Raw genomic sequence first — 57,671 nt, 5'->3', positions numbered from 1 at the left:
AGCGGAGCCATTTCGGTAGCTATTCGGATGTGGTGCGAAACTATAAGGAGGGAAATATATATAAGTATACTTTTTACAATACCACCGATATACGAGAGGCAAAGCGACTACAGAAGGAGCTGAGGAAGAAATACAAAGACTGCTTCATTGTAGGCTTCGATGCTAATGGCAATAAGGTGGGAAGCTATTATTAATAGGTATGATGACAACTAGAAGCAAACACTATACGCCACACACCAAGATGGCGGACTTGGTTAGCGACCATTACAAGATACTCCTCCTTATTTATCGATTCGATATTCCCCTTGGCATGGGAGAGAAGACGATAAAAGAGATGTGTGAGGAATATGATGTAGATGTGGACACCTTTCTATTTATCGTCCACTTCTTGCTCTTTGGCGAAGGGACTGGGCAACAAGAGCTACACAAGAAGCTCTCTCTACCTCTAATCATTCGGTTCCTACGGAATAGCCATAGCTACTTCCTTGACTATCGCCTGCCAGAAATCAAACGCAATATGATGGAGGCCATTAGCGAAGCACCACAAGATATTCAGTTTGTCATCAATAAGTACTTTGACGAGTATGAGGAGGAGGTGTACCAGCACATGAAGTATGAGAATGAGGTGGTCTTCCCTTATGCACAAGCCCTAATGGAGGGGGCAAAGGATCCGGAATACGGCATCAGTACTTTCGAGCAGAAGCACGACCAAGTAGAGCTAAAGATGCTGGAGCTCAAAAATATATTTATCAAGTACTACCCCATGGCAACGGACTACAAGGTAAATAACATACTCCACGACCTATTTACCTGTAGTGATGAACTACACAATCATAATGATGTGGAGGACTTCATCTTCGTAAAGATCGTGAAAGAACTAGAACGGGAGGTACGCTGATGGCTAATAAAAAGTATTACTCTGCTGTATTGGCTCTGGGGGACGAAGGGAGTGCATGCCACCTAGAGCATCTTTTGGAGCGACAGAACACCATTGGGCTTCACATAGAGCGCCTCAAGGATCCTTACACCTTGGTGGAGACGACAAGAGAACTAGCACCCGACATACTAATTGTTTCGCCTACAGTGCTATCCGACCCTATGGTTCCGACTTTTAGGGAGATATTAGGCGGACAAATGGTACGGATAATCACCTACTGTACAACCCTCGTGGAGGCGGATATGACAAAGTACTTCAATGGGAAAATACTAGCTACCGATGGAGAAAACGAGGTGGTTAATATTCTAGAAGAGGTACTAGAAGTAGAGAGTAATGATGACTCCGAGATGCTTTTGACTCCAAGAGAGCAGGAGGTGGTAGTAGCCGTGGTGAAGGGACTCACGAATAAGGAGATTGCTGATGCCCTCTTCCTCTCTACCCACACCATCATCACACACCGTAGAAATATTGCAAGGAAGCTCAATATCCATAGCCCTGCCGGTCTGACCATCTATGCGATTATGAATAAGCTAGTAACACTTGAGGAAATCAAGGGGCATATCTAATAGCATGGCAGGTATCTACGTACATATCCCATTTTGCCAAAAGAAATGTTTGTACTGCGACTTCTACTCTGTAGTGAGCGGGGGGAACCAAATGGCTCGATTTGTGGAAGCGGTTCAAGTGGAGGCTCGAAAGCGGGCTTACGAACTTGAGGATATGGTAGTGGACACTATCTACTTTGGTGGCGGAACACCTTCTTTGCTATTTCACAAAGAGATAGGGGCAATCCTTGATACTCTGAGAGAGGTATATGATGTAGCCCCCAATGCGGAGGTAACCATGGAGTGTAATCCTGGTGATGTTTCTCAGATGGAGGTAGCGCAGCTAGTACATTACGGGGTGAATAGGATGAGTATTGGGGCGCAGACATTCCAGCCAGAGCTACTCCAGAGATTAGGAAGGAGACACTCGGTGGAGGAGACAAGAGAACTATGGGGCTATCTTCGTAGTGAGGGGATTACGAACCTATCACTCGACCTCATCTATAGCATACCTGGCGAAGACCTCGGGGGACTAAAGAGAGACCTAGACTGTATCTTGGAACTCAACCCTGAACATATATCGGCATACGATCTTATTTACGAGCAAGGTACACCCCTATATAATATAAGAGCTAAAGGGGAGATTAGGGAACTGTCTGAGGAGCTATCACTACAGATGGCTCATGAGGTTAGGGCAACCCTAAAAAATGCTGGTTATGAGCAGTATGAGGTATCGAACTATGCTCGACCAGGCTATCGCTCAAGGCACAATACAAGCTACTGGAAAGGTACACCCTACATAGGATTAGGTCCCGCAGCACACAGCTATAGGCACCCTTGGCGCTCTTGGAATGCCCCATCACTAGAAGAATATAATAGTCAGCTGCTCCATAATGCAGGTTTCTTGGTACGTACGTACGAATGGATTTCGCCTGAGATGGCTTACGAGGAGTACTTCCTTACACGACTCCGCACCAAAGAGGGAATAGACCTTTCGGAAATGAATGCACGAGGGTTCAGAATTCCTCAAGCGGCGGTTGAACAGTGTGTAGCAGATGGACTGTTACAACGCCAAGGTGATAGATTCGCCCTATCGGAGAAAGGACTTGACTACGCTGATAGAGTAATACTTAACTTAGTAAATAACTGATGTTTTCACATACAACTTTTTTGACGAGAAAGAGGCGAAGCGTTCGCCAGTATACGGATGAGAGGATTAAGCCCGAAGTACTCCAAGATATCCTAGAGGCAGGACTAAGAGCTCCGACTTCTAAAAACAGCAGAAGTACTCGCTTCATAGTAGTGGAAGATAAGGCGATGCTACAAGAGCTAAGTGCATGTAAGAAGCATGGCGGAGCCTTCGTTGCTGAGGCTGCACTTGCCATAGTAGTTTGTAGCGATAGCGAAAAGAGCGCACGCCCATACTCGGACTGTGCTATAGCGGCTTCTTTTATGCAACTTGCGGTTACGGATCATGACCTTGGCTCTTGCTGGTGCCACGTGGAAGATACTCTTGCACCTACAGGGACTACGGCAGAAGCGTACGTGAGAGAGAGGTTGGGGCTCCCTGAGCGATTCAAAGTACTTTGTATCCTTGGCATTGGCGAGGTAGCAGAGGCGGATATGCTTAAACCTCGAGACCGTGAACTTGAATGGGAGCGTACCTACGTAGAGCAATATGAGGAGCGAGAGGAGTAAGAAGTTTGGTATCATTGGAAGTGGCAGGGTTGCAAGTCACTTAACGCCAGCCATGGTAGCAGGAGGTATGGATTGTGTGGGGGTGTATAGCCCTACTCTAGGTCATGCCGATATACTCGCAATGCTGCTTGGCTGCAAGGCGTTGACGCTCCCCGAACTTGTGACCTCGGAGGTGGACTTTGTTCTGATTTCCATTAAGGATGATGCCATTCCAGAAGTAGCAAAGGCTTTTCCCACAGACTACCCTGCAGTGGTACTCCACACTTCTGGAGGCACAGCAATAGATGCATTAGCACCGATACTGCACCGAGGAGTACTTTATCCTATGCAAACCTTTTCGCCCAACCGTCCACTGAATATCTCTGATATCCCTATATTCCCCGAAGCATCGGACAATATCGTCCTTGAAATTATACATGATATAACTGACGCTCTGGGGAGCAAAGAAGTCTATCCTCTCACAAGCGAACAGCGGGTACGTTTACACCTAGCATCCGTCTTCGCATGTAACTTTGTGAACCACCTTTATGCACAAGCCGATAAGTTAATGAAGGGAATTGGACTAGACTTCAACGTACTTGCCCCACTTGTAGAGGAGACTCTAGGCAAGGCAAAAGAGGCAGAGCCCCACATTGTACAAACGGGACCAGCAGTCCGTAAGGACTATAAGACAATAGAGCGCCATCTATCACTACTCCAAGGAGATGTGCGCAAGATATACGAAGTCATCACTCACTCCATAATCCATGAGCAGTTTCCCAATTGACCTTAGTCATATCAAAGCCGTACTATTTGATGTAGACGGTGTACTTTCGAAAGTAACGACCGCCCTCGACCCTATGGGACATCCTGCACGTACAGTCAACGTACGTGATGGTTATGGTATCCGTGAGGCAATAAAGAGGGGGATAACCATCGGTATCATATCGGGAGGTTATTCAGATAGTATACCCAAACGCTATGCAAGCCTAGGTGTAGAACATATCTATATGGGGGCAAGCCTAAAAATAGAAGCCCTAGAAGACTTCCTCAAGAAGACTGGGCTAAAACCTGAGGTTTGTCTCTTTGTCGGTGATGATATCCCAGACATCCCGGTAATGAAGTACTGTGGTTTTTCGGTAGCACCTAAAGATGCTGCCCATGAGGTTAAGGCTATAGCCCAACATATCTTACCCGTGAAAGGCGGACATGGTGTAGCTAGAGCGGTACTCGAGACTATACTGAGAATGAAAGGACTATGGATGTGTGACGAACACGCTTTCGGTTGGTAAATTATGGAAAAGATAGATAGCCGACACCCATTGGTACAACTATTGGGAGACAGACATGTAGTATTGGGGTCGCAATCGCCTAGGCGAGTAGAGCTTTTGACCCAATTAGGCATTCCCTATGAGTGCCGACCAGGTGGTGCTACAGAGGAGTACGATGCTGCGACAAAGGCGGAAGAGGTTCCGCTATTACTTGCTCGGCGTAAAGCGGAGTACCTCCGCCCTACTCTGGCTTCCAACGAAGTATTGATTACGGCTGACACTATTGTAATTCTTGACCATAAAGTATTAGGAAAGCCAAAGGACAAAGAGGAGGCGCAGAGATACCTTGATCAGCTTTCAGGACAATGGCACAGAGTAATCACGGGGTTCTGTATCATGACTCATGATAAGCTAAGCCAAGAGAGCGTGGCAAGTGATATTCGTTTTGCCAATCTACATCCCGATGAGATAGCCTACTATGTCTCGCAATACGAAGTCCTCGACAAAGCTGGTGCCTATGGTATACAAGATTGGATAGGACTGATAGGAGTAACTGAGATACGAGGCTCGTACCATAATGTGATGGGATTGCCTACTGCTGTGTTGTATAGCCGACTCAAAGAGCTGCTCTCCGAGTAGAAGTTACTCCTAAAAGGGTTGGTAAGCCGGGTAAGTTTATGTATTTTTGCAGTCAGATTTACAGAAAATAATTCTATAGTATTCAGACATGGCAAATACAATTGAGAACCTAAATCCCGCTCGACAAATAGTGGTGGGTGTCCAGTATCTATTTGTAGCATTTGGCGCCACCGTATTGGTGCCCCTTCTAGTAGGTCTTGACCCTGCATCAGCTCTATTCTCTGCGGGAATTGGCACCCTAATATTTCACCTCGCTACGAAAGGGAAAGTCCCTATCTATCTAGGTAGTAGCTTTGCTTTCATCGCCCCATTGATAGCAGCGTCGGAACTATATGGCATCAACGGCGCTCTACTTGGCATCGTAGGAGTTGCCATTGTCTTCCTATTAATGTCCCTACTTGTAAAACTCTTGGGGACAGCATTTATCAACCGCCTCTTCCCTCCTGTTGTGATTGGTCCAGTAATTATGCTGATTGGGCTCTCGCTCTCTGGAGCTGGCGTCAACATGGCGAAGGAGAACTGGGTACTGGCGATTGTATCCCTCATCACAGCTATTGTAGTCACGCTCTACGCCAAGGGTCTGATGAAGCTTATTCCTATCTTTTGCGGCATTATCGTAGGTTACCTCACAGATGTACTCTTCTTTGATGTCGACTTTACTCAAGTCGCAGAGGCTAAGTGGTTCGCTCTTCCAGCTCTAACCTTACCTAAGACCTTTAGCTGGGAACCTATTTTATTCATGATACCCGTAGCTATTGCACCTGTCATCGAGCACATTGGCGACGTGTATGTAGTGGGGACAATTGCTGGTAAGAACTACGTAAAGGATCCTGGACTACACCGCACACTCCTCGGTGATGGTCTAGCTTGTCTTACAGCCTCATTCCTTGGAGCACCTCCTGTAACTACCTACTCAGAGGTAACTGGGGCAATGTCTCTGACCAGAGTGACCATGCCTCGTGTACTCAGGATTACAGCTATCTCCGCTATTCTCTTTTCACTCGTAGGCAAGGTAAGTGCACTTCTCAAGAGCATCGACCCTGCGATATTGGGCGGTATAATGTTGCTTCTCTTCGGCACTATCGCAGGAGCAGGTATCAATAATCTACTCAATAGCAAAGTAAACCTCACAAGTTCACGCAATATCGTTATCATCTCTGTAACCCTAACAACAGGCATCGGTGGCGCGGTGCTACAGGTGGGAAGCTTTACTCTTTCAGGTATTGGTCTTTCTGCACTTATTGCTGTACTACTCAATCTATTGCTTCCAGAAACAGAGGAGGATAGACGTCCTACTATTCCTCATACCCACAAAGACAAGTAAGTAGAAGAGCAATTTGGTTAAACTTTTAGCCCAAGTGCCTATCCAATGTATAGGAAAGACTCTTAACGGAACATAAAAGTGACGGATATGTAGAACGATTAGCCATTTATATGGTATATTGCACTACAGACAAGAGAAGTAATAACAATATTTGTTTAATACAAAAGATTAATAGATATGAAGAGGTTTGATTGGATAGTGGGAGGACTATTAGGTCTCTTTTTAACTGCATCACCACTGGTGCCCAATGCTGCAGCTCAGGATGATGGCTACATCACCCCATCGAAGGCTCGTGAGATGAGGGCTAAAGCGGTGCAGGAAAGAAAAGCAGCAGAAAAGCGCTTGGCAGAGAAACGTGCAGCGCAAGAAGCTGAGCAGCGAAAAGCTGAGCAGGACTACCAGGATAAGATGACCGACTGGTACAACAGACGGGACATGAAGGTAACCATCGAGGAGATGGAGCAAAACCTAGACGAGATAGACGGCAGCGCTAGTTCTAAGCGCGCACCAAGGGGTGGTGCTTACAGCCAAAGGTTGCGCAGGTTTAGCGACAAATCCGATGTAATGGTTTTACGAAACGTAGACCGTGTATATGTACTTGATGGCTACGACTATTATGATCCATGGAGCAATACCTACTACGGTAGGGATTGGGATAATGGCGTAAATATTTCTATCAACTACGGAGGCTATTTTGGGAGTTACTATCCTTACTACAATAGTTGGCATAACCCTTACTACTATAGTGGCTGGTATAGTCCATGGTCTTCATGGAACTATCCTTGGTACGACTATTCATGGTATGATCATTGGTATGATCCTTGGTATAGCCCTCGTTATTACTATGGCTGGGGCTACAGCAGACCTTGGCGCTATGGAGGTTATTACGGTGGTTATTACGGTGGCTACTACGGCTATAATAGTTACTGGGATGGCTTCTATGATGGCAGATACAGTGATCGTTACGAGAGACGCAATTACAATACCTACGGTAGGAGTAGTGGCGGTTACTACGACCGTTCTATGGCAAATAGCGAGTATGGTCGCGCACTCGGCACAGGCGTTGAAAGCCGTGTAAATAGCAACACCCGTGCAGGAGGATATTATGATCGCGGTAGTAGTAGTTCCTATAACTACGGGACGAATAGAAGAGGTAGCGTAAATCGTTCGCGAAGTACTTCGGAGAGTTGGAACCGAAACCAGAGCACGCCTAGTCGAACTTACAACCAGGGAAGCAGTTGGGGCAATAACTCCAATACACGCTCTAGTGGCAGCTATAGCAGCCCAAGTCGTAGCACAGGCTCAGGAAGCTCTTCAAGCGGTAGTAGTAATACACGTAGTACGGGTTCTTCTGGTCGTACTAGATAATTTCTAAGACTACAATAATGATGAATAGATATATAGTGTTTGGAGTAGCTATTGCGCTGACCACCGTAGTGGGATTAGGCGCAAAAGCTCAGGCTCCTTCCGATGCCTATCGCAATGCCCAAAAGGAGCTATCAGGCACAGCACGTGCTCAAGCGCTGAGTGGCGCTATCGGGGCATTCGGAGCCGATGCGTCAGCAATTTCAATAAATCCTGCGGGCATTGGTCTCTATACGAGTCCTATTATGTCCTTTTCATTCGAGGCTGGTCAAGGCAAAGCCAATTCAATTTGGACAAATGAGGGCAATAGCTTCACGACTAGTGATAAGTGGGCTATTGGCACGATCAATAACTTCAGTATCTCTTCTCCCTTGCTGAAGAGGAGTGCTGGGTTAGCATGGAATGTCAATTGGGGGTTCTCCTACAATAGAGACTATGACTATCGTCGCAACTATAGAATGATTAATTCGGCACCTGCGTACGGACTTACAGACTATATCGCTTTTGAAGCTAGTCGTATCGAAGCCCCATGGGATACCGAGTTCATTACCCCGATTATAGATATAGCTAGGGATGCTCGCTGGATTGAGGCATTTACCGACAATAAGAATACTGCTCTTAAAAAAGCACGTCGCTACCGCACACAGTTTAGTGCATCAGCAATAGGACACAAGCCAGAGGATGGCGTGTATCACCTCTTTACACCGGCAGCTTCCAAACTATCAGTAAATGAATCGGGCAGCAGGAATAACTATGACCTAAACCTAGGTATGGGACTCTCCGATAGGTACTATTTCGGAGCTACACTCAAGATGCAGAATTTCTCATCATCAAGGGTTGCGACATACATCGAAGATTTCCATGACTCATACAATAACCAGGTATATAAGAGCAACCTTGAATATACCACAGGGCTATCCACCTCAGGCAACTCAGTGGGTCTTAATCTGGGTGCACTTGTAGCCATAGGAGACTTTGGGCGTATCGGCATCTCCTACTTACTTCCTCAGCTGGCTCAGTACAACGAAGTGTATTGGGCGAAAGCTAGTGGCAACAATGCCGCTTTCCAAGGTAACGAGAACGTCACAAAGACTATCTCAGAACAGGAGAGCAGTTATCGTGCACTACTCCCAGGAAGACTCTCTATAAGTGCACTTGCCTTCTTCGGCAGGTTTGGGTTCATAACTTACGATTATCAGTTGCGCAACCTTGGAGGCTCTAAACTCTATCTCCCTAATAATGGGAACGAGCTCTCAGAGTCAGCATTTATTCGCGAAGACTTCGGGATAGAGCATAGCCACCATGTAGGTGTAGAGATTCGCCCAATCAGTATGCTATCTGTACGTGCAGGCTATAGCTTCACTGGCAATCCTATGAAGGCAGAGCAGCTACGTAACGAGCCATCTGAAGGTCTGTATTATAGCTATGTACCATCAGGGTATATTACCGACTTTGTATTGCCTCGTAGTTATCAAACCATCTCTGCAGGAGTAGGCATCAACCTAGGCAGGAGTACCACCCTTGATGTCGCTTATGTCTATGGCAAAAGGTCAGAGAAAGTCTACCCCTATAGTGGAAGTAGCGCTACCGGAATGCTTGTGGATGATACGAATGGAAAAGAGGTACGCAAAGATGTACACATGGCGGTAAAGGGTGGAGACCTAACAACCAATAAGCATAAGGTTGTGGCAACTCTTAGCTTCCGCTTCTAAGAGGAGTTCCAAAAATATCTGAGCAAAGGGGGCTTTAGTTCGAACCGGACTAGAGCTCCCTTTCTCTTTTCCCCTATAATACCTGGAGACAAGCAACAAAATAGGTATCCTCCAAAATAGGAGTAAGGGGATAGAGTCCAGGAGTATGTCCAGCATTCTTATCGGAGAGATAAAGGGGCTTGAGGGAAGTTAGAGACTGAAGAAGAGCATCCCCTTTAGAAAGAATCATGAAACGCCCGCGACGCCCTTTCGAGAGCCAATCACGCTGAATACAAAGAGCCACATACCCCATAGTAGGACGTACATTCACTTCAAGACAAGGGACAAACCGCTCTTTCGCACCATCACAATACAAAGCGCTATCTACCCCTATCACACCTGTGTAATCCCCCAGAGGCAACTCTCTTAGTCCTGCCACGAGAGCATCAATATACGCCTCATCTCCTGTGGTTGGAAGACCTAGGTAACTTCCCTTATAGCGTCCGCCCTCAGTCATCGCTCGATGACAGCCGAGATAAATTATCTCTCCCACCTTTGTCCTCCAAAACTCATAGCCCCGCTCCTCAGCAATCTCATAGAAAGGCTCAATAAACAAACGCTTTCCTGGCTGCTTACCCAGACGACGTGCGATGATAGCATTGGGGTCTTGCTCAGGGGTAACAAACTCTATTCCCCTCCCCGAACTACTAAAGTCTTCCTTAAGCACCCACTTCCCCTGCTCCACACTTTCCTCCTGAGTCACCTCACGAGGGGGTGCAAAACGAAATAGACTAAGCGCCTGCCTATATACCGCATGCCATAGCTCAATCCCAAGAGTTCGGCTGCTATAGAGCCTCATCTCCTCCAGACTGTAAGGCAACTCAAAATAAGGAAATAGCCCCTTCAACTCCGGTGCCCATCCCCATGGCAATACCTCAGATATACAATCATGATCAACGATAAACCGTTCACACATCAGCTCCTCAGGTATTGGTGACGACAAGTAGACCCCCTCATGAGGTTGGGCATAATATAGCGGAAGCGTTTGCAAGTCTTTTCGCAAACGTCGTACCATACGCGGTGGGGTATAGTAACTATTGCCCTGCTCCACCGTCACCTCATAGCCAGGATTAAAGTAGTGTACCTTCATACTAAATACCAGCAATGCCACGCTTCACCGTATGGGAAGTGTGGCATCACACCGGCATATAATCTATATCGTATTATTCCTCAGTACCAGAATCCTTTGCAGGGGCAGAAGACTTCTTACCAGCCTCTACAACCTCCAGCTTACGAGCTTGGAGCTTCTCAATCTTAGCAGTAAGATCATCTATCTTCCTTTGTATCTGCATCACCATAGGATTATCTGGTGAAGCATTGAAGAAGCCTATGTTATTCTCATACTGTAGGCGCTCCTCCTCTAGGTGCGTCACATTGCGGTCGATATTCATAACTTCTTCACTCAGTTCCTCATGAGAAAGCCCACCAAGCTCCTTCTTGAAGTCCACCGAACGTGCCTTAAAGTCTCTCCTAGGCTCATTACCACCTCTACGGTTATTACCCCTCCTATCATCGCGACGGCGAGGAGTGCGACGTCTATTGTCCTCCTCACCCTTGAGGCGACGAAGAGCGCCATAATACCTATTCAAGACATCACCCTTCTGATCGTCTGGCACTGGTCCTACAGAAGCCCACTCAGCCTCTATTGCAGCTAACTCAGCCGAAGGATCCTCAAGTCTCTGCTCCTCTAGGGCCTCAATCTTATCGGCAATCTCCTGCTTACGAACTAAGTTCTCCTCACGGCTTGCACGGCGTGGAGGAGTGTAATTTGCCTTCTTTTGCTCGAAGAAAACATCACATGCCTTACGGAAACGCCTCCATAGCTTCTGAGCCTCACCTACACGAGTGCCTAGCTTGGAGATAGTAGTCCACTCTTTCTGCAGGTTCTTTAGCTTATCCGAAGTACTCTGCCACTCAGTGCTATCCTTTAGTTCCTCAGCCTCAGCTACGATTTCACGCATACGCTCAAGCTTAGGCGTAATCTCCTCGCTCAGTTCACGCAAGAATGTACGGCGTTGTAGATAGAACTCATCCACCGCTACACGGAAACGCATATTCACCTCATTGAGCTTCCCCTTTGGCACACGTCCTGCGCCCTTCCACTCCTTGCGAATAGCCTCCATCTTATCCTCATAATCGTGCCAAGCAGCTCGGCTAGTTGGCAGAGTCACGAGCATATTTTCGAGCTTCTCTATTATCTCCATCTTGTGGGTATAATTCTGCTCCTCCTTCTCACGAAGCTCCTTGAAGTAGTCGTCATGGCGCTTATTGATTACTGTAGAAGCATCCTTGAAGTCCTTCCACATACTATCTCTAAATTCAGGTGCCACCGGACCTGTCTCCTTCCACATATCATGAAGCGTCTGAAGCTCCTTAAATGCCTTTACAACATCTGGTTCATCAGCCAGAGCCCTAGCCTTCTCTATAAAGCTCTCCTTCTCCGTCCTATTGTGCTTGAAGTCATATTCCTGAGCTTCCTTATTCAGCTTATTAATCTCGTAGTGCTTCTCTAGTAGCGTAGAGTACTTAGAGAGCAGTTCGCTACGAAGATTCTCTGGCACACGACCTATATTTTTCCACTCATTGCGGATGTTCTCAAACTCATTGCGCACCTTGAAGAAATCATCCGTGGACTCTAGATTAGCTTCAAGCCTAGAGATAAGCTCCAACTTACGCTTATAGTTATCCTCCCGCTCAGCTTTCTCTTCCTCATCCTTTTTGGCCTGAAGCTCATGGTAACGAGAACGAAGATTGATGAATAAGATCATCATATCATCTCCCTCCTCATTCTTCTCCTCGCCATTCTCTTCGGTCTCATCAAGCTCCGCCTCATCTGTAGCTACAGGCTCCTGATGATTAATCATCCTCTTGAGGCGCTTCATATCTTGGAGCTCAGGAAGTTCCTCCCTATTCACCATCTCTGATAGATAGTCCAGTAGCTCCCTTGTCGAAAACTTAGAGGTATCTACTGCTGGCGTTTCCGTCCGCTCAGTATCCTCCACCATCTCTGGTGTCTGCTCCTGTGTTTGCTCCACCTCAGCTGGTGTAGCTACCTCCTTCTCCTCTCCTGGTGTCAATAGAGTGTTATCCTGCTCCATATTCAGTCCTTTCTTTAGTTAAGTTAAACCACCGGAAACCTCCCGATGGATACAAAAAAATGTCCGCCCTCCCTAGTCTTGAATCCCATTTGGGCGGTTAAAGTTACAAAAAAACTAGAGACTATCCCACATTTATCCATACAAACCTTCTTACCTCTACCGAGGAGAGAGCCGTAGTCAGTATATTAGCAAAAGTCCCTCCCGGGAGAGACTCTAGTTTCTCCCTAGAAAAACTCCAGTCCCTCCCTAGAGGGACTGAGTTGACTCAGTAGAGTAACTTAGCCCCCTATACCGAGTGGACTACTGAAATACGTTAATTCTGCTGCATTGTAGCACAAAATTGGTATCTTGTCGCTACGAATACACACTTGAAATAAAGAAGCTAACTTATGACAAGAGATAAGAAGACTGTGCTCCTTACAGGAGCGGGAGGAAATATTGGTCGTGAACTAGTGGAGATGCTAGTACACCGTACTTGGAGCTACAGACCACGTGTCTTTGACCTAGATACCCCCAAAAACAGAGAATACTTTGACCGTTTTGGCAATAGGATAGACACCTACTTTGGCGATATCACAAATCCAGATAGTATTATGGATGCCACTGAGGGTGTAGATGTCGTATTTCACATGGCATCCATCATCCCCCCTCTCGCCCATGACAACCCTCAACTTGCCTACAAAGTGAACGTAGGAGGCACAAGAAACCTCCTAGATGTGCTCCACAAACAAGCGCCCAATGCACAGATTATTATGGCATCGAGTGTAGCTACATACGGAGATCGCTTTCTCAATCCATTTATCAAAGTGGGAGATCCTCTCATTCCAGCGGAAGGTGACTCCTATGCTGAAACGAAGATAGAGATGGAAAAGATGATACAAACGAGCGGCTTACGGTGGACTATCTACCGACTCGCAGCTATTATGGGTGCAGGGAATCATAATGCGCCTAAGCTCATGTTCAGGATGCCGCTGGAGCAAATTATAGAAATATGCACCCCTAGAGATACTGCGAGAGCTTTTGTACATACCCTTGAGCACCTTGACGAAGTCGAAGGGAAAATATTCAACCTCGGTGGCGGACCTGATTGTACCACCACCTATGGTGAATTTCTTGCCACCAATATGGAGATATACGGACTTGCCCCGCTTGATTTCCCAGCTCATGCCTTCGCACAGAAAAACTTCCACTGTGGATACTATGAAGATGGTGAAGCGCTAGAAGAAATCCTACACTTCCGTCGTGATACCCTCGACGATTATTATGCGATGGTACGCGCCAAGACCCCAAAGCTACAGCAATTGGCTACTAAAGCTATAAGTAAGATAGTGAAGAGCTACTTACTCAGCAAGAGCGAACCTTACAAGGCTTGGGTAGAGCAAGACGAGAAGGCTATGAAGCTATACTTCAGAGACTAAAAAGTATTACATCATTATATTAACGTATGGAAATAAAAAAGATTTTATTGGCTGGGGTCACCTGCCTGCTATCCTTAGGATCAGTGGCACAAGACTCCGACCCATCATGGATTAGGCATACGGCTATCAGTCCGGATGGAGAGATTATCGCCTTTAGCTACATGGGCGACTTATTTACCGTCCCAGTGGGCGGAGGCTTGGCCACACAGATTACATCCCACTCAGCCTACGACAAGGCGCCAGTATGGAGCCCTGATGGTCAGCACCTTGCTTTCGCTTCGGACAGAGAAGGCAACTTCAATATCTACCTTACCTCAAGGAGGGGTGGTAACGCTACTCGTATCACCTACGGTGGCACACACCAGCTACCCGTAGCCTTTCTCGATAATGAAACAATCATCTACGACACCAACATACGCCCCCAAAAGGAAATGGGACTATTCCCTTCAGGGCTATTTACCCAGCTCTATCAGCTGAGTATAAAGGGGGGAAGACCTAAGATGTACTCAGCTATCACGATGATAGAACCATCTATTGGCAAGGATGGACGAATTCTTTATACCGACCTCAAAGGATACGAAGACAAGTTTAGAAAGCACCACACTTCCTCTATCGCACGTGATATCTGGCTCTATACCCCTACCGACAAGAGCTACCGTAAGATCACTTCATTCGCTGGCGAGGATCGCAATGCCCTATGGTTGCCAGGACAAACGGAGTATCTCTATACTAGTGAGCAAGATGGCACACTCAATATATATAAGGGAAGCATTTCGGGAGCTGCTCCAACACAGCTAACCCACTTCGAGAAACACCCTGTCCGATATATGAGCATGGATGATAAGGGTAATGTCTCCTTCTCTTGGGATGGCAAGCTCTACTACATGCCTCTTGGGGGGCAACCTCAGCAAGTACGCGTAGAGGTAGTTGCCGACTTTACAATCCCTGAAGTAGAGTACAAGACTATTACGAGAGGAGCTACCGACTACGCACTTTCCCCTAATGAGAAAGAAGTTGCTATCATCGTGCGTGGCGATGTATTCGTTACGAATATCGAGTATGGTACTACCAAGAGGATTACTAATACTGCCGAGCAAGAGCGAGACCTATCTTGGAGCCCTGATGGTCGCAAACTAGTCTACTCTGGCGAACGCAATGGACAGTGGAACCTCTACATGACTGAGCTGGTACGCCCCGAGGAGAAACAGTTTGCCTATGCCAAGGAGTTTAAGGAGACTCAGCTCACGAATAAGAGCGACCTTCCTTCATTCCAGCCTGTATTCAGCCCTGATGGCAAAGAGATAGCCTTCTTGCGGGACCGCTCCGCTATCTACGTCCTCAACCTTGCCTCCAAGTCTGAGCGAGAGGTGATGAATAAGAAGTTCAACTACTCCTACTCTGATGGTGACCAAGACTTCGATTGGAGCCCTGATAGCAAGTGGATTATCACCGAGTATATCGGCAATGGTGGGTGGAATAATAAAGATGTCGCACTCTTCAAGGCAGATGGCAGTGGTACGGTGCACAACCTTACCCAAAGTGGTTACACCGAGGGTAGTGGTCGATTTGTAATGGGTGGCAAGGCCATTGTATTTGGGTCCGACCGCGCTGGATACCGCAGCCATGGTAGTTGGGGTGCAGAGTATGACCTCTACTTGATGTTCCTCGACCAAGAGGCTTTCGACAAGTTCCAACTCAACAAAGAGGAGCGTGAAGTACTTCTCGCTAAGGAGGACGATGAGAAAAAGGACGATAAGAAGGATAAGAAGGGCAAGAAAGACAAGAGTAAGGAGGATAGCAAGGAAGAGGCATCTAAAGTGGTAGCTCCGCTCACTTTCGAACTGGACAATAGAGACTACATGACTGTTCGTCTCACCCGCACGAGTGGTAGACAGAGTGATTTCGTCATGAACTCTAAGGGCGATAAGCTCTACTACCTCGCCTCTTTCGACAATGCTACCAACCTCTATTCTTTAGACCTTGCTGAAAAGCAGACTGAGATGGTGATGGCAGATGTAGGCAGTGGGATGCTGGAACTTGGTAAGGACGATAAGACCCTCTACCTATTCTCATCACGTGGTCTCTATAAGATCTCAGGCAAGGAGCGTAAGCCAATCACATTTACTGCCCGATTGGAACACAAGAGCAATGCAGAGCGCACCTATATGTTCGACCATATCGTAAAACAGGTGGAGAATAAGTTCTACGATGTCAACCTACATGGTGTAGACTGGAAGGGATATGCCGAAGCATATCGGAAATATCTACCACATATTAACAACAACTACGACTACGCAGAGATGCTCTCAGAACTTCTCGGAGAGCTGAATGCTTCACACACAGGTGCTCGCTATAGTGGAGGTTGGGCCAATCGCCCGACAGCCTCTTTGGGCCTATTCTACGATGACACTTACGAGGGTGTAGGTGTTAAGATCGCCGAGGTGATGGAGGGTGGACCGATGGACAAAGCTAAGTCTATAGCCAAGCCTGGCGTTATCATCACAAGAGTAAATGGCGAGGAGATAGCTGCAGATAAACCACTAGAATATTACCTCAACGGACTTAATGGACAGTGGGTTACACTCACGCTTCGTGGCGCCAAGGGCAAGGAAGTAGAAGAGCAAGTACGCCCAATATCAGCAGGAGCAGAGAATGCCCTACTCTACAGACGATGGGTAGACAAGCGCGCCAAGATGGTAGAAGAGTGGAGCGGTGGTAAGATTGGTTACGTGCATGTCCAAGGCATGGATAGCGAATCCTTCAGAAAGGTATTCAAGGATTTACTCGGCAAGTATCGCCATTGCGATGCTGTTGTAGTCGATACGCGCTTCAATGGCGGTGGATGGCTACACGAAGATCTTGTTATACTACTTACAGGAAAGGAATACAGCCGTTTCGCACCACGTGGACAGTACATTGGAAGCGATCCTTTTGCCCAGTGGAACAAGCCATCAGCTGTGCTTGTAGCTGAGGGGAATTATTCCAATGCGCACGGCTTCCCATGGGTATATAAGACCTTGGGTATTGGCAAGCTCATCGGTGCTCCAGTACCTGGTACTATGACCGCAGTATGGTGGGAGACCCTTGTGGATTCATCCCTCGTATTCGGTATCCCTCAGGTAACTGTAACGGATGTACAGGGTAAGGCTCTAGAGAACACACAGCTCGACCCTGATGTCCTAATCCTAAATACTCCTGAAGAGTACCTTAGGGATTATGACGCCCAACTCAAAGTAGCGGTGGATAACCTTATGAAGTAATCCCTTCTACTCAATCTAGGAGGTGTGTATAAAGTTCAAAGTACAAGAGGCTTGTCGACATCGATACCCTAGTTTGAACTTTATGCACACCTCCTTTTCCCCCTCTCTATCCCTAATACAGAGAAATATATTAGTTTGTATACCAATATTTTAAGCATTCTATAAAAGTAATCTCGAGGCAAAGCTTGGCTGTGTGGCGATAAATTGGTATCTTTGCGGAGCTTTCCTATAGGTAATAGGAAGTATGATCTGCTAGCTCAGTTGGTAGAGCACAACACTTTTAATGTTGGGGTCTTGGGTTCGAGCCCCAAGCAGATCACGAATGTGGCGCGACTTCCTTGGGATTCGCGCCACATTTATTATATTTTCCAACCATTAGAATGTCGGTGAAAAGAGGTATCTTTGGAGTCATGTAAGGAGAATACAAACATGAGCGGAATAGTAACAAAGGAAAATATACAAAGAGCGAAGCAGCGCTTTGGCATTGTAGGCAACTCGGGAGCTCTGAATAGAGCTATTGAGGTGGCTCTGCTTATTGCTCCTACTGATGTGAGTGTGCTAGTAACAGGTGAGAGTGGTGTGGGCAAAGAGAATTTCCCCAAAATCATCCACCATAATAGCATACGTAAGCATGGGGCTTTTGTAGCTGTCAACTGTGGCGCTATTCCTGAAGGAACTATCGACTCGGAACTATTTGGACATAAGAAGGGATCATTTACCGACGCCGTAACTGAGCGCAAGGGCTATTTTGAGGTTGCGGATGGTGGTACGATTTTCCTCGACGAGGTGGGAGAACTTCCTCTTGCTACTCAAGCACGCCTATTGAGGGTGCTTGAATCGGGGGAATTTATGAAGGTCGGTTCGTCTGATGTACAGCGAACGGATATCCGTGTGGTAGCTGCAACAAATGTAGACCTAGAGGAAGCTGTGAAAGAGGGGAAGTTTAGGCAAGACCTTTATTATCGACTCAATACGGTAACTATCGAGCTTCCACCACTAAGAGATAGAGGGAGCGATATTGGGCTACTATTCAGGAAGTTTGCAAGTGACTTCGCCGATAAGTATCAGATGCCACCTATTCGGCTAGATGACGAAGCGCTTAATGTATTGGAGATGTATTCGTGGCCGGGCAATATCCGTCAGTTACGCAATTTATCGGAGCGATTAAGTGTAATCGCTGAGGATAGAACCATCTCGAGGGAGGTACTGGAGCAAAACCTCCCTGCAAATGCGCTGGTACGCCACCCCGCTCTACTCAGCGACCGACCTCGTTTCGACGCACAACAGGAAGCATTTGGACAAACAGCCTCAAATGCTACTTTGGGTGCACTTTATGCTATGCTCCACGATGTACAGGGAAATGTAACAGAGCTCACCCAGCTACTCTATCGGATACTCCAAGGGCAGCAGTATATGCCACAGCAAGTGCACAGCATAGAGGCTCCACAGTCTAATCCAATCAATGAGGTACGCCGTACCAATAAGGGCGAAGAAATTACAACTGTGGAAGACTTCCATGACTTGCTAGAGGATGGCGAAGTGGTCACGCTCAAAGAAATGGAAGCACGGTACATTGAATTTGTACTCGAGCGTAATAATGGTGCAAGAAGAAAGACAGCTGAGGACTTGGATATTTCGGAGCGCACCCTCTATCGTAAACTTAATAGAGAGTAAGTGATGAAGAAGTACACATTATATATATGGAGTGTGGTATTGGTTCTACTGATGAATGGATGCTCTGTATCCTACAGTCTTAATGGAGCCAGTATTGACTACACTAGGGTAAAGACAATCAACATTGCTGACTTTCAGAACCTTGCACCTATTGTCTACCCACCTCTAGCCCAAAAGCTATCAGAAGATCTGAAGGATAGATTCCAGAAGCAAACACGACTCAGTCAGACTACTAAGATTGGGGATCTCAATATCGAAGGTGAGATAGTTGGTTACGACCTAGCGGCAGAGGCTGTCCAGGCTGATGCCTATGCAGCTCGCACCAAGCTAACCATGAGGGTTAATGTCCGCTATAATAATACGGTGGATGAGAAAGAAAGCTTTGAGCGGGAGTTTACATCGTTCGTCTCATTCGACAGCTCACAGATGTTTACTAATGTGCAAGATCAACTGGTAGAGGACCTCACAAAGGATATCATCAACCAGATATTCAATGCCACTGTAGAAAATTGGTAATATATCCTGTATGACAAGAGAAGACCTAGGACAACTTATTGCGAATCCCCAACAGGCGAATAGTGACCAGCTATCTGAACTACTTACCCTAAGCCAGCAGTATCCCTATTGTGCACCGCTTCAAAGCCTGATATTGGTGCTACTGCATAGGGTAAATGATCTCCGGTTTTCTAGTGAACTACACGAAAGAGCCCTTGTATTGCCCGACCTAAGACGATTATTCTTCCTACTCAATTCGATGTCCGCACCAGAAGTGACAGTTAAAAGAGAGGAAACGGGGAAAGAGCAAGATAGTTTCAGCCTCATAGATAGTTTCCTGGAAGAGCACCCAGAAGATAGCTCCGAAATCGAACTTCTATTTGTACCACCTTCTACAGATGCAAAGGAAGAACAACAAAGGAAGAACGAAGATTTGATAGCGCTTTTTTTGGAACAAGGAGAGAAAGCAGAGACCATCCAGCCCCTTATCCCAAAGGAAAAACTTGAAGCTACGCGTAATATCCCACCAAATAATAACGCCAACGACGAGGACGAACTATTTACAGAAACCTTAGCTCGCATGTATATAAAGCAAGGGAAATTCGAACGGGCAGAGCGTATATTAAGGCAAATATATTTGGAATTTCCAAAAAAAAGTGGTTACTTTGCCGAACAATTAAATTTCCTAGAGAAATTGATTAAAAATAACGAGGTTAGGTAGGTAGAACTGCGCTTCCTAGAGCCGAGCTCCCTACCTTGCCTTGAAGTGATTATAACAAAGAAGTAAAGAGAGCGTATGTATGTATTTCTTTCGATACTGATAGTACTGCTTGCTATCGTATTGGTGTTTGTGGTAACGATCCAAAACTCTAAGGGTGGTGGTCTAGCTGCTGGTTTTGCATCTAGCAACAATGTGATGGGCGTCCGTCGCACTACCGACCTAATCGAGAAGATTACTTGGGGCTTAGCAATTGCCATCGCTGTATTAGCAATCCTTACTGTAAGGTGGGCTCCAAGCAATGCTAGCAACCAGCCTGAGAGTGTCATTATGGACAAAGTTAATGAGATTCAGCTCCCAGCTCCAGTAGATGCACAGCCATTTGGCGAGGTAGAAGTTCCAGCCAATGAGACTCCAGTAGAGGCTCCAGCTCCAACAGAAGCTACACCTGCTGAGTAATTGCAGAATAGGCATTTAGTGTAGAGAATGCTTGGTAATCTCAATTATTTTTGGTTACTTTGCACACCGTAAGTATAATACAAGTATATAATAAAGATAGAGATGTCACGAATTTGTCAAATCACTGGCAAGAAGGCTATGACTGGAAACAACGTTTCTCACTCTATGAGGAGGACTAAGCGTGTTTTCAATCCTAATCTTTTTGACCGTAAGTTTTACTGGCCTGAGGAGGACTGCTGGATTAAAATCCGTGTCTCTGCAGCTGGTCTACGCCTAATCAACAAGATTGGTCTAAATGCAGCACTAGAGCAGGCTAATGCTAAGGGTCACCTCACTGAGGTATTGATTCTGGATAAGTAATTAACCCAATTGGAAGGAGAGATAGCGTATGTCTAAGAAGAGCAAAGGCGATAGAGTACAGGTAATCCTTGAGTGCACTGAGCACAAGGAGAGTGGCCTGCCAGGTACCTCTAGGTACGTGACTACCAAAAATAAGAAGAATACTACTGGTCGTCTAGAACTTAAGAAGTACAATCCAATCCTAAAGCGCATGACTGTGCATAAGGAAATCAAATAAGGATTAAGAGAAGAGAATTAAACATTAACCGATTAAAAGGAGGAGCAGATCATGGCAAAAAAAGCAATGTCTAAGCTGCAGAAAGGTGATGGACGTACCTTCTCTAAGGTCATCAAGATGGTGAAGTCACCTAAGACTGGGGCTTACACTTTCAAGGAAGAAATGGTACCTAATGAGATGGTAAAGGATTACTTCAAGAAGTAAACCCACACCTACTGCAATTCAAAACGAGGGGAGTACCTTGGTCGTAATAGAAGAACGCCATAGGTAAAAAGTAGAAGCTTAAAGGGTAAGATGCAACCTTTTAAGCTTTTTACTTTATATGGAGCATCAAAGAAAGGGATAAGCATGAAAAGGGATCTTAAGGATTGGTTGCCAATTTCTAAAAAGGAGGTGGCTCTGCGAGGCTGGGACGAACTAGATGTCATCATCTTCAGTGGAGACGCCTACGTAGACCATCCTTCCTTTGCCAATGCCGTAATAGGGAGGGTTCTAGAAAGCGCAGGATACAGAGTAGCTATTATTCCACAGCCCAATTGGAGAGACGACCTCAGAGACTTTAAGAAGCTTGGGAAACCGAGACTATTCTTCGGGGTATCGCCAGGAAATATGGATTCTATGGTTAACCACTATACCGCGGCTAAACGCAAAAGATCTGACGACGCTTATACCCCAGATGAGCGATCTGATATGCGACCAGACTACCCCAGCTTGGTATATAGCAAGATTCTTAGAGGACTTTACCCCGACACTCCTATTGTACTTGGCGGCATAGAGGCTTCCCTTCGTCGTCTTACCCACTACGACTACTGGCAGGACAAACTACTGCCAGGGATGCCCTACATGAGCAATGCCGACCTCGTAATATACGGACTAGGAGAAAAGTCCGTATTAGATATTGCGTCACTATTGGACCAAGGAGCTTCTCTTGATAATATCCGACAACTTCCACAGGTAGCCTACACTGTCCCCATTAAAGACTTTGTTGCTAAGGACAACGACATAAAGCTCAATAGCCACGAGGCTTGCTTGAGTGATAAGCTTAGCTATGCTAAGAACTTCAGGAGAATAGAGGAGCAAAGCAACTCGCTCAATGCACATCGCCTCACTCAGGAGGTAGGGGATCAAGTGATTGTAGTCAATCCGCCCTACCCTCTTCCTACTACTGAAGAGGTGGATCAGTACTATGCCCTCCCCTATACACGACTCCCCCACCCCCGTTATCAAGGCAAAACAATCCGTGCCTACGAAATGATTAAGCACTCTATCAATATGCATAGAGGCTGCTTTGGTGGGTGTGCTTTCTGTACTATATCAGCGCACCAAGGCAAGTTCATTGTCTCTCGCAGCCAAGAGTCCATCGTAGAGGAAGCAAAGCAAGTCACTCAGATGCCTGACTTCAAAGGTTATATCAGTGACTTAGGCGGACCGAGTGCCAACATGTACCAGATGAGAGGCAAAGATCTATCCATCTGCGAGAAATGCCTCCGTCCCTCCTGCCTTCATCCCAAGATATGCCCCAATCTCAATGCCGATCATACGCCCATCCTAGAGGTGTATAAGAAAGTGGATGCACTGCCAGGAATGAAGAAGAGCTTTATTGGCAGTGGTGTCCGGTACGACATGCTCACCCACCAATTCAAGGATGAACGCCTCAATGAAGCGGCAAAACAGTATACTGAGGAGCTCATCACCAATCATGTCTCAGGGCGACTCAAGATAGCACCAGAGCATACTTCTCCCAGAGTACTCCAGCAGATACGCAAACCGAGTTTCGACAACTTCTATACCTTTAAGCGTGAGTTCGATCGCATCAATCACGAGAAAGGTCTACGCCAACAGCTCATCCCATACTTCATCAGTAGTCATCCCGGCTGTACCGAAAAGGATATGGCGGATCTAGCTTTGCTTACCAAGTCTCTCAATTTTCAGCTAGAGCAGATCCAAGACTTCACCCCCACTCCCATGACGGTCTCCACAGTAATCTACTACAGTGGCTACCATCCCTATACCCTAGAGAAAGTAGCTACTGCACATACCAAGACCGAAAAGGAAGCCCAACGCCAGTACTTCTTTTGGTACCAGCCAGATAAGAAAGCGGGCATCATAAAGTCGCTCAGGAGAATAGGCAGACCTGATCTCATCGAGAAACTATTCGGTCAGGCATCTAAACCCACCACTAATAAGAAGAGAAAGAAGAAGCGCTAGTAAACTTATATGTTGTAAAATAAGACTTTAACCGAGTTAATCAAAGTAAAGACAAAGGCATGCCCAACTGGGTATGCCTTTAATTTGTTAAAATAAAACCTAGAGCACTTGCAAACCTCCCCTTTAATCCTTTTATTTGTCATACAAAACAAAGGGAAGAGCACTTCCCTATGGGACAAAGGTAATTCTTCAAGAAAGAACAGATTGAAATGAAAAGAGGATTAATAATCGCAGCCATTGCGCTTGGAAGCTCCGTAGTTGGAGCTATTGGAGGTGCCGCTCTCTACTCTGGCACCTCAGGTTATTTTGCATCTTACCCTACCGAGCTTCAGGGCGAGGGGGCAAAGGTCATTGATTTATTCAATCAACCCCACATGACACCGACCGCTTACTCTTCGACCAGTACCCCCCAGGACTTTGTCGAGGTAGCTGAAAGAAGTATCAACGGTGTGGTAAATATTCGTAGCGAAGTCACTATTAACCAACGTCAAAGTCCTCGTTACATCGACCCCTTCGAGTTTTTCTTCGGCATCCCTGGGAATGAGGGATATCCATCTGAGCAACAGAAAATACCAACTAAGGTAGGGCTCGGATCAGGTGTGATTATCAGCACTGACGGGTATATCATTACTAATAACCATGTAGTAACGGGAGCCTCTCGACTCACAGTGAGCACCAACGACAATGAGGAATACGAAGCGATAATCGTCGGTGCCGATCCTGCTACAGACATTGCCCTTCTCAAGATCGACGCCAAAGGTCTTCAGCCAATCCCCTTTGGAGATAGTGAAAACCTTCGAGTGGGCGAATGGGTACTAGCCATTGGAAACCCCTTTAATCTACAGAGCACCGTAACAGCTGGTATCGTCAGCGCCAAAGGACGTAGCACTATGGGACAAGGGGATCTACAAGTGACCTCATTTATACAGCACGATGCAGCAGTCAACCCTGGCAATTCAGGTGGTGCCTTAGTCAACACTCGTGGAGAATTAGTAGGTATCAACACCATGATTTATTCCCAGACAGGGAGCTACGCTGGCTACTCTTTTGCAGTACCAGCAAGTATTGCTAGCAAAGTCGTTGCCGACCTCAAGCGATACGGCACCGTTCAGAGAGCAATATTGGGTATAATGGGTGGCGATATTAATAGTGAGATAAAGAAGGAGTACGACCTCAAGGTTACCGAAGGTGCTTTCATTGCTGACTTCTCCAATGGTAGCTCTGCCCGAAAGGCCGGAATCGAAGTCGGAGACGTCATTACAGCTATCAATGGCACCTCCATCCGCAATATGGCAGGTCTTCAGGAGCAGGTCAGCAAGTACAGCCCTGGTGATACGGTAGAGATTACGGTCAACCGAAAGGGTAGCACCAAGCAATACAAAGTTGTGCTAAAGAATAGCGAAGGGACTACCGAAATAGTAGAGCAGTCTAGCTTCTCATCTCTAGGTGCCACCTTCAAAGCGGTCGATAAAGAGACTGCCAACCAGCTAGGCATCCGCTATGGCGTAAAGGTTACAGGCGTAGATAACAACGGCAAAATGGCAGAGGCAGGTATTACCAAAGGCTTTGTCATCTTAGAAATCAATAATAGCCCTGTACGAAGTGAGAAAGACATCGAGAGTATCACTCAACAGATTATCGCTAAGTCTGCCGACAAAGTACTCTTCATCAAAGGCATACTCCCCAACGGACGGATAAGATACATAGCTGTAGAGCTATAAGTCAATATAATGCTTGTGATTCAATAGTTTATTGTTTTTTGTGATTCTGAAGGAAGCCTCGGCACTGTGAAGAGTGTCGGGGCTTTTTATTCAGGCAATTGTCCTATGCTTACGTTGCCACCTTTTCACGATTGAGACAACAACAGCTATCACAAGGACAATAGCAATAAGAGCAACTAAGATCGGCAAAAATAGAGCGCCAATAGATAGCCCCACCGCTCCTACATTTTCCCCAGTCGAGACTACCGAATTGCCCGTACCCGCAGTGGCTTGCGAAGAGAGCAGACGAGAGAACACACTTCCACTCTGCACCACAGCCGATACACCACCTCCCACTATGAAGCCTGTCACCCATCTGGTCAAGCTCTCATCTATAGGCAATACCGAGGTCATCAGTAATGTCCCACCAATCACGGCCATTGGCGTAGCAATAATATCCAAAGCATTATCGATAAATGGCACATAATAAGCCATAATCTCTACAACTGCCGCTACTGCAAAGGTGACCAATGCTGGCGTACTGCCCAGCCACTCAAAGCTTTCATTAAGCGGTAATACACCGAAGTAAGCAGCAACACTTGCTACCAACATCGGGACAAAGACTCTAAAACCAGTACTGGCACTCAGACCTATTCCCAGCGCAACTGCTACAATAATTCCTGCATCCATAGCTATAACTAATCATAAATTACGTTGTAAAGGTACATAAAACCCATATATGCCGAATATTTTATTAGCTTTGCTGCTATAATAGTACACGTATAAAGGTATGAAAGAGACTTTTCTTATAATTTATCTAGCAGGTGGCTGCTTTTGGGGCGTGGAGCATTACATGAAATTGCTCCCTGGAGTGGTAGAGACAGAAGTAGGTTATGCCAATAGCATCAAAGAGAATCCCTCTTATCAGGAGGTTTGCACAGGCAAGACCAATGCAGTAGAGACGGTAAAGGTAGTATACGATTCAGAAAAGACATCGCTTAGTTTCCTTCTGGATCAATATGCTTTGATTATCAACCCTACCTCAGTCAATCAGCAAGGCAATGACATCGGCACACAGTACCGTACAGGCATTTATTACACCGATCCAGCTGATCGCCCTATCGTAATGAACGCCTTGGCACGCATCCAGAGTAAATATACCAAGGTCGTAATGGTAGAAGCGAAACCGCTCAAGAACTTCTACCCTGCGGAGCAGATGCACCAAGACTATCTCGATAATACCCCTGGAGGGTATTGCCATATACCTGTCGAGATGTTTGGAATGGCAAAGAGGGCTAAGGTAGATCCTAAGAGCATCGAGTCGGATGCAAAGATAAGGGCAAGAGAGCGAGCAAAGCTATCTGACAATGCTACGAACCTCCGCAAGCGACTTACACCTATCCAGTTTCAAGTCACCCAAAACGAAGCTACTGAGCGACCTCATGCCAATGAGTACGACCAAAACTTCGAAGAGGGCATCTATGTCGATATTGTTTCTGGGGAGCCACTTTTCAGTTCACGCGATAAGTTCGATGCTGGCTGTGGATGGCCATCCTTCTCCAAGCCTATCGGCACACAGACCATTCGAGAACTCGAAGATCACAAACTAGGCTATGAACGTACCGAAGTAAGAAGCACCTCAGCCAATAGTCACCTTGGTCACGTCTTTAAGGATGGACCTAAAGAATTGGGCGGACTACGTTATTGCATCAATAGTGCCTCACTACGCTTTATTCCTCTTGGGAAGATGAAAGAAGAAGGCTACGGAGACTATCTCTATCTCTTCAAAGAAGATTAAGAAGTTTCCACCAGATATATTAAGCATAATGAGTAGTGGCTACACCAACCTCATAGGTCAGTGTAGCCACTAGTTCAATTATAGAATCGTAAGCCTTAGAAATTGTAGACGAGACCTAAATCCCATCTTAAGTCTATCACTCCATAAGTAGTCTGTGCTTTATCAGCAAGCGCAAAACCTACTGTAGGAAGCAAAGCTGCTTTAATATTTAAGCGATCGAAAATGTTGTACATATAGCCTACATTGAATATCAATAGAGCTTCATTTTCCAACTTATAAACATCTTTTGAACGGTTAAGTGCAAACTTCCACTGATGATGGTTGTACTGTGCATCTAGCCCTAGGTAAAAACCACTATTATTTGGCATTACTTTTGGGTACCATCTTGCTCCAGCGTTAATAAAGGGCATAAGACCACCATACTCGGTAACAAATGCTACTTTACGATTGCTTTGCTCATAGGGTTGCAACCGGTGATAAGCAAGAATACCAGTGCTGTAACGCATGGTAAAATGCTTACTAATTGGGTGTTCATACACAATGCCATTTCGATAACCCAACTCCACTCCCCAAGCAGGGATAATAACTTCTTGATTATCCTGTTGTGCGAAAGACATAGTAGTCCCGAACAGAAGAACAGCAACAGCAATAAATGCTCTTAAATGTAGCTTCATGTGATAAAATATCTAAAATTAAACGATTAACATGTTAGTCTGTAACCTACCCAGTTATCAAGGTAGCCACACGCATAAAAAGAACCAGAAATAAGTTTCGAATCAAGACAAGCAATATTAGGCTGCTCGTTGAAAACCCAACTCATTTGTTGTGCAAAATACTTTATTTGATGAAAAACTTAACCGGCGGCAAAGATACAAAAAAAACTAACTTAACCAAAAGTTTCTATTTATCTAAGATTCAAAAGTAGTATAGGGGTATGCATGAATGATAGTATTACTTGAAGGATTGTAGGGCAACTAATCTTGCGTACTTACCATTGAGTGCCAATAGCTCGCTATGAGTGCCCTCCTCCACAATCTCACCCTGGTCGAGCACCACGATCTTATCGGCACCCGTTATTGTGGAGAGTCGGTGGGCAATCACTATGGTCGTTCGCCCCTGCATCAGACGTTCCAAAGCCTCCTGAACCAATCGCTCCGACGCAGTATCCAGGGCCGAAGTTGCTTCATCTAGAATCAGGATCTCCGGATCCTTGAGGATAGCTCGTGCTATACTCAGTCGTTGGCGCTGTCCGCCACTCAGTTTGCCTCCACGATCACCAATATTGGTATCGTATCCCTGTGACAATTCTTGAATAAATTCATCCGCATTAGCTACCTTCGCCGCTGCTACCACAGACTCTCGCGAAGCTGCAGTATTACCAAAGGCAATATTATTGTGCACTGTGTCGTTAAATAAGATAGCCTCCTGATTGACATTCCCCATCAGTCTACGCAAGTCTAGCATCCTCAGCTCCCTAATATCCACACCATCGATAGACACTGCACCTTTCTGTACATCGTGGAAACGTGGCAGGAGGTCCACCAAGGTACTTTTACCTGAACCACTAGCCCCTACTATAGCTACGGTCTGTCCTTTTTGTATCTGGAGGTTTATATCCTTCAGCACCCAGGTATCAGCATACCTAAAGGAGACCTCTTTCAGAGTGATGGCCTTATCGAAGTGTACCTCCTTGGGTGCCACAGGGTCCTTGATATTGCTCTCAGCCAAAAGAATCATATCTACGCGCTCCATACTAGCAAAACCTCTCTGTATTGCATAGCTAGCCCTAGAGAGATCTTTGGCAGGATTGATGATGCTATAAAAGATCACTAGATAGTAGATAAAGGTACTTGCCTGTAGTCCACTATCATGCCCTAAGATAAGCGTACCTCCATACCAGAGCACAATAGCTATCGTTGCTGTCCCCAGAAACTCACTCATAGGATGCGCCAACTGCTGACGGCGAGATACACGCATGGAAGTTCGCCTAAAATCTTCATTGTGCCTAGCAAAGCGCTCCCGCATCATATCCTCAGCATGAAAAGCCTTGACAATCCGAAGCCCTCCCAGTGTCTCTTCTATAATGCTAATCAGCATACCCCACTGCTCCTGTGCCAATAGCGATGATTTCTTGAGATGCTTACCCACCTGCCCCATTATATATCCGGCAATCGGTAAGAGTACGAAGACGAAAATAGTAAGCTCCGTGCTTATCACCAGCATAGCGATAAGAGAGATAATAATCATCAGAGGGTTCTTAATTATAGACTCCAGAGAGGTAATGATGGAGCTCTCTATATTATTGACATCACCAGTCACCCTCGCAATAATATCTCCCTTTCGTTCATCACTAAAAAAGGCGATCGGGAGCTCCATAATCTTATCATTGATGCTATTACGGATATCCCGTACCACTCCGGTCTGCACCGGAATCATACAGTAAAATCCCATATAAGCACTCATCACCTTAAGGAAAGTAATCACCACGAGGTACACGCCCAATACAATCAAAGCATTTGAGGCACCATACTGAGTGATAAGATAAGTAATGTAGTAAAAAAAGTTATTTTGTACCGTATCCGTTAGCCGAGACAAACCTCCACTACTCCATAGCTGAATAGAATCCCATGGAATAAAGCTATATACGGTATTATCCAGTTTGAAAAGGATATTGAGTATCGGAATAACCAGCGAAAAAGCCAATAGATTGAGTATAGGTGTGAGGGCATTAAAAAATATATTGCCCACCACATACCACTTGTATGGTGGAATAAAACGGCGAAGAGTACGAAAAAGCTCCTTCATCTAACTTATAATAATCTAATAAATACACGGCAAAGATACCAATTTTGAGGATGTTGCACGAAAGAGAACCCAAAGGCTTACCCGATAGTCGAAAGACTATTGCAATAATATAACCCTCAATTCCTATGAAATATAAGTCCACTTGTCTGTTATCGCTACAACCTTTTTCTAAGACCCTATATCAGTAAAATTTATTCCTAGAGATAAATATATTTATTTGTACAGAAAAATATTTTTATTTGTACAGAAAAATAAATTTATTCCTAGGAACAAATTTGCCCGCTCCCGCTTGTCACAACTGGCGCTCGCCTGAGCGATTACGGTTAGTGAATAGAACACCACAATCCGCTAGGGGTCGTGATCAGGCATTACGAACAATTAGAGCATACATTTGCGCAATGTTCGGAAGCCCGAATGCTAAAGGATCGCTCTTGTTTCTTTCGTGCAACTGTTTCACAAAAAGAGGATGCATTGGAACGGTAATTCCAACACATCCTCTTTTTGTGAATAATTCTATCGTTAAGTCTCTTAAAAACCAGGGTTTTGCTGAGTAGCTAAGGCTGGGGTGTTCTTGATGTCATCGAATGGAATAGGCCAGATAAACTTAGGATTATCGGCAGGTATCTTGAGTTCGAGATTATCAGGATTAAGGAACACACTTCCCATGATAGGGTCTTCCTGCGGGTCATGTCTCTGCATCCCTTCGCCCCAACGGCGGAGATCCCATAGACGGAAGCCCTCGAAGGCAAACTCTCTAGCGCGCTCCTTTTTGATCTCGGAGAATAGCTCTGCTCCCTTAAGAGCGATTGGCTGTAGTCCTCTACTCTCCTTTAGGGCATTTAGATATTTGATAGCATTGGCTTCGTCTTTCAGTAGGTAGGCAGCTTCGGAAGCGATGAGATAAAACTCCGCTATGCGGAATATCTTAGGCGCATTCAAGCCATTCGGGATGTATCCGCCCCAGTGCTTGTACTTTACTTCGTCCTTGGCATCGGAATACTCTTGGTTTCCTTTATTCTTTGCAACGACGTAGATGTCTGAAGCCGTAAAGGCGTCTAGGTAGTTGACATACTGAGGTTCAAAGTAAAGGTTCTTACGCAAGTCCTTATCGTCGTACATCTCTACCACCCATACTGAGGGGATAAAGCTAGGACTATTGGCACCTACTGTACCATCCTCGTCCTCACAAGAGAGAGAAATATCTGGACCATATAGCGATGTGCCAGGGGCTAGTTCATCGGGCCTTTGGATATTGAGCGTTAGGATTGTCTCAGCCGACTTGTCGTGCAGCCACATATCCTCAAATGCTTTTGCCTCTGGGGCATTGAGTGGATAGCGCTTGGTATCGATGAGTTTTAGGGCAGCTTCGTATGCACCCTTCATATCATTCATGTAAAACTTCACTCTAGACTCAAGCGCAGTAATAGCATCAAAATTTATTTCGGCAGCCATTGGGGCGACTACCCTCTCTGGGACGGGCTTGTGGGGTAGTATCGGTCGATAGTTTACTGGTTGCCAGATGTATATACAGCGACAGAGGGTGGCTGCCCATGTTGGGACAACCACCCTCTGTCGTTACAAATATTTTGGACGTTCCTTACTTCAGTAGCTCTTTCACGGCAGCCTCCATCTGACTGTCTTGACCATTGAGCGCTTTCTTGAAGTCGAGTCGAACCTTGACATCGGGCTCAAGCTCAAAGTTCTCTAGGTAATACCCTTCGGCAGTCTTGTAGCCCACAGCTGGGATACCGAAGTAGACAGATGGGTCTTGTAGGGTTACCCAGTTGACACTCGTCATGGTACCAGGTACTGGCATACCAACGAGCTTGCCGATACCCATGTGCTTGTAGACCCATGGTGAACCATGTGCATTTGAGTAGTCTGCCTCGCACATTACCATCACACTTGGCTTTGTCCAACGCTTAGAAGGCATATCGCAATAGTACTCGCCACGAATCTCTTGGGTGAGGTACTTAGTACCCGATAGGAATACCTCGATGTCCTCGTGCAGACGTCCACCACCATTGTAGCGAATATCTACTACCAAGCCTTCACGCTGATAGTACTTACCCATGGCATCGGCGTACATGCGGCGGAAACTAGCATCGTCCATGCTTGATATATGTACATAGCCTAGGCGGCCATTAGATAGGCGATCTACCTCTGCAGCACGCTGCTTTACCCAGCGTTCATAGAGCAAACCAGAAAGCCTACTACTGCTGATTGGCTTCACTACCTCCTCGTAGGTCTTACCAGTCTCAGGAGAGTAGAATGTGAAGAGGACGTTCTTACCTGCTTTGCCTGCAAGCAATGGGAAGAAGTCGGTATCCTTTGTAATCTCCACGCCATCTATCTTGGCAAGGAAGTCTCCTACCTTTACCTTGCTGAGATGAGTATCGAAAGGACCGCCCACTATTACCTCCTCAATCTTGAGCCCCTCATCGGTTGCCACAGAGAGATCAAAGAATAGACCGGTCTCTGCTACCTTATCTGCACGATTAGGGGCACCATAACCGCTACCAGTATGAGAGACATTCAGCTCGCCGAGAATCTCGGAGAGCATCTCTGAGAAGTCATAGTTGTTATTGATATGAGGAAGGAACTTCCGGTACTCCTTTGTCATAAACTCCCAGTCTACTCCGTGCATATCCTTCACATAGAAACGCTCCTGCTCTTCCTTCTTCATAAAGTCGAACATAAACTCGCGCTCTGCCTCAGCATTGAGATCCATCTCTGCACGCACCGATACTCTATCCATCTTCTCGCTAGAGAGGTTCATCTTCTGGATACTTCCACCACTAATGAAGAAGAGGTTGCTCTCCTTAGCATCGGGCTGGAACTGTGCATAAGAGCCATCCAGCTTCTTGAGAAGCTTATTATCGCCCTTACGAAGATCCATTACCCAAAGGTCATAACCACCCTCAAAGGCAGCCATATAATAGAGTTTCTTACCATCCTTAGTGATATAAGCGTCTCCGAGGTTGCTAGAAGCAGGGGTAAGGCGTACAATGCGGTCTTTGATATTATCGAGTTCTACAAGGATACCCTTAGCGTCGTCTTTCTTGTCGTCGCTCTTCTTATCCTTCTCTTCGCTCTTCTCAGCTTCTTTTGCCTTCTTCCCCTCCTCTGTCATAAGCTCGTACTCCTCCTCATTGAGGCGATATTTATCGTAAGCTTCACGGTTGAGGAAGACAATCATAACGTCGCTCATAGAGCCCCAGCTAGCGTGGTTGCGCATTCCATACTCCTCAGAAGCATAGATAATAGCATTGCCACCCATTACGAAACGTGGGTTAGAATTGAAGTAGCCACTCTGAGTGATATTGGTGAGCTTACCGCTCTTCGCATCCATAAGAACGATATCGGTAAATGGCTCATGGTGATTATCTACTAGCTCAAGAGCAATCCACTTGCTATCGGGTGACCAAGTGAAGTTGATGCCACCATCCTTCGAGGTGGTATGGCGTCCGTCATACACCTCTCTTACTTTGCCACTCTCTACATTGTAGATAGCAATCTTCCTGCGATCCTTAACGAATGCAATCTCCTTGCCATCGGGTGAGAACTGTGGATACATCTTCTCCGACTTATCTCCAGGGATAAGCTTTTGCTCATCGATAAGCGTAGCATTGGCAAAGTTAGGATCATTGCTCCGAGCCATCTTGGCGATATATAGGTCGCTCTGACCACCGCGCAACGACTCGTACACGATACTCCTATTGTCGCCACCAAAAGAGACACCACGCTCCATAGCTGCGGTATTGGTGATGCGCTTAGTAGTAGAGTAGTCTGTACTTGCAACAAAGACCTCACCACGAACGATGTATGCCACCATCTTGCCGTCAGGAGAAACCGATGCAGAGGTCACGCCACGGGTAAACGTTAGCTTCTTGCTCTGGCTTTCGTCCAAATCATTGAGGATAGAGATATTCACCTTTGTAGGTGCACTGCCCTCCCTCATGGTATATATTTTACCATCGTAGCCGAAGCAAAGGGTTCCGTTGTTGGCTACAGAAAGGAAGCGAACTGGATGAATGTCAAAGCTAGTAAGCTGAGTAGCGCTAGCTTCTCCTTTGCTGCTGAGTGGCTGTTTGAATACATTAAATGTACCAGCACGCTCACTAAGGAAATAGAAGTGGTTGCCATCGGGTGCGTAGACGGGATTACGATCCTCTCCCTTCCAAGACACCAGTTGTTCGTAGCTCTTGTTCTTGAAGTCGTAAAGGTAGATATCCTTAGTCACTGACGAAGTGTGGTGCTTACGCCACATATTCTCCATACCCTTGGTATCCTCATAGAGTAGGAAGCGACCATCCTTACTGATCTCGCCATCTGACACTGGCGTAGGAATCTCTAGCGTAGTACGCCCTCCCGCTACAGGCACCTTGTACACTTCGTTGAGACGACTCATAGGGAAGATGACACTAGATGCAGGATCCTGAATATGTGCCATGTAATAGATATACTTACCATCAGGTGAGAAGGCAAGTGGTGCAGTAGAGGTCGAATGTGTGGTGACCCTCTTGGCACCTCCACCATTAGCACTCATCACGTACACGTCCATGCTCCCTTGGTAGCGGTCACTCACAAAAGCAATCTGGCTACCATCAGGGCTCCATAGTGGTTGTGATTCGTACGCCTCATTGGTCGTAAGGCGTATTGCCTGACCGCCACTGGCAGATACCTTGTAGATATCTCCCTTGTAGGCAAATGCAATCTCCTGTCCGTTAGGAGAGATGGCTGGATAGCGCATCCATAAAGGTTCGTCAGCTGCATGAGCTATACCCCCAAGGCAAAGCACTCCTACAGCCGCAAGCAAACTCTTCGTAATACTCATCATGTAGGTTAAAAACTTTCTATTAATAAATACTCTCTAGGCACAAATTTAGTCATATTTAGTCATATACTTCACAGAAAGAGCTGTGCAATTGCCATATAACAACTGCACAGCTCCAAAACTACCTGATAGCCAAGGTTACTTGTACTTCACCCACTTTACCAGTTCCTTGAAACTAGGTTTCTTTCCATACATCAAAAGACCTACTCGGAATACTTTAGCTGCAGCCCATACAAAGAAAACAGTCGTAGCCACCATGACTACAGCCGATAGTACTATTTGCCATACCGGAGGGGCAAAGGGCAAGCGAACCATCATTACATTTGGTGCTACAAACGGGATAAACGAGCCCCATAGAGCAAGAGGCCCATTGGGGTTCTCTGCAGAGTAGAGCGCAGCATAAAAAGCAAACATAAAGAGGAGGGTTATAGGCAGACTCATCTGTTGGATATCCTCGTCGCTATCAAACGCTGCTCCCATAGCTGCATATATACTTGCGAAAGAAAGGTAAGCACAGATAAAAAAGAAGACAAAGGCCCATATCATACCAGCAAAGTCAAATGACGTCAGCGGCATAAGTACATCTTGGATAAACTCTGCATCAACCCCTGAGGTCATCGCATTTTGTGTGAGCTGATCCATATCTATAGTCACATTGGAGAGGAATACGGCCTGCATCACAAAGAAGCCAATAGCACCGAGGATAATCCAGATACCCAACTGGGTTAGTCCCACAAGGGCCACAGCAACCATTTTGGCAAATAGAAGGGTCGTAGGCTTGACCGAAGAAGCGATAATCTCCACAATCCTATTCTTCTTCTCCTCCTGCACACTCGTCATTACCATACTACCATAAGTGATAACGAAGAAAAAGAGCATGATATTGAATGCCTGTCCTATTATCATTGCCACAGTAGAAGATGCTGCTTGCTCCTCCCCATCCTTACTCCATTGTACTTCAGATATTGATAGATTGACCTTAGTATCATCTATAATTTGTTCAAGATTAGGGATATCGTAGGAGGCTATTTTCTCTTTCCTTAGTGCTGGTTGTAGATCGTCATTGATAGTAGTCTGGAGTGTAGGAGGAATAGTGGAATGGCTAAATATAGTAATCCCCTTAGGATTCTCTAGCAAGTCTTCGGTAATCAGTACATAAGCATAGATATCTTCCGACTTATTTTTCCGAGCTTCCGAGATCTCCATATCGCTCTTCACAAACTTGATACCCTCCTTTGGGTTGTCCTGAAGATAGCTCATGTACTTCCCCGTTTGGTCTATCACCATCACCTTCTTCTCGGATGTATCCTTGGCATTCATCCCGAGGAATAGTGGGATTGCGATAATCAGTATAAAGATTAGAGGGGTAAAGATAGTCAGAAGCACAAAAGACTTCTTCTTTACCTTTACATTGTACTCCCTCTGCATTACGATCCAAAACTTATTCATGGGCACCTCCCTTCTTGTACAATTTGCTCTCTGCTTCGCTAGTCTCATAGCCATTAACCTGGCCTGTCTTATTCACCATATCTAGGAATATCTCATGCATGTCAGGGATAATCTCCTCAAAACTAATCACACTGCCGCGGTTGTTCCACTCGGTAATGATTTCTCGTGCAGGTAGCTTATTGATATTCTCCAATATAAGCTCGGTACGACCATAGCTATCCTGTTCACATCGCTGCACATGGTACCTACTATCAATATCCTCAGGCAGCTGCAGTGGCTCCTCGAAGAGGAAACGGTAAGCATTGCCCTTGTAGCTCTGCTTCACACTATATACATCCCCCTGTAGCACTACGCGCGAACGGTTGATTAGCGAAATATTATCGCACAATTCCTCCACACTCTGCATGTTGTGGGTAGAGAAGATAATAGTATGCCCCTTAGCCTTGAGGCGGAGCATCTCATTCTTAAGAATCTCTGCATTAATGGGGTCGAATCCGCTAAAGGGTTCATCGAATATCAATAGTCTAGGCTCGTGCATCACAGTACAGATAAACTGCACCTTCTGTGCCATACCTTTCGATAGTTCCTCTACCTTCTTATTCCACCAAGGGAGGATATCAAACCGCTCAAACCACTTCATAAGGATTCTCTTGGCATCAGGCTTCGATAGTCCTTTCAGCTGAGCCAGATAAATAGCCTGATCCCCCACCTTCATCTTCTTGTATAGTCCTCGCTCCTCAGGAAGGTAGCCTATACGCTCCAAGTCTTTTGCCTCAAAGGGGTGACCATCGAAGATAATCTCACCACTATCAGGAGCCGTAATCCTATTGAGGATACGGATAAGTGTGGTCTTTCCCGCTCCATTTGGTCCCAGTAGTCCATACACCTTGCCCTCGGGGACACTCAGACTCACATGGTCGAGCGCTCGATGCTTATCGTAGTCCTTGACTACATCTTTTACTTCTACTACGTTGCTTGTCATATATGCTTAATTCAGTAACTTATTCTTTGATGATATTATACGATCCCCCAGCATCCTACTCATATTTCTCTTTAGTTCGTTGTACTCACTCAATCGCCCGAGTAATTCCTTCACCTGCTCCTTATCCGAAGGATCAACTTTAGCTATTTCACCGAGCACCGACTTCACTTGCTCCTCCACCTTGTGAAGCTTTAGGGACAATACATCCCTCATTAGGAGCTTCACCACTTCCTCCTCCTCTGCCTGTTCACTGATATACCTATCATGAATAGGGCTTAGCGACAATTTATTAGTCACGTAATCATCGGCGTACTTAAAGATGGTCTCATTCTCCATACGGGTGAGAAACTTACCCACCTCTAGCTCGGGATTCTTCTCCTGAGCCTCTATTAGCACATCCAGCATTAGTTGGAAGTTATCGCTTAGTCCTCCTACCTCCCTTATATCCATAGTAGTATCATAGACCACCTCTATACCATTCGCCCCGATCTGCCCCGATGTCATCTGGTAGTCCGAAATAAAAGTCATTCCATAGTCTATCAAGTCGTGCATTAGTGGAAGTTCGTATGGTGCAAAAGGATTCTTAATCTTTTGTTTAGGGATATTCGACGCTACCTGACCACTAGGAGCCTTAGTCGAAAGATTGGGCAACTCATGTGGTGGAACCACAGTAGGAGCCTCCACTGTCCGCTGTCTGCTCCTCAGTGCCTCTTGGTGGCGGTCGCCACGTATCTGATTCACTCTCTGGGTAAGTGCCTCATGCGTCACCTCCATTTTGGCACTCAGTTCTCCTAGATACAGCTCCCTTGTTATCTGATTATCGATAAAAGCAATAGACTGTGCTAGCTCCTCAATTACAGACGCCTTACCCTGCGGAGTCGCACCATGCTCTGCTTCCAGCATACGGCTTTTGAAGAATAGTCCATCTTCCTCGTGCTCCTTAATATACTTCTGAATATCCTCAAGGGTATGTGCCTGAGCAAATGAGTCTGGATCCTCCCCATCTGGAAGGAGCAAGACATTGACCTTCATATCCTTTTCGAGACAAACATCCAGCCCTCTCAGAGCGGCTTTGATACCAGCTCCATCGGCATCGAAGAGTAGAGTAACATTGGAGGTCAGTCGCTTGATATGCTGTACCTGTGTAGACGTAAGGGCTGTACCACTACTAGCCACCACATTCTTAATCCCCTTTTGGCTCATGGATAACACATCCATGTACCCCTCAATCACGATACACTTATCCTCTTTAGATATATGGCGCTTAGCGAAGAAAAGCCCATACAGCTCATTACTCTTATCATAAAGCTCTGAAGCAGGGCTATTGATATACTTGCCCACATGCTCCATCTTCTTGAGGATACGCCCGCCAAATCCTACCACATTACCGCTAGAACTGTGGATAGGGAATATCACGCGCTCTCGATACCTATCAATATAGTCCCCTTTTTGGGTCTTCATAATGAGCCCTAGCTCCTCTAGGACGGATAGCTCTACCCCTTTTTCCTCCGCCCGCTTGACCAAGTAGTCCCAAGTACTAGGTGAATAACCTAGCTCAAACTCCTTGATGGTCTCATCGGTAATCCCTCGCTCCCTAAAGTATGCCAAGCCAACTCGCCTGCCCTCTGCCCCTTGGTGCATAGCATTGACAAACTCATCTCGCGCAAAGGCATTGGCATTGATTAGCTTCTCCCTTTGGCTCTTGCGCTCCATCTGCTCGGGAGTCAGCTCCCGCTCCACCACCTCTATCCCATATTTCCGACCAAGATACTTGACAGCCTCAGGGAAAGAAAGGTGTTCGTGCTTCATGATAAAAGAGACAGGAGTACCCCCTTCGCCACAGGCAAAGCACTTACAGATATTCTTGGAGGTAGAGATGTGCATAGAGGGTGTCCTATCATCGTGAAAAGGGCAAAGCGCTACAAAGTCTTTGCCCTTACGATGGAGTGTTAGGAAGTCCCCTACCACATCAGCTATCTCAGCTCTATCGAGTATCTGATTTACTGTCCTTTCGTCAATCATCTTTTCGATGAAGTAAATAGATAGTAGAGACGCAACCAGTTACGTCTCTACTATACACTATATCATCATATTATATCAGCAACACCCGTGATCACCACAGCTGCAACCTCCGCTGCAGCTACCACCGCAACTACCATGCTGATGTCCGAAGTACTTATTGTACTCCTCATCGCTAGGCTCATGTACTTCTACCACCTCACCAGTGAAGTGAAGAGCCATGCCTGCAAGGTCGTGATTGAAGTCCATAGAGACGGTCTCATCGGTAATCTTAGTTACTAGACCCTCAACCACCTGACCATCGTCCGTATTCATTGGCACGCGTGCCCCCTCATATACGATCTCGCTATCAAACTCGCCATCAATCTCGAAAGCTGAGCGAGGTAGCTCTATCTGAAGGTCTGGATTGACTGTGCCATAAGCATCGTCTGGCTCTAGCACGAAGTCAAACTTATCTCCAGCCTCTTTGCCTGATAGCTCCGCTTCAAATGCTGGGAGCATCAAGCCCATTCCAAAGATAAACTCCAATGGTGCGCCACCATTGGTGGTCTCGATTAGAGCGCCCTCAGTATCCTCTAGCTTGTAGTGCGCCTGCACTAGAAGTCCTTTATTAATTCTCATGTCTGTAATCTATTTTTCCTAAATGTAAATACAATAAGTCTTACAAACTTAGGTATAAATTTCGACATAACCGACCCTAGCCCCATTTTATACGGTTTCTGTTGTATTCATTTGGTTGATAAGAAGCCTTCTCTTGCTCGTATTATCCTGAATACTAGTTTGTCTACATATTCCTTGCTTGTTGTCGCTATAGCGGTTGACCCGAATACGTAGAGGGGATGACCATCTAATATATACTAAATGAGTGAATTAATATATACTAAATTGGTGAATTAATATATACTAATTGGTCCATTTAATATATACTAAATGGTCATGTACTCTATAGAGGCGGGGAATGGCTGATAGAGAGCGGGCTCTTGGAGAAGCTTTTGAACGGTTTTGCCTGAATATATTGACCATTTTCTGTGCATTATAACTTTCTACTTGACTTTATACCAGTAGGGCAGCACTGGAGGGTTGTCTTCTGCTTACTATTTTACTTGACCATGCGCACTGAGTAGTTGACTTTTTTATGCTGTGCACCAGAATACATGTAGTCAGGAGCTTATCAAAACGACAATGCGCTAGGTATTAATACCTAATAATAGGTAAAATACGTATTTGATATATGTGCTCTCATATAATTATAGTAATTTTGCGCAATGAGATTTGGGAGCCACATATCTAAGATGTCTAAGAGGAAGCTAAGCGCTGGTTTTTTACTGGTGCTCTTCTCCTTGTATGTGGGCGCCATTGTTGCCAACTATCACGCCAATCTTGTCAATGGCATACTAGTCGCCCACTCACACGCTAAGCTCCACAACACTCATGCTTCAGACCACCATGCTCCTGCAGAATTGGTAGTACTGCACCAGTTATCCCATATCCAAATTACTGGTGAGATAGTACCCGAACTAGAGGTAGAAGCACCTAAGGAGGTCGGAACACTTCTCCTTTTTGATCTTGAGAGCGAGGAGTATTCTACCATTCGCGATACCTACTACCGCCGAGGTCCCCCTATGGCTGCATAATAGCTGGGGAGGATGGTAATTGGTATTATAAATTAGGTAGAATAAATCAATCGAAATGAATAAAATAATCTTTCGAAGCATACTTGCTGCTTCGACGGTTTGCGCTGTACTAAATAGCGCCAAGGCAGACGAGGTGACTGCAATCATCAATAATGAATCCAAATATAAAGTTGAGGGACGAGTAATAGACGCTCAGAGCAAAGAGCCTCTCCCATTTTGCACTGTAGTAGTACTAGGAACATCTCTAGGTGGAGTAACGGATGCCGATGGACACTTTACTATCGAGAATGTACCTACAAATGCGCCCAAAGTAAGGGTCAGTTTCGTAGGGTATGCCACTCAAGAGGTAGCACTATCGAAAGAGGGCGACCACGTAATAGCACTGACACCGACCTCTATCAATATGCAGGAAGTGGTGGTGAGTGCTAATAGAGCTGAGACACGTAGGAACGTAGCCCCTGTACTAGTCAACGTAACGGGACAGAAGCTCTTTAATGCCACCAATTCCGTGTCTGTAGACCAAGCATTGAAGTTCAATCCTGGTATCCGTGTGGAAGACAACTGCCAGAACTGTGGTTTTAACCAAGTCCGTATCAATGGACTAGATGGCTCCTACTCTCAGATCGTCATCAACTCAAGATCCATATTTAGTGCGCTCGCTGGGGTGTATGCTCTTGAGATGTTCCCTACCTCTATGATAGACCGTGTGGAGGTCGTACGTGGTGGAGGTTCTGCGCTATATGGTTCGTCGGCAATCGGTGGTACGGTAAATATCATCACTAAGGCGCCAACCCGCAATATGGCTGAAGCAAGCTATACTATCACTAGCATGAAGGACAATTGGGGCAAACCATCACACGACGTTGGGCTCTTTGCCTCAGTAATAGACGATAGTCAGCGTGCAGGAATCTCTATTTTCGGAAAGGTAAAGAGCCGGAAGGGAATAGACTTAGTACGCCCTGGCAGTAAACTTCCTGGGGGTAAGGACGGTTTTACAGACTTGCCACAGCTCTACTCCACAACGGTGGGGACAAGTACTTTCTATGCTGCAACACCCACTACTCGCTTGACACTCGATTACTTCTATACTCAGGAGGAGCGCAGAGGCGGTGATCGCCTAGAGCTACCTGAGCACGAAGCACAAATAGCTGAGAGCTTGCGCCACCGAATACATACAGGTATCTTGCAGATCAATCAAAACCTTTTCAATGGTGATGGACTCCTCACTGCCTTTACAGCAGGGTCTCATACCTACCGCAATAGCTACTATGGTGGTGGCGACTTGGAATTTACAAACTTCCACGACAAGACACTTAAAGATATTGAGCTGGCACTAGGAGCTTATGGAGTCACAAAGGATCTCACTATTCAAAGCGGTGTTCAGTATATACATAGGTTCAAGAAACTGCTCTTCATGCCCTCTGAACTATCTGGAGGATTCGAACATCAGTACAATAAGCTCAATGACAATAGTGGCTATCGTCCAGAGAAGATTGATCAGATAGTCAACACATCAAGTCTTTTCTTACAGAATGAGTGGCGTAATGATCGCTTCGGATTCCTCCTCGGAAGTCGATTCGACTATGTTAATCTCAATCCGGGCAAGAAAGACCTGCCTACCAAGAAGCTCCCAATCTTTACCCCTCGTATGACCGTTCGTTACAATCCTACGGATCGTCTACATATCCGAGGAACCTATGGAGAGGGCTTCAGGGCTCCGCTATTCTTCGACGAAGAGCTACACGTAGCCTTTGCAGGAGGTGAGGGCAAACCACGTGTACTTAGTCCCGACCTACGAGAGGAGAGGAGTCGTAGTGTAACCCTTTCGGCAGACTACTATTTCACAGTGAACAAGGACTACCACTTCAATATCATGGGTGAAGGCTTCTACACTCATCTGAAAGACAAGTTTAACGCAGAGGACAGAGGGAAATTGCTCGAAGTTGTAAATGCTAGTAGCGTGCGTGTGTACGGTGTCAATGTAGAGATGCGTAGCTCATACCGCAACCTACTCTCGCTCGACCTTGGGCTTACGGTACAAAGGAGCTTATTCGACAAGCCTGAAAATGTTGGTATTGACGGTATCGATAGCCGAGAGGTGATGCGTACCCCTAATACCTATGGCTACTTTGTCTTCAACTGGACACCCGACCACCACTTCTCACTCACCCTTTCGGGCGACTACACAGGCAAAATGTACGTACCACATGAGGCTGGAAAGGTAATTGGAGACTATATCACCATCCCAGAGGGAAAGCTAGAGCGCTCTAAGAGCTTCTTCACCCTAGGGACCAAGGCCAACTATGCCATCCATGTACAAAACTCTATGTTGGAGTTTAGTATAGGTGCCAACAATATCTTCAATTCTTACCAAAAAGACTTTGACGAGGGACCCAACCGTGCTTCTAGCTACATATACGGGCCTAAGCAACCTCGCTCAATCTTTGCAGGAGTGAAGCTAACACTTTAATTCAATAATACTACGTCAGTTAATAGGGAGATGAGACAGCGGTCTCGTCTCCCTATTACTTATTAAATTATTTGAGTATCTTTGGAGGGAATATAAATACTATTTAATCAAGACAATAGAAATGAAACGAACTCCAATGCTACTCTCAGCACTATTGCTTTGGCTATGTTTACCCTCACAAAGTACGGCGCAGCAACTACATAGACTAGCTGGCTTTGAATATGGAACAGTAGCTGCTCCAGATGGTTCCGAGTGGGAATCCCCTACCCATCTGAGCCTAAACAAAGAGCAACCTAGTGCCTTCTTCTACAGCTTCAAGAGCCACAAAGCAGCTCGTGCATACCTTCCTTCAGAGGAGAGCGCATACTATCAGAGCCTAGATGGGACGTGGAAATTCAACTGGGTAGGTAACCCTAGCGACCGTCCTGTAGATTTTTACACAATGGACTATGATGTGCAAGGTTGGGATGATATACCAGTGCCTAGTAATTGGAATATAGTGGGAATACAGAAAGATGGTTCGCTCAAGTATGGTGTGCCTATCTACGCTAATCAACCCTACATCTTTCACCACGAGGTAAAGGTGGGGGATTGGAAAGGTGGTGTGATGCGCCAACCCGAACCATCGTGGTCTACCTACTCCAATCGCAATGAGGTAGGCTCGTATGTACGCACCTTCACTGTGCCTGAGGACTGGAGTGGTGAAAGGGTATACGTCAATTTCGATGGTGTCAATAGCTTCTTTTACCTTTGGGTCAATGGTGCCTACATCGGCTTTAGCAAGAACTCACGTAACACAGCTACCTTCGACATTACCCCTCACCTACGAAAGGGTGATAATAAAATAGCGGTGGAGGTGTATAGGAGTAGTGACGGCTCGTTTCTCGAAGCCCAAGACATGTTCCGCCTACCAGGCATCTTTAGGTCGGTATACCTAACTGCCAAACCCCAGTCTCATATCCGAGATCTCGTGGTGATCCCTTCGTTGGATAAAGAGTACACCAATGGGACGCTCCATATCACGGCTGAGCTGCGGCACCAAGGCAAAGGGAGAGTAAAGGGTTACAAGCTCCGCTATTCTCTGTATCAGAATAAACTCTATGAGCAAGACAATACGCCTGTAGCAGGAGCCGAAGTGGTGACCGAAGTCCCAATTATAAAACAGGGGAATTATGCTCAGGTAAAGACGGAGCTTCCGGTAAGCAACCCTGACAAATGGAGCGCCGAGGCGCCACATCTCTACACCCTTGTGGTGGAGTTACTCGATAATAGAGGGAAGGTCGTTCAGACCTCAGCCATCGTTACAGGCTTCCGCCAAGTAGAGATTAAGGAGACCCCTGCAGAGCAAGACGAGTTCGGCTTAGCAGGTCGCTATTACTTTATTAATGGTATGCCGGTGAAGCTAAAGGGGGTAAATAGGCATGAGATGGATCCTATCCATGGTAATGTGATGACTCGAGAGGGTATCATGAAGGAGATAGCGCTAATGAAGCGTGCGAATATCAACCATGTAAGGTTATCGCACTACCCTAATGTCCCTATCTTCTACTACCTTGCAGATAGGTATGGTCTATACCTTGAGGATGAAGCCAACCTTGAGAGCCATGGCTATTACTATGGCAAAGCATCGCTATCCCACGTACCAGAGTTTAGAGACGCTCACGTAGCACGTGTAATGGAGATGGCAGCAGAGGTAGTCAACTCCCCTTCTATCGTTATCTGGTCACTCGGCAATGAAGCAGGACCTGGGGATAATTTCAAAGATGCTTATGCAGCGCTCCATAACTTCGACCCTAGCCGACCAGTACAGTATGAGCGCAATAATAACATTGTAGACATGGGCTCCAACCAGTACCCTTCTATCGCTTGGATGAGAGAGGCAGTAAAGGGCACCTACGATATTAAGTATCCATTCCACGTAAGTGAGTATGCACACAATATGGGTAATGCTGGGGGTAACCTAGAGGATTATTGGACAGCAATTGAGAGCACCAACTTCTTTATGGGTGGAGCTATCTGGGACTGGCGTGATCAGGCTATTTATACCTACGATAAAGAGAGTGGTGCGCGTTACCTAGCCTATGGTGGTGACTTTGGAGATAAGCCCAATAGCGGTATGTTTTGTATGAATGGGGTGATGCTCCCTGACCTATCGCCTAAGCCCTCCTACTATGAGGTGAAGAAAGTGTACCAAAATGTAGGAATCGAGGAGGAAAACCTCAATGAAGGCTTGATTAAGATCTTCAATAAGCGCTACTTCACTACCCTTGACGATATGGAGCTTGTAGTGCAATTACAACGTATGGGAGAGGTGATAGAGGAAAAGGTCGTGGAGATGCCCTCCATCCAGCCTCGCTCTACAGCAAGTATCCAAATCCCATTTTCTCGAGCTCAAGTTATGGAGCGACCCGAGGAGTACTATGTGATGATACAGCTCAGACTGAAGAAAGATCAGCCTTGGGCCAAAGCTGGGTACGTACAGATGGAAGAGCAACTACTCCTCAAGGAACCGCACGATTACCTACAGCTTGCTGAACTCTCGCAGCGCTTCGGCTCGCTAAAAAGCCAAGGCAACAGAGTAAGTGGGGATACCTTCACTATCCTCTTCGATGAAGCTACGGGTACTATCAAAGAGTATACCCATAAAGGCAAGCAACTGATAGGCAGCGGACATGGTCCTCGTATCGATGCATTCCGCGCACCTGTAGATAATGACAACTGGGCGATGAATGCTTGGGTAGCTAATGGTTTGCATAACCTTCAGCACAAGGTCGTGAGCCATAGCACTCACAAGAATAACGATGGCTCTATCTCTTATCTCTTTGTAGTGGAAAGCCAAGCGCCTACTGCGTATGAACTGGGAGGGGGAGTAACTGGGCGCTATGAACTTAAGCCACTTGAGCGTCCTTCGGACTTCAAGTTTGTCACCACTCAGGTATGGACAGTGTATCCCGATGGGTCTATTGCCCTCACCGCTAATGGTACAGCCAACAAATCGGGTATAGCTCTTCCACGCTTGGGCTATGTGCTAGAGATGGCGCCCGAATACAATCAGTACACCTACTATGGTCGTGGACCTTGGAATAATTATAATGACCGCATGTCGGGTGCTTATATGGGTCAGTACAAGGGTACTGTGGCTGACCAGTTTGTACCTTTCCCCAAGCCTCAAAGCATGGGCAATAGAGAAGGAGTACGCTGGGCACAGGTGACTGATAATGAGGGTGATGGTTTACTCTTTATCGCAGAGGAACAGATGAGCACCAGCGTACTTCCATGGTCGGCAGTAGAGCTTATGCTTGCACCTCATCCTTACCAGCTTCCCGAAAGTACAGGCACCCACATCCATCTTGATCTCGGCACCACTGGACTAGGCGGTAACTCCTGCGGTCAGGGTGCTCCACTTACCGAGGATAGGATCATCTCTGGCAACTTTACCTATTCGCTATTGATTCGCCCTGCAGGGACAGAGAAGCGTGTAGCTATCCCCGCAATCCATCCCGTGGGTATTACACGTGATGCAGCGGGACTTGTTACTATCTCCGGGGCAGACCAAATAGAGTATCAAGTAGCAAACGAACGAAAGAGTGAACTGTATAGCGCACCAATTATCATGCGTAATGATGGCACCATCACTGCCTATCCCAAGGGTCAGCGTTGGCTAGCGACCACCATGCACTTTGATAAAATTGAGTCTATCCCAGTGAAAATACATCAAGTCTCTAGCGAAGAGACCTACGATGGAGACGCAGCTCACCTAGTAGATGGCAACCCTACAACAATCTGGCACAGCATGTACTCCGTTACAGTAGCGAGCTACCCACACTGGGTAGTACTAGATGCTGGCGAAGACAAACTGATTAAGGGCTTTGAGTATATGCCACGCCAAGATGCTTCGGATAATGGGAAAGTCAAGGCTTACTCTATACAACTCTCTTCAGATGGTCTGACATGGGACAAACCTATTGTCTCTGGGGAGTTTGATAGATCCAACGATACGAAGCGAGTCATGTTTGACAAACCTGCCAAGGCTCGATACATCCGCTTCAATGCCCTATCAAGCCAAAATGGAGCCGACTACGCCAGTGCAGCTGAGGTGGCTATCATCGCTGACTAAAACACAGATAAAGCGCGGCACAAGTGCTTACTTATTGAGTATTTAAGGAATAATTGGTACCTTTGTGGCGCTTTTTCGGAAAGCCTGTCCGTGTGATGGGAAATTAGTGAAGAGGCTAATTTTGAGTAACACATTTATCAAAGACAAGAAATGAAGACATTTCAGCTAAGTGCCGAGGTTCGTGAGGACAAGGGCAAGAAGCTTGCTAAGCAGCTTCGCAAGCAGGGTCTGGTACCTGCAGTTATTTATGGTGATGGCAAGGAGGCTACTATGCTGACTGTGAAGACCAAGGAGCTTCGCGACCTTATCTACACTCCAGACATCCACATCGTGGAGCTAACTGTGAGTGGTTCACTAAAGCGCTGTATCGTTCAGGACATCCAGTTCCACCCTGTTACCGACAACGTAATCCACATCGACTTCCTAGAGGTTCGTGAGGATAAGCCAATCGTTATTGACGTTCCTGTCAAGCTCGATGGTCACGCTGCTGGTGTACGTGCTGGTGGTAGCCTTCAGCTCGATATCCGCAAGCTCCGTGTTAGGGCTCTGTATGAGTTTGTACCAGATCGTCTACACATCGATGTTACCAAGCTAAAGCTCGGTAAGACCATCAAGGTAGGTGAGCTCTCATTTGAGAACCTCGAGCTACTCAACGCTAAGAATGCTGTAGTTTGCGCAGTACGTGCTACTCGTGCTTCTCGTTCGGCTGCATCTGCTGCAACTGAAGATGAGGAAGAGGAGGATACTGAGGAGTCTGCTGAGTAATCGACGCATCACGAAGCAATTTAGACAACTAACAAAGGAGGTTGATGCGGGCAATATGGCTTGCATCGCCTCCTTTCCTTATCTAAAGAAATGATTGTAGTTGATGATGTATTGGTCAGTTCGGATGTGCTAGAAACTTACTTCGTATGCGACCTACAAGCATGCAAAGGAGCTTGTTGTATCGAGGGAGAATCAGGTGCTCCACTGATTGACCAAGAGCTAGAACCGCTATGCAAGACTGTCCCTATAATCTTGGAATACTTACCCCAGAGCAATCAAGAGTACATGGAAGAGCATGGTCTGATGTACGAAGACTCTGATGGAGATATGGTGACTCAGATTATGGATGGAGAACGATGCGTATTCACCTGCTTTGAAAAGGATGGCTCAGCACGCTGCGCTTTTGAAAAGGCCTATAGTGAGAATAAGAACGACGTCTTTTACAAGCCTATTTCGTGCCATCTGTTTCCAATCCGAGTGAGTGTGCTAAGCGATGGGAGACATGCCCTGAACTATTCTAGATGGTATCCTATATGTGAACCTGCGAGAGCCCTTGGCAAGAAAGAAGGAGTGCGGGTCTATCAATTTTTGAAAGAACCTCTAATCAGAGCCTATGGAGAAGAGTGGTATGACAAATTGGTGGAGCAAGCTGAGCTCTATCTGGAGAAGAAAGAAAATAAGTGAGATGAACCCGAACAAGTTTCTAATAGTCGGGCTCGGCAATATCGGTACCGAGTATGAGGGGACAAGGCACAATGCTGGCTTCATGGTAGTAGACGCGCTAGTGGGCGATACAGCAACATTCGAACCCAAACGCTACGGCGCCGTAGCGAGAATCAAGGTTAAGAACAAGGAACTTGTGGTGGTTAAACCCTCTACATTCATGAACCTCAGCGGCAATGCTGTACGCTATTGGATGAAAGAGGAGGAGATACCTCTGGAGCGCCTACTGGTAGTTGTAGATGAGCTTGCTATCCCTTTTGGGGAACTTCGACTCAGGGGTAAAGGTAGTGCTGGAGGACACAATGGACTGAAACATATTGAAGCCACCCTAGGGACTTCAGGGTATGCCCGACTAAGAGTAGGCATTGGGAATGACTTCCCTAAAGGTGGTCAAATAGACTTTGTGCTCAGTAAGTTTGAGGGAGAAGAAGCCAAAGAGCTACCCCAGGTATGCCAAGATGGGGCTGAGATTGTCAAGGGCTTTTGCCTCTCTGGACTCGAACGAGCCATGAACCAATTCAATACGAAGAAGAAAAAAGATGGCGGAGCAGCAGAGAATAGATAAGTGGCTCTGGGCTACTAGAGTATTCAAGACCCGTTCCATTGCCGCAGATGCTTGCAAGAAAGGGCGCATAACCCTCAACGGACGCACGCTGAAGCCAGCCTCTATGATTAGCGTTGGAGATGTACTGAAGGTAAGGAAACCACCTATCACTTTTTCTTTGGAAGTACTGGGTCTAATCAGTAATCGAGTGGGACCAAAACTTGTGGGAAACTACCTACGCAACGTTACACCAAAGAGTGAATACGAGGTATTGGAGCTCCAAAAGATAGCAGGTAACGTAGGTAGACAAAAGGGAACTGGACGACCGACTAAGAAGGAGCGCCGTGACCTCGACCAATTCATCCACGACGAAAGCGCACCCGATTGGTTCCTTGATGATTGGGATGACGAGGACGAAGATAAAGATGGACTGTGGGAAGACGAAGACTGGGATACCCTTTGGCAATAATCGGCTGCCCACTCAAAAGAATCAAAGCCATATTGATTCATAATTCTAGACGCTTAGACTACCCGGTCTATCGTGCAACACAATAGGCAAAATACATTATTTATTGGTACTGCGGAATATCTTACCATTTATCCCTATTTTTAGTAACTTTGCGGTCTATAGGTGGTTTAGATATAGAGATGGAAAGTTGTATGTCAGAAAGGAAGCTAAAGAGAGCATTGATATCAGTGTTCTATAAGGATGGGTTAGAGCCAATTGTAAAGCATTTATCGAAACTAGGTGTAGAGATAATCTCTACTGGCGGCACGCAAGACTTCATCCAGAAGCTGGGTATAGAGTGTACTGGAGTAGAGGAATTGACCTCCTGCCCCTCGATACTAGGCGGAAGGGTTAAAACACTACACCCAACTATATTTGGGGGTATCTTGGCTCGCAGAGATAATCCTGAAGATGCTAAACAATGTGAGATGTACGATATCCCAGATATAGACCTTGTTATCGTAGATCTCTATCCGTTCGACGAAACAGTTGCCAATGGTGGAAGCCATGACGAAATCATAGAGAAGATAGATATAGGCGGAGTAAGTCTCATTCGGGCGGCAGCGAAAAACTATAAGGACGTACTTATTGTAGCCTCTCGAGAACTATATGGTCAGCTTCTACAGCTCTTGGAAGAAGGAGGTGGAGTGACGACCGAGAAGCAGCGCAAAGTATTTGCGAAGGCTGCCTTTGGCTATACTTCTGAATATGATACCCATATCCACAATTACTTCCATGGCGCTCGCTTTGCTGATAATCTCCCTGAAGAGGGTATCGACTTCTCAATTGCCACGTCTTACGAGCTTCGTTATGGAGAGAATCCACACCAAGAGGCTAAGTTTTATGGGAGTGCGCTCACTGAGCGATTCGAAATTCTACATGGCAAGCAACTAGGTTACAATAATATCCTTGACCTGGATGCCGCATGCAACTTGATTGAAGACTTCGATGAACCAACAGCTGCCATAATCAAGCACAATACGCCTTGTGGTGTTGCTAGTGCGGATACCATTCTAGAAGCTTACACAAAGGCGCTTGCTTCAGACCCAGTCTCTGCATTCGGAGGTATTGTAGTGGTCAATAGAGCTGTGGATAAAGCGCTCGCTGAGGCAATGAATACGCTCTTTATTGAGGTGTTGATTTCCTCCGACTACTCTGAAGAAGCTCTGGAGATACTGATGAGCAAGAAGAATCGTCGCCTGCTCAAAGATAAGATAGGTTTTGACTCTTGCAAATACACTTTCCGCAGTGCCGTAGGTGGCCTATTGGCTCAGGAAAAGGATAGCAAGGTAGAAGAGGCTAGCGAACTACAAGCGACTAGTGACCACAGGGCTACCGATGAGCAGATTGCAGACTTACTATTTGCGATGAAGATAGTCAAGCACTGCAAGAGCAATGCTATTGTACTTGTAAAGGACAAACAATTGGTCGGAGCTGGATACGGACAGACCTCTCGTGTCGATGCTTTACGACAAGCCATCGAGAAAGCCCGTGCTATGGGCTTTGATACCGAGGGAGTAGTACTAAGTAGCGATGCTTTCTTCCCCTTCTCCGATTGTGTTGAGATTGCAAATAAGGCTGGTATCAGTGCAATCATACAGCCTGGAGGTTCCGTTAGAGACGAGGAGAGTATCGACTTTGCTCGTGAACACGGCATACCAATGTACATGACTGGTATCCGTCATTTTAAGCACTAAGTATATAGATAGAAAGAAATAGAATTAATATGGGATTATTCTCTTTTACACAGAAAATGGCAATCGACCTAGGGACTGCCAATACTGTGATCATCAAAGATGGAAAGATTGTAATAGACCAACCCAGTTACATCACTATCAATCGGAAGACTGAGAAGATTGAATGGGTAGGTAGCGAGGCATATCGCCGCGTAGGGAAGGAGAATAACAACCTCCAGACCGTTCGACCTCTAAGGGATGGTGTAGTGGCTGACCTAGGTGCTACGGAGCATATGATTAGGGGATTTATCCAGTTGGCGAAGACCAAGCGATCCATTTTCCCTTCTGCGCTAAAGGTCGTTGTCAGTGTTCCATCAGGTAGTACAGACGTAGAGATACGTGCGGTACGTGATGCTGCAGAGAAGGCAGGCGCCAGCGAAGTGTACCTCATCATGGAACCTATGGCTGCTGCAATAGGTATCGGGCTTGATGTACTCGAACCGAAAGGCAATATGATTGTGGACATCGGTGGTGGTACTACAGAGATTGCGGTGATTACCTTGGGAGGTATCACAACTAATAAGTCCATCAAGGTCGCAGGTGATGAGTTTACCAGCGATATCGTGGACTACATGAAGTCTAAGCACCAGATCCGTATTGGCGAACCTACAGCTGAGGAGATTAAGAAGAACGTAGGCTCTGCTCTACCAGACCTTGAGAATGCTCCTGAGGACTTCTCTGTGATAGGGCAAGACCTAGCGAGCGTGCTTCCTCGCACAGTAAGCGTCAACTACAAGGAGATAGCTGGCTGCCTCGAGAAGTCTATCCAAAAGATTGAGACAGCAATCTCTAATGCCCTAGATTCTACTGCCCCAGAGTTGTATGCCGACATCTATAAAGATGGTGTATTCCTTACTGGTGGTGGTGCGTACCTCAAGGGGCTAGATAAGAGGCTTCACGATAAGTTCCAGATCCCATTCCATGTAGCAGAGGATCCGCTCTATGCCGTGGCAAAAGGGACACATATCGTATTGGAAAATAGCAACCGTTACAGTCAGCTATTTACCTAATAGTCAAGAGTAAGGAGTAATAGATAAAAGGTAACTGTACAAGCTACTTTTTATTTATTGCTCCTTTTCTTTTTACCTCCAGTATGAACCGATTGCTCGAATTCTTACGCTCAAATATCCACCTCATCATATTTGTCCTTCTAGAGGTGGGTGCCTTTGTGTGGCTATTTAGAGGAAGCACCTATCACGAGAGTGTATTCCTAAGTAGCGCCAATAGAGCTACTGGCGCCGTTATAGAGTATGCCAATAAGAGCAATGAATATATAGGGCTTAGGGACGCCAATATTGCCTTGATGGAGCGAGCAGCTCAGCTGGAGATGGAGAATCAGCAATTGAAGTACCAGCTAAAGCGTCTCGAAGTAGACTCTCTCGCATGGCAAAGGCTCTCCACAGATAGTATCATACGCCCTTTTCCATACCACTACGAAGTAGCGCAAGTAGTTGGCACAACCCTCTTCGGTGGTGACAACTATCTGACTATTGATATTGGATCAAAGGATGGGGTATACAACGACATGGGTGTACTCTCCAATCTAGGTGTGGTAGGTGTAGTCAAAACTACAGGGCAAAAGTACGCCAAGGTTATCCCTTTAGTAAATAGGAACTTCAACCTCAATTGCAAACCCTCACCTCAGAGTCAGTTCGTTGGCACCTTGGCTTGGGATGGCAAAGACCTTGAGCACTCACTACTCACCAACCTTCCCAAGCATGCCCCTTATAACAAAGGCGATAGTGTAGTGACCAGTGGTTACTCTTCAATATTTCCAGAAGGCTTGTTCGTAGGTACGGTTGAGGGTGAAGGGGACTCCCCCAACGACAACTTTAGAGCGCTTAGAATAAAGCTAGGAGCTCCATTCGCGACATTGAAGTATATCTATGTGGTACAAAACTTTGAGCGAGAAGAGCGCGAAGAGATAGAGCGCACGGAGAATGAATAAGTTTTACTTTCGGTTTATAGGACAGAGCGCTCTGCTACTATTCCTCCAGCTTGTAGTGATGAATAACATCCGCCTCTTTGGTCTATTCATCCCTATCATCTACTTGTACCCCCTGCTCTTCCTTCCTTATCAAACACCTCGATGGCTCTGTACAGTATTCGCTGCTATAGCTGGGCTACTCATGGATATGATGATGAATACCACTGGCATCAATATGGCGGCTGCCACACTAGTGGGGTTTATCAGGCAACCTCTCCTCTTCTCCCTCACTGAAGAGCAAGAGTTGGATGACCTCACAGCACCCCTTCGTCCATCCATTTACACCCTTAAGCTAGGCAAGTATGTCCTTTATATGCTTCTATTGGCTTTTATCCATGTCGCTAGCACCATGTTACTCGAAGCCTTTTCCGCCAAGCTTTTCCTCAGGATGCTCCCTCATATCCTCGGGTCTACCCTTATCACCTTAATTATATACGCCACCTTCGAGGCGCTTTCTAAGCGAAACCACTCAGCATGAACGGGCTTCAGAAAAATAAGTTCGCTCATCGTCAGTACGCCTTTGCCTTCGTCGTGGTACTGATAGTGGTAATCTATGCCATCCGTCTATTCAATGTACAGGTTCTTTCTCCCGAGTATCGAATAGCCGCAGAGGATATTGCTTTCTACCAAAAGACACTATATCCATCGCGCGGTATGATCTATGACCATGAGGGACAGCTCGTAGTATTCAATAACTCTACTGCAGATGTTCACATCATCTCCCGAGAGGTAAACCCCTTCGATACCCTAGAGTTTTGTAAGATACTTCATATCGCTCCCCAAGAATTAGCCAATCATTTTGATCAAGTACGCGACCGCAAAATCAACCGTGGCTATTCTCCCTACACTCCACAGTTACTCATCTCTCAAATTAGCGAAGAAGAGGCGGGGCTACTAGAGGAAAAGCTCTACAAGTTCCCAGGCTTTTATGTTGTGCACCGTACCATCCGAGACTATAACTATCCCTCCGCTGGTCTAGTCCTAGGTTATATGGGAGAAGTTAGTCCACGGGATATTGAGCGAGACCCCTATTACATCCCAGGAGAACAGATTGGCAAGAGCGGCTTGGAATATAGCTATGAGCGCTTTCTCCGAGGGGAGAAGGGTAAGGAAATCTACATCCGCGATGCCCATGGTAGGGTAAAAGGTCGACGAGACAATAGCGACCTGGAAGAGGAGCTCACATCAGGGCACGACCTCAAGCTAGCGATAGATATTGAGCTACAAATGTATGGGGAGCGACTCATGGCGGGTAAAAGAGGAGCGATCGTAATGATTGAACCTAAGTCAGGAGAGATACGTGCGCTCGTTTCTTCCCCCTACTACGACCCCAAGCTCCTTGTCGGACGTGACAGAGGAAAAAACTTCAAAGCGCTCGAGAGCAACCCCCAGATACCTCTATTCAATAGAGCTATCATGGGCACCTATCCCCCTGGTTCCACCTTTAAGCTAGCTCAAGCAGCGGCTTTTATGCAAGAGGGTGCAGTGACTATCAATGATGCCTACCCCTGCCATCATGGTTATCCAGTGCTACGGAATAGACCTGCTTGCCACAGCCATCCAAGCCCGATATCTCTAATCCCCGCCATCGCAACGTCGTGCAACTCCTACTTCTGCTATGGACTACGTAACTTCTTGGACGATCGTAGTCGATATACCACCACAACACAAGCATTCGAAGCGTGGAAAGGCTATATGGTCAAGATGGGATTTGGCTACACCTTAGGGCTAGACCTTCCAGGAGAGAAACGAGGATTCATCCCCAATGCTGAACTGTATAATAAGATATACGGAGAAGGGAGGTGGGGCTCCTCCACTGTGATATCTATCTCTATCGGTCAAGGAGAAATCCTTGCCACCCCGCTCCAGATCGCTAATCTCGGTGCGCTTATTGCCAATAAAGGGTACTACTACACCCCGCACCTCGTGAGCGAAATTGTAGGTTTACCCTCAGACAGTCTCTATGTAGAGCGCCACGAAACTGGCATAGACCCCAACTACTTCAACTACATTGCCCAAGGGATGCGTGGAGCTGTCACTGGCGGAACATGCCGCAATGCCAACCTCCCCGACTTTGCCGTGTGTGGCAAGACAGGTACAGCCGAAAACGTACATGGCAAAGACCACTCTCTCTTCCTCGGATTTGCCCCACAGGAGGCACCTGAGATAGTCGTGTCGGTGATAGTAGAAAACGGCGGATTCGGTGCCACCTACGCCGTTCCTATTGGACGACTCATGATCGACTACTATCTCCACCACCATGAGATCAGTCCAAGCTCTAAAGTGTTCGAAACCTCCATGCTTAATAGTGTCATATACTGATGCCAAAGTATCAAGAACATACCAATAGCCCCAAGCTATTTCAAAGCATAGACTTCCCCATCCTCCTTCTCTACTTAGTGATGGTTGGAGCAGGATGGATTACTATCTATGCTGCAGGCTATGATCCCGACCTACTAGGTGAGTCACTTGTCATAGATGGACGCCCCAAGTCTCAGCTCCTGTGGATGGGCATTAGTTTTGTTGCGGCTCTCATGATACTCTTGGTGGAGCCACGGTTTATCCGCAATGCTTCAGCCCCTCTCTATGCTTTCACCATATTACTACTCATCGCTACCATATTCTTAGCGCCCAATATCAAAGGCTCCCACTCATGGCTTGTGATTACAGAAACCGTCCGCATACAGCCAGCAGAGTTTACCAAGGTAACAACTGCTATGATGCTTGCGCTGTGGTGTTCACGCTATGAGTATGACATTAAGAAGCCTCAAGAATTAATTGTCTCTCTCTCAATCTTCCTCCTCCCCATACTTATCATTATCCTTCAGAGCGAGACCGGTTCGGCTCTTGTCTTCATGGCATTCGTTTTGGTGCTCTATCGTGAAGGACTCACGAGTGCTGTACCTTTCTTTGGCATACTGCTGGTTACCCTATTTGTCGTTACCCTTCGATTCGAGTCAGTCCTATGGGGTATTACACCCGCAGGTCGCCTGCTCACCTACCTGATTATCTATATCGCCACAGTACTATCCATCAAGGGGTATAGCCAGTCTCATACTCGGCACCTGCTGCCTACACTAGCCATACTTCCTGGAGTTATGCTTATCGCAGCACTCATCAATATTTTCACGCCAGTCAATTATGCTTACCCAGCGCTCATTTCTCTTATAGCACTACTCACACTAACAGTAGTACAAGGCATCCAACGCAAAGGCAAATACCTCATACCTATTGCAATAGGTGCCATAATGAGCTTATCTCTTACCGCCGGTGTCGAATACTTCTTTGATGAAGTACTACAGCCTCACCAACAAACACGTATCCTCGTATCGCTAGGACTAAAAGACGACCCCTCAGGTGCAGGCTACAATGTTCGCCAGAGCTTAATAGCCATAGGCTCAGGTGGAACTACGGGCAAAGGATTTCTCCAAGGAACACAGACCAAGCTCTCCTTCGTCCCAGAGCAGGATACCGACTTTATCTTCTGTACCATAGGCGAGGAACAAGGCTTTATCGGAAGCATCGTATTATTGTCTCTTTTTTTGGTACTCATCCTAAGGATTATCTATATCTCAGAACGACAAGTATACACTTACGTTCGGATTTACGGCTACAGTGTTGCGAGCATTCTCCTTTTTCACCTTATCATCAATATCGGCATGGTTATCGGATTGGTACCAGTAATTGGTATCCCTCTTCCATTCTTTAGCTACGGAGGCTCCTCTCTCCTGAGCTTTACCATCCTTCTTTTCATACTTCTTCGTTTAGATAGTCGGAAAAACGACTAATGACACACATTAGTTAGCTAAGGTAATCAGATACCTGTAACCAATCAGTCAATTATAGGGAAAAGTTGGCTACAAAAGAAAAATATTTTTGCTTGTATATATTACTGATATATAGACCTATAAGGCAATACCTGATAATAATACCACAATACCGAGTAAAAATAGGGCGCTAAAAAATTTGGTAATTAAAAATATTGTGGTACCTTTGCGGAGCAAAACTGAAACAAGTAAGTGATGCAAACAAGAAAGTTGGTGCCATAGCTCAGTTGGTAGAGCAAAGGACTGAAAATCCTTGTGTCCCCGGTTCGATTCCTGGTGGCACCACTCCCTCCCCCCGAAGGCTCGTTGATCTTCAATACTTGAAGACACGAGCCTTCATTTTATCTAATCCTA

General features: G+C 46.2%; 47 protein-coding genes and 2 tRNA genes (1 of these 49 running past the window's edge). 38 read left to right on the top strand and 11 right to left on the bottom strand.

Features of this window, described 5'->3' with window-relative positions; genetic code table 11:
- The 11 genes from IX315_RS01720 to IX315_RS01670 form a co-directional block, all read left to right on the top strand.
- Positions 1–194, top strand: the 3' end of a protein-coding gene (locus IX315_RS01720; protein ID WP_211640604.1) for an N-acetylmuramoyl-L-alanine amidase family protein. The gene continues 907 nt to the left of window position 1, outside the view; the window shows 194 of its 1,101 coding nt (coding positions 908–1,101); the start codon falls outside the window, past its left edge; its stop codon occupies positions 192–194.
- 5 nt (positions 195–199) lie between these two features.
- Positions 200–898, top strand: coding sequence for a hemerythrin domain-containing protein (locus tag IX315_RS01715; RefSeq protein ID WP_134849485.1), 699 nt, complete (start codon positions 200–202; stop codon positions 896–898).
- A complete protein-coding gene (locus tag IX315_RS01710; RefSeq protein ID WP_134849484.1) occupies positions 898–1,503 on the top strand; it encodes a response regulator transcription factor in 606 nt (201 codons plus the stop codon). The genes IX315_RS01715 and IX315_RS01710 overlap by 1 nt, the downstream gene beginning before the upstream one ends.
- A gap of 4 nt (positions 1,504–1,507) precedes the next feature.
- Positions 1,508–2,632, top strand: a complete 1,125-nt coding sequence (gene hemW / locus IX315_RS01705) for a radical SAM family heme chaperone HemW (protein ID WP_018358942.1) — start codon at positions 1,508–1,510, stop codon at positions 2,630–2,632.
- 20 nt (positions 2,633–2,652) lie between these two features.
- Entirely contained in the window at positions 2,653–3,180 is a 528-nt protein-coding gene (locus IX315_RS01700; protein WP_240704032.1) for a nitroreductase family protein, read from the top strand.
- The gene (locus IX315_RS01695) at positions 3,161–3,946 is read left to right on the top strand and encodes a Rossmann-like and DUF2520 domain-containing protein (protein WP_134849482.1); all 786 of its coding nucleotides are present in this window, start codon (positions 3,161–3,163) and stop codon (positions 3,944–3,946) included. Before IX315_RS01700 ends, IX315_RS01695 begins: the two co-directional genes overlap by 20 nt.
- Positions 3,927–4,451, top strand: a complete 525-nt coding sequence (locus IX315_RS01690) for a KdsC family phosphatase (RefSeq protein WP_018358939.1) — start codon at positions 3,927–3,929, stop codon at positions 4,449–4,451. The genes IX315_RS01695 and IX315_RS01690 overlap by 20 nt, the downstream gene beginning before the upstream one ends.
- Positions 4,452–4,454: 3 nt before the next feature.
- Positions 4,455–5,069, top strand: coding sequence for a Maf family nucleotide pyrophosphatase (locus IX315_RS01685; protein ID WP_018358938.1), 615 nt, complete (start codon positions 4,455–4,457; stop codon positions 5,067–5,069).
- Positions 5,070–5,157: 88 nt separating this feature from the next.
- Entirely contained in the window at positions 5,158–6,393 is a 1,236-nt protein-coding gene (locus tag IX315_RS01680) for a uracil-xanthine permease family protein (RefSeq protein ID WP_018358937.1), read from the top strand.
- Positions 6,394–6,570: 177 nt separating this feature from the next.
- Positions 6,571–7,761 (top strand): cell envelope integrity TolA family protein, encoded by a 1,191-nt coding sequence (locus IX315_RS01675; protein ID WP_211640606.1) that lies wholly within the window; start codon positions 6,571–6,573, stop codon positions 7,759–7,761.
- A 17-nt stretch (positions 7,762–7,778) separates the two neighbouring features.
- Positions 7,779–9,470 carry a hypothetical protein gene (locus tag IX315_RS01670; RefSeq protein ID WP_211835178.1) on the top strand — a complete coding sequence of 564 codons (1,692 nt, stop codon included), beginning with the start codon at positions 7,779–7,781 and terminating at the stop codon, positions 9,468–9,470.
- A gap of 73 nt (positions 9,471–9,543) precedes the next feature.
- Here the strand turns inward: IX315_RS01670 and IX315_RS01665 are convergent, their stop codons facing one another.
- Positions 9,544–10,599: a hypothetical protein gene (locus IX315_RS01665; protein WP_018358934.1), complete on the bottom strand. Its 1,056-nt coding sequence runs from the start codon at positions 10,597–10,599 to the stop codon at positions 9,544–9,546.
- Positions 10,600–10,672: 73 nt separating this feature from the next.
- Positions 10,673–12,607 carry a DUF349 domain-containing protein gene (locus IX315_RS01660; RefSeq protein ID WP_134849478.1) on the bottom strand — a complete coding sequence of 645 codons (1,935 nt, stop codon included), beginning with the start codon at positions 12,605–12,607 and terminating at the stop codon, positions 10,673–10,675.
- A gap of 389 nt (positions 12,608–12,996) precedes the next feature.
- Here IX315_RS01660 and IX315_RS01655 point away from each other — a divergent pair, with 389 nt between their 5' ends.
- The 12 genes from IX315_RS01655 (at position 12,997) to IX315_RS01600 (ending at position 25,137) form a co-directional block, all read left to right on the top strand.
- A complete protein-coding gene (locus tag IX315_RS01655) occupies positions 12,997–14,025 on the top strand; it encodes an NAD-dependent epimerase/dehydratase family protein (protein WP_018358932.1) in 1,029 nt (342 codons plus the stop codon).
- Between the two features lie 32 nt (positions 14,026–14,057).
- Positions 14,058–17,285: a S41 family peptidase gene (locus tag IX315_RS01650; RefSeq protein ID WP_211637936.1), complete on the top strand. Its 3,228-nt coding sequence runs from the start codon at positions 14,058–14,060 to the stop codon at positions 17,283–17,285.
- 246 nt (positions 17,286–17,531) lie between these two features.
- Positions 17,532–17,604 (top strand) — tRNA-Lys (locus IX315_RS01645).
- A 110-nt stretch (positions 17,605–17,714) separates the two neighbouring features.
- On the top strand, positions 17,715–18,959 hold the full coding sequence (locus IX315_RS01640) for a sigma-54 interaction domain-containing protein (RefSeq protein ID WP_134849477.1): 1,245 nt from the start codon (positions 17,715–17,717) through the stop codon (positions 18,957–18,959).
- Positions 18,960–18,962: 3 nt separating this feature from the next.
- Positions 18,963–19,475 carry an LPS assembly lipoprotein LptE gene (gene lptE, locus IX315_RS01635; RefSeq protein ID WP_018358929.1) on the top strand — a complete coding sequence of 171 codons (513 nt, stop codon included), beginning with the start codon at positions 18,963–18,965 and terminating at the stop codon, positions 19,473–19,475.
- 10 nt (positions 19,476–19,485) lie between these two features.
- Complete coding sequence (locus IX315_RS01630; RefSeq protein ID WP_211642242.1) at positions 19,486–20,175, top strand: hypothetical protein; 690 nt, start codon at positions 19,486–19,488, stop codon at positions 20,173–20,175.
- Between the two features lie 75 nt (positions 20,176–20,250).
- Positions 20,251–20,631 carry a preprotein translocase subunit SecG gene (secG, locus tag IX315_RS01625; RefSeq protein ID WP_211635353.1) on the top strand — a complete coding sequence of 127 codons (381 nt, stop codon included), beginning with the start codon at positions 20,251–20,253 and terminating at the stop codon, positions 20,629–20,631.
- A gap of 102 nt (positions 20,632–20,733) precedes the next feature.
- A complete protein-coding gene (gene rpmB, locus IX315_RS01620) occupies positions 20,734–20,991 on the top strand; it encodes a 50S ribosomal protein L28 (protein WP_018358926.1) in 258 nt (85 codons plus the stop codon).
- 28 nt (positions 20,992–21,019) lie between these two features.
- Positions 21,020–21,208: a 50S ribosomal protein L33 gene (gene rpmG / locus IX315_RS01615; RefSeq protein ID WP_018358925.1), complete on the top strand. Its 189-nt coding sequence runs from the start codon at positions 21,020–21,022 to the stop codon at positions 21,206–21,208.
- Positions 21,209–21,259: 51 nt separating this feature from the next.
- Positions 21,260–21,412, top strand: coding sequence for a DUF4295 domain-containing protein (locus tag IX315_RS01610; RefSeq protein ID WP_018358924.1), 153 nt, complete (start codon positions 21,260–21,262; stop codon positions 21,410–21,412).
- 144 nt (positions 21,413–21,556) lie between these two features.
- Positions 21,557–23,416, top strand: coding sequence for a YgiQ family radical SAM protein (locus IX315_RS01605; RefSeq protein ID WP_211837111.1), 1,860 nt, complete (start codon positions 21,557–21,559; stop codon positions 23,414–23,416).
- A 209-nt stretch (positions 23,417–23,625) separates the two neighbouring features.
- Entirely contained in the window at positions 23,626–25,137 is a 1,512-nt protein-coding gene (locus IX315_RS01600) for a Do family serine endopeptidase (RefSeq protein ID WP_134849473.1), read from the top strand.
- 90 nt (positions 25,138–25,227) lie between these two features.
- Here IX315_RS01600 and IX315_RS01595 read toward each other — a convergent pair whose 3' ends face one another.
- Positions 25,228–25,806, bottom strand: a complete 579-nt coding sequence (locus IX315_RS01595) for a DUF4126 domain-containing protein (RefSeq protein WP_134849472.1) — start codon at positions 25,804–25,806, stop codon at positions 25,228–25,230.
- Positions 25,807–25,906: 100 nt separating this feature from the next.
- On the opposite strand from IX315_RS01595, the gene msrB reads away from it, so the two are divergent.
- Positions 25,907–26,914: a peptide-methionine (R)-S-oxide reductase MsrB gene (gene msrB / locus IX315_RS01590; protein WP_018358920.1), complete on the top strand. Its 1,008-nt coding sequence runs from the start codon at positions 25,907–25,909 to the stop codon at positions 26,912–26,914.
- 95 nt (positions 26,915–27,009) lie between these two features.
- On the opposite strand, the gene IX315_RS01585 is transcribed toward msrB, so the two are convergent.
- The 8 genes from IX315_RS01585 to IX315_RS01550 form a co-directional block, all read right to left on the bottom strand.
- The gene (locus tag IX315_RS01585; RefSeq protein ID WP_018358919.1) at positions 27,010–27,588 is read right to left on the bottom strand and encodes a hypothetical protein; all 579 of its coding nucleotides are present in this window, start codon (positions 27,586–27,588) and stop codon (positions 27,010–27,012) included.
- A gap of 277 nt (positions 27,589–27,865) precedes the next feature.
- Positions 27,866–29,719 carry an ABC transporter ATP-binding protein gene (locus IX315_RS01580; RefSeq protein WP_211635347.1) on the bottom strand — a complete coding sequence of 618 codons (1,854 nt, stop codon included), beginning with the start codon at positions 29,717–29,719 and terminating at the stop codon, positions 27,866–27,868.
- Between the two features lie 528 nt (positions 29,720–30,247).
- Entirely contained in the window at positions 30,248–31,171 is a 924-nt protein-coding gene (locus IX315_RS01575; protein ID WP_134848948.1) for a RagB/SusD family nutrient uptake outer membrane protein, read from the bottom strand.
- A 145-nt stretch (positions 31,172–31,316) separates the two neighbouring features.
- The gene (locus tag IX315_RS01570; protein ID WP_211635345.1) at positions 31,317–34,559 is read right to left on the bottom strand and encodes a S41 family peptidase; all 3,243 of its coding nucleotides are present in this window, start codon (positions 34,557–34,559) and stop codon (positions 31,317–31,319) included.
- A 135-nt stretch (positions 34,560–34,694) separates the two neighbouring features.
- Positions 34,695–36,005 (bottom strand): ABC transporter permease, encoded by a 1,311-nt coding sequence (locus IX315_RS01565; protein ID WP_018357374.1) that lies wholly within the window; start codon positions 36,003–36,005, stop codon positions 34,695–34,697.
- Positions 35,998–36,987 (bottom strand): ABC transporter ATP-binding protein, encoded by a 990-nt coding sequence (locus IX315_RS01560; RefSeq protein WP_134848946.1) that lies wholly within the window; start codon positions 36,985–36,987, stop codon positions 35,998–36,000. The genes IX315_RS01565 and IX315_RS01560 overlap by 8 nt, the downstream gene beginning before the upstream one ends.
- A 6-nt stretch (positions 36,988–36,993) precedes the next feature.
- Complete coding sequence (gene dnaG, locus IX315_RS01555) at positions 36,994–39,009, bottom strand: DNA primase (protein WP_211639607.1); 2,016 nt, start codon at positions 39,007–39,009, stop codon at positions 36,994–36,996.
- 75 nt (positions 39,010–39,084) lie between these two features.
- Positions 39,085–39,627 carry an FKBP-type peptidyl-prolyl cis-trans isomerase gene (locus tag IX315_RS01550; RefSeq protein WP_018357377.1) on the bottom strand — a complete coding sequence of 181 codons (543 nt, stop codon included), beginning with the start codon at positions 39,625–39,627 and terminating at the stop codon, positions 39,085–39,087.
- 671 nt (positions 39,628–40,298) lie between these two features.
- Between IX315_RS01550 and IX315_RS01545 the strand changes: the two genes are divergently transcribed.
- From IX315_RS01545 to IX315_RS01480, 14 genes are all read left to right on the top strand, one after another.
- Entirely contained in the window at positions 40,299–40,640 is a 342-nt protein-coding gene (locus IX315_RS01545) for a hypothetical protein (protein WP_156808621.1), read from the top strand.
- Positions 40,641–40,695: 55 nt separating this feature from the next.
- On the top strand, positions 40,696–43,110 hold the full coding sequence (locus tag IX315_RS01540) for a TonB-dependent receptor (RefSeq protein ID WP_211639605.1): 2,415 nt from the start codon (positions 40,696–40,698) through the stop codon (positions 43,108–43,110).
- A gap of 136 nt (positions 43,111–43,246) precedes the next feature.
- Positions 43,247–47,227: a glycoside hydrolase family 2 TIM barrel-domain containing protein gene (locus IX315_RS01535; protein WP_211835193.1), complete on the top strand. Its 3,981-nt coding sequence runs from the start codon at positions 43,247–43,249 to the stop codon at positions 47,225–47,227.
- Between the two features lie 150 nt (positions 47,228–47,377).
- A complete protein-coding gene (locus IX315_RS01530) occupies positions 47,378–47,992 on the top strand; it encodes a 50S ribosomal protein L25/general stress protein Ctc (RefSeq protein ID WP_018357381.1) in 615 nt (204 codons plus the stop codon).
- Between the two features lie 90 nt (positions 47,993–48,082).
- Positions 48,083–48,676, top strand: a complete 594-nt coding sequence (locus IX315_RS01525; protein ID WP_018357382.1) for a DUF3109 family protein — start codon at positions 48,083–48,085, stop codon at positions 48,674–48,676.
- A gap of 1 nt (position 48,677) precedes the next feature.
- Positions 48,678–49,280: an aminoacyl-tRNA hydrolase gene (gene pth / locus IX315_RS01520; protein WP_018357383.1), complete on the top strand. Its 603-nt coding sequence runs from the start codon at positions 48,678–48,680 to the stop codon at positions 49,278–49,280.
- Positions 49,255–49,728 carry an RNA-binding S4 domain-containing protein gene (locus tag IX315_RS01515; RefSeq protein WP_134848941.1) on the top strand — a complete coding sequence of 158 codons (474 nt, stop codon included), beginning with the start codon at positions 49,255–49,257 and terminating at the stop codon, positions 49,726–49,728. The genes pth and IX315_RS01515 overlap by 26 nt, the downstream gene beginning before the upstream one ends.
- Before the next feature lie 191 nt (positions 49,729–49,919).
- Positions 49,920–51,464 carry a bifunctional phosphoribosylaminoimidazolecarboxamide formyltransferase/IMP cyclohydrolase gene (gene purH, locus IX315_RS01510; RefSeq protein ID WP_211837110.1) on the top strand — a complete coding sequence of 515 codons (1,545 nt, stop codon included), beginning with the start codon at positions 49,920–49,922 and terminating at the stop codon, positions 51,462–51,464.
- A 29-nt stretch (positions 51,465–51,493) separates the two neighbouring features.
- On the top strand, positions 51,494–52,513 hold the full coding sequence (mreB, locus tag IX315_RS01505) for a rod shape-determining protein (protein ID WP_018357386.1): 1,020 nt from the start codon (positions 51,494–51,496) through the stop codon (positions 52,511–52,513).
- An 83-nt stretch (positions 52,514–52,596) separates the two neighbouring features.
- On the top strand, positions 52,597–53,451 hold the full coding sequence (gene mreC / locus IX315_RS01500; protein WP_026215500.1) for a rod shape-determining protein MreC: 855 nt from the start codon (positions 52,597–52,599) through the stop codon (positions 53,449–53,451).
- Entirely contained in the window at positions 53,444–53,968 is a 525-nt protein-coding gene (gene mreD / locus IX315_RS01495; protein WP_134848940.1) for a rod shape-determining protein MreD, read from the top strand. The genes mreC and mreD overlap by 8 nt, the downstream gene beginning before the upstream one ends.
- Positions 53,965–55,812 carry a penicillin-binding transpeptidase domain-containing protein gene (locus IX315_RS01490; protein ID WP_211640614.1) on the top strand — a complete coding sequence of 616 codons (1,848 nt, stop codon included), beginning with the start codon at positions 53,965–53,967 and terminating at the stop codon, positions 55,810–55,812. The genes mreD and IX315_RS01490 overlap by 4 nt, the downstream gene beginning before the upstream one ends.
- Positions 55,812–57,278: a rod shape-determining protein RodA gene (gene rodA, locus IX315_RS01485; protein ID WP_018357390.1), complete on the top strand. Its 1,467-nt coding sequence runs from the start codon at positions 55,812–55,814 to the stop codon at positions 57,276–57,278. The genes IX315_RS01490 and rodA overlap by 1 nt, the downstream gene beginning before the upstream one ends.
- Before the next feature lie 251 nt (positions 57,279–57,529).
- Positions 57,530–57,602, top strand: a tRNA-Phe gene (locus tag IX315_RS01480).
- Positions 57,603–57,671: the final 69 nt, after the last annotated feature.

Source organism: Porphyromonas levii (genome assembly GCF_018206105.1).
In the GTDB taxonomy this organism is placed as follows: Bacteria; Bacteroidota; Bacteroidia; order Bacteroidales; family Porphyromonadaceae; genus Porphyromonas_A; species Porphyromonas_A levii.
Note: the sequence above shows the minus strand (reverse complement) of the source record. Positions and strands in the feature narration are given on the sequence as shown.

What these genes read in the sequence shown, in the direction of transcription:
- IX315_RS01715 (WP_134849485.1), top strand. Translation starts at nt 200, where the DNA reads ATGATGACAACTAGAAGCAAACACTATACGCCACACACCAAGATGGCG.
- IX315_RS01710 (WP_134849484.1), top strand. Translation starts at nt 898, where the DNA reads ATGGCTAATAAAAAGTATTACTCTGCTGTATTGGCTCTGGGGGACGAA.
- hemW (WP_018358942.1), top strand. Translation starts at nt 1,508, where the DNA reads ATGGCAGGTATCTACGTACATATCCCATTTTGCCAAAAGAAATGTTTG.
- IX315_RS01695 (WP_134849482.1), top strand. Translation starts at nt 3,161, where the DNA reads ATGAGGAGCGAGAGGAGTAAGAAGTTTGGTATCATTGGAAGTGGCAGG.
- IX315_RS01690 (WP_018358939.1), top strand. Translation starts at nt 3,927, where the DNA reads ATGAGCAGTTTCCCAATTGACCTTAGTCATATCAAAGCCGTACTATTT.
- IX315_RS01685 (WP_018358938.1), top strand. Translation starts at nt 4,455, where the DNA reads ATGGAAAAGATAGATAGCCGACACCCATTGGTACAACTATTGGGAGAC.
- IX315_RS01680 (WP_018358937.1), top strand. Translation starts at nt 5,158, where the DNA reads ATGGCAAATACAATTGAGAACCTAAATCCCGCTCGACAAATAGTGGTG.
- IX315_RS01675 (WP_211640606.1), top strand. Translation starts at nt 6,571, where the DNA reads ATGAAGAGGTTTGATTGGATAGTGGGAGGACTATTAGGTCTCTTTTTA.
- IX315_RS01670 (WP_211835178.1), top strand. Translation starts at nt 7,779, where the DNA reads ATGATGAATAGATATATAGTGTTTGGAGTAGCTATTGCGCTGACCACC.
- IX315_RS01665 (WP_018358934.1), bottom strand. Translation starts at nt 10,599, where the DNA reads ATGAAGGTACACTACTTTAATCCTGGCTATGAGGTGACGGTGGAGCAG.
- IX315_RS01660 (WP_134849478.1), bottom strand. Translation starts at nt 12,607, where the DNA reads ATGGAGCAGGATAACACTCTATTGACACCAGGAGAGGAGAAGGAGGTA.
- IX315_RS01655 (WP_018358932.1), top strand. Translation starts at nt 12,997, where the DNA reads ATGACAAGAGATAAGAAGACTGTGCTCCTTACAGGAGCGGGAGGAAAT.
- IX315_RS01640 (WP_134849477.1), top strand. Translation starts at nt 17,715, where the DNA reads ATGAGCGGAATAGTAACAAAGGAAAATATACAAAGAGCGAAGCAGCGC.
- lptE (WP_018358929.1), top strand. Translation starts at nt 18,963, where the DNA reads ATGAAGAAGTACACATTATATATATGGAGTGTGGTATTGGTTCTACTG.
- IX315_RS01630 (WP_211642242.1), top strand. Translation starts at nt 19,486, where the DNA reads ATGACAAGAGAAGACCTAGGACAACTTATTGCGAATCCCCAACAGGCG.
- secG (WP_211635353.1), top strand. Translation starts at nt 20,251, where the DNA reads ATGTATGTATTTCTTTCGATACTGATAGTACTGCTTGCTATCGTATTG.
- rpmB (WP_018358926.1), top strand. Translation starts at nt 20,734, where the DNA reads ATGTCACGAATTTGTCAAATCACTGGCAAGAAGGCTATGACTGGAAAC.
- rpmG (WP_018358925.1), top strand. Translation starts at nt 21,020, where the DNA reads ATGTCTAAGAAGAGCAAAGGCGATAGAGTACAGGTAATCCTTGAGTGC.
- IX315_RS01610 (WP_018358924.1), top strand. Translation starts at nt 21,260, where the DNA reads ATGGCAAAAAAAGCAATGTCTAAGCTGCAGAAAGGTGATGGACGTACC.
- IX315_RS01605 (WP_211837111.1), top strand. Translation starts at nt 21,557, where the DNA reads ATGAAAAGGGATCTTAAGGATTGGTTGCCAATTTCTAAAAAGGAGGTG.
- IX315_RS01600 (WP_134849473.1), top strand. Translation starts at nt 23,626, where the DNA reads ATGAAAAGAGGATTAATAATCGCAGCCATTGCGCTTGGAAGCTCCGTA.
- IX315_RS01595 (WP_134849472.1), bottom strand. Translation starts at nt 25,806, where the DNA reads ATGGATGCAGGAATTATTGTAGCAGTTGCGCTGGGAATAGGTCTGAGT.
- msrB (WP_018358920.1), top strand. Translation starts at nt 25,907, where the DNA reads ATGAAAGAGACTTTTCTTATAATTTATCTAGCAGGTGGCTGCTTTTGG.
- IX315_RS01585 (WP_018358919.1), bottom strand. Translation starts at nt 27,588, where the DNA reads ATGAAGCTACATTTAAGAGCATTTATTGCTGTTGCTGTTCTTCTGTTC.
- IX315_RS01580 (WP_211635347.1), bottom strand. Translation starts at nt 29,719, where the DNA reads ATGAAGGAGCTTTTTCGTACTCTTCGCCGTTTTATTCCACCATACAAG.
- IX315_RS01575 (WP_134848948.1), bottom strand. Translation starts at nt 31,171, where the DNA reads ATGGCTGCCGAAATAAATTTTGATGCTATTACTGCGCTTGAGTCTAGA.
- IX315_RS01570 (WP_211635345.1), bottom strand. Translation starts at nt 34,559, where the DNA reads ATGATGAGTATTACGAAGAGTTTGCTTGCGGCTGTAGGAGTGCTTTGC.
- IX315_RS01565 (WP_018357374.1), bottom strand. Translation starts at nt 36,005, where the DNA reads ATGAATAAGTTTTGGATCGTAATGCAGAGGGAGTACAATGTAAAGGTA.
- IX315_RS01560 (WP_134848946.1), bottom strand. Translation starts at nt 36,987, where the DNA reads ATGACAAGCAACGTAGTAGAAGTAAAAGATGTAGTCAAGGACTACGAT.
- dnaG (WP_211639607.1), bottom strand. Translation starts at nt 39,009, where the DNA reads ATGATTGACGAAAGGACAGTAAATCAGATACTCGATAGAGCTGAGATA.
- IX315_RS01550 (WP_018357377.1), bottom strand. Translation starts at nt 39,627, where the DNA reads ATGAGAATTAATAAAGGACTTCTAGTGCAGGCGCACTACAAGCTAGAG.
- IX315_RS01545 (WP_156808621.1), top strand. Translation starts at nt 40,299, where the DNA reads ATGTCTAAGAGGAAGCTAAGCGCTGGTTTTTTACTGGTGCTCTTCTCC.
- IX315_RS01540 (WP_211639605.1), top strand. Translation starts at nt 40,696, where the DNA reads ATGAATAAAATAATCTTTCGAAGCATACTTGCTGCTTCGACGGTTTGC.
- IX315_RS01535 (WP_211835193.1), top strand. Translation starts at nt 43,247, where the DNA reads ATGCTACTCTCAGCACTATTGCTTTGGCTATGTTTACCCTCACAAAGT.
- IX315_RS01530 (WP_018357381.1), top strand. Translation starts at nt 47,378, where the DNA reads ATGAAGACATTTCAGCTAAGTGCCGAGGTTCGTGAGGACAAGGGCAAG.
- IX315_RS01525 (WP_018357382.1), top strand. Translation starts at nt 48,083, where the DNA reads ATGATTGTAGTTGATGATGTATTGGTCAGTTCGGATGTGCTAGAAACT.
- pth (WP_018357383.1), top strand. Translation starts at nt 48,678, where the DNA reads ATGAACCCGAACAAGTTTCTAATAGTCGGGCTCGGCAATATCGGTACC.
- IX315_RS01515 (WP_134848941.1), top strand. Translation starts at nt 49,255, where the DNA reads ATGGCGGAGCAGCAGAGAATAGATAAGTGGCTCTGGGCTACTAGAGTA.
- purH (WP_211837110.1), top strand. Translation starts at nt 49,920, where the DNA reads ATGTCAGAAAGGAAGCTAAAGAGAGCATTGATATCAGTGTTCTATAAG.
- mreB (WP_018357386.1), top strand. Translation starts at nt 51,494, where the DNA reads ATGGGATTATTCTCTTTTACACAGAAAATGGCAATCGACCTAGGGACT.
- mreC (WP_026215500.1), top strand. Translation starts at nt 52,597, where the DNA reads ATGAACCGATTGCTCGAATTCTTACGCTCAAATATCCACCTCATCATA.
- mreD (WP_134848940.1), top strand. Translation starts at nt 53,444, where the DNA reads ATGAATAAGTTTTACTTTCGGTTTATAGGACAGAGCGCTCTGCTACTA.
- IX315_RS01490 (WP_211640614.1), top strand. Translation starts at nt 53,965, where the DNA reads ATGAACGGGCTTCAGAAAAATAAGTTCGCTCATCGTCAGTACGCCTTT.
- rodA (WP_018357390.1), top strand. Translation starts at nt 55,812, where the DNA reads ATGCCAAAGTATCAAGAACATACCAATAGCCCCAAGCTATTTCAAAGC.